Consider the following 55,089-nt stretch of genomic DNA (forward strand, 5'->3'; position numbering starts at 1 on the left):
ACGATGGAACATCCATGTTCCAGCGCCACCTTTCGCCCGCGTCCTGCGGGCTCTCCTGGCATACTCGCTCAGCTCAGCGCTGCGGAATGCCAGCCCCGGTACGGCCCCAGCCAGCTCATTAGCTTCAGTGCGGGTTGTCAAAAAGGGCACATTGCGTGAGGCCATGACGCCTCTGCTGACCCCTCAGGGCTATCCGCAGCGCTGAGACTTTTATGTTGGGCCAGGAGCCCCACGCGGGGAGGCGTGGGGCAGTTCGCGGCCGACCATGGATGGTCATCCGCGAACGGTCCGTCCGGCACGACGTGGAAGTCGAAGGTACCGCTTTAGCGGCGCGAGGACGGCCCAGAGGGGGCAGTAGTGGCGGCAGAGCCCGCACTGAAAAGACAGGCCACTTATCAATAAGCCGCCTGAGTTCTTAAATGAAATGTATTAGGCGATTGCTGTGATTTTTAATGTTCAAATTTATAGAATAACTTCAGCAAAATGATCATCTTTTACTCTGGCGCTCTCAGGTCTAATATTTCTCACATCGAGGCAGAACGCCTCACTAACTGAAAATTAAATCTGAGGAAATGACCATGAAATCTATCAAAACTTTCGTTGCAGTTGCCGCTCTTAGCGTAGTTTCTTTCGCCAGCTTCGCACAAAGCGTCTCTGTTGATGCTTCCACTCTGGACAGTGCAGAAGCGAAAATTGCTGCTGTTGCTCAACAACAAGGCGCACAGTACAAAATCACTGAAGCTAACACCAACAACCGCGTGCACATGACTGCTGAGTTGTACAAATAATTTCGCCGTTAACGATATTAAGGCCGCCCTCGGGCGGCTTTGTCATTTGTATCTCAACGCGCCACTAACGTCTCGATTTCGGCTTTAGCCTGCATTAAGGCCGCCACAAGCTGAGTAAACTGCTCATCGAAACGTAAGGCGGGCACCGCGATAGCGAGCGCATAGCGTTCTCCCGGCCCAGTTTGTAATGCCACACTGACACCACACACTCCGCGCGCATGTTCCTCCCGATCAACCGCATAGCCCTTCTGCCGAATCTGCTCAATCGCCTTCAACATCTGCTGAGGGGTTTTCAGTGTTTGCACCGTCCTCAGTTCGTTTAATTGCGGCAATAAAGTGGTAACAGCTTCTGGGCTTTGTTCCGCCAACAGCGCTTTACCATGCGCGGCACAGTGGGAGGGGAACGCAGTACTGATCGGGGAAACAACACGTAACTCCTGATCGGAAGCATATTGACTGACCAGCACCGTATGGCTGCCGCGCCAGACGCAGAGATCCACCGTTTCACGGGTACGACGTCCGAGGGTTTCCATCGCCGGTTGGGCAAGTGCGATAATATCGGTATGCGCGGAGGCGGCGAGGCGCGCCAATGCAGGACCCAGTTTTACCCCATCATTATCTTGCAGCAGCAGTTGCTGAGCGATCAGTGACGTGACCAGTCTATGCACGGTAGTACGAGGCAGAGCGGTCAGTTTTGCCAGTTCTGACATGGATACCCCAGAAGGGCGCGTTTCTAACGCCCGTAAAATGGTCGCTGCACGTGCAATAACTTGTGAACCGTTAGCCTCATTATCTGCAACCATTATTCATCCGTTTCATCAATTTACGAAACTCAGACTCTATCACAATGAGGGGTAGTGATTGACATCAAGCAGAATTACCTCAACACTGCTGTCCGTTATATGGATATAAATTCCATTATTCGGATAGGTGTAATGATGTCAATGATCAAGCCTGCAGCTGCAATAACGTTATTGTCGGTCAGTTGTCTGACCATCATGGTGGGGTGCGTGATTGTGCCGGGATTAAGCGAGATCGCCGCACAGCTTGAGGTGGCGCATCTGGCCAACTGGTTAGTGACGTTACCTGCATTGGGTGTGGTGCTGGCGGGACCGCTGGCAGGGCGCGCAATAGATCGCTGGGGAGCCTGGCCGCTGCTGCTTATTGGGCTTTTTTGCTACGGAGGCTTAGGTGTCGCTGGTGTGTGGTTGCCGGGCGCGGCACTGCAATTCGTTGATCGCCTGTTGTTGGGGGCAGCAACAGCCATCGTGATGTCAGCTGGCACCAGCTTGATAGCCAGCTTCTTCCAGGCAGAGGCGCGTCTTAAGATGATGGCGCGTCAGGGCATGGCGATTGAGCTAGGTGGCGTGGTGTTTCTGTTTATCGGAGGGATTCTGGCGGCGATCAACTGGCGCTTGCCCTACGGACTTTATCTGTTCTCGTGGTTGCTGTTGGCGCTGGTCGTGGTTTGTGTTCCGCGTCCTGCACGGCAAATCGTTGCAGAAGCGGGGGCGGAGAGCACAACAAACAGCGATCGCTTGTTACGTCCAGTATTGCTGGCGGCGCTCTGTTCGATGATCTGTTTCTTCACCGCCATCATCATGCTGCCACAACGCTTTGCGACTGAGGGGGTGGATGCCGCACACATTGGTTATTTCCTCTCATTTGTTTCGCTGGTGGCGGTTCTGGCCGCGGCGCTGATGCCGCACGTTGCACTGCAATTTGGCCCTTATCCCACATTGATTATGGCGTTCATCTGTTATGTGCTGGCGCATCTTGAGTTTGCCGCAGCCCCCAATATCTTGCTGTGCCTGCCTGGTGGTATTTTGCTGGGGATGGGATTTGGTCTGTCAGTACCCTTGGTGAATCATATGACCGTGGAAACCAGCCAACCGCAGGAGCGGGGTCGTCAACTGGCTCGATTGTCGATGGCGATCTTTTCCGGCCAGTTTCTGGCCGCGTTTATGACTTACATTCCGGGTAACATTTCGATGGTGTTTATCGCGGCAGCGCTGTTTGCCGCGGGAAGCATTGCGGCGGTACGCAAACTCGCGTTTAGAGAGTAGGGGCGTGTCAGTGCTTTGTCCGTAAAGGGTCGCGGCTTGTCCCAAAACGTATTTCACTTTTCTGTAGTCTGGGCACTCACTTCAGTTCTGCTCAGGCAACCTATGAAAACCATCATTAGCAAAAACTTCAGCCCCGCGCGGGCGTGGGATGCATTAGATATCGCCAACTTCGACGGCACCAGCGTGCGCTTGCACTGGACGGATAAACCTTACCGCTGGCACATCAATGACGGCGAGGAAGTGTTCGTGGTGCTGGATGGCGTCGTCGAGATGCAGTATCGCGAACGGGGTGACGTGCAAAAAGTGATGCTGAATGTCGGTGATATTTTCTTTGCCAGCATAGGAACCGAGCACGTAGCCCATCCACAAGGTGCCGCGCGTGTGCTGGTGATCGAAAAAGAAGATTCCGAATAGAGCCAACGGAGGACTAAAGCGAACAAAAAAACGCCACCGCTGCTCAACAGGCACTGCTGGCGGGAAATCCTGATTTATCCACAGGTTGGCGGGCACACTTTTCACCTGAATTGTGGATAACATAGAAGAATAGATGATCAGGTCGGTCATTGTTCCTTGATTAATTAATAGTGCGATCATCATGATCGCACTAATAGTTAATATGGTAATGGTAACGTAGGGTATTATTGTTTCCATCGAAGGCACACAGCCTTCATCAACAACCCTAAGGAATATGACCATGAAAACCATCAAAACACTGACTATCGCCGCTGCCGCTGCTCTTTCACTGATGTCTGCTGCCAGTTTTGCACAGAGCATCTCAGTTGAATCTTCAACGCTGGACGGTGCAGAAGCTAAAGTTGCTGCAGTCGCACAGCAGCAGGGCGCACAGTATAAAATCACTGAAGCTAACACCAATAACCGTGTGCACATGACTGCAGAACTGTACAAATAAGTTCGTTTCAAGCTTTAGCGTTAAGGCCGCCTCCGGGCGGCTTTGCTGTTTTTGACGTTAGCCTATCGCTTTTACAAATCGCTGCGTGATTTGCTGTGGCCGCGTAATGGCGCCACCCACTACCACGGCATGCGCACCCAGTTTTAAACACTGTGCCGCCATCTCCGGCGTCTCCACATTGCCCTCGGCGATCACGGGCACTTTGACGGCTGCCAGCACTTTACGCAGAAAGTCGAACGCTTCGGCTGCCAGATATGCGCCCTGTGTTTCACGGGTATAGCCGTGTAAGGTGGTGCCCACGCAGTCAAAACCCAGCTCTGCAGCCTGCTCAGCTTCCTCTAATGTGGCGATATCCGCCATCAACAATAACTGTGGATAGCGGTGACGAATGGCGGCCACCAGCCGCGGCAGTTGATGTTCCCCCGGCCGCGGATGCAGCGTGGCATCGAGTGCGATCATCGCCGGGTTAGCCTCCATAAGCTCATCCACTTCTTTCATCGTCGCGGTGATATACACCTCACTGCCGGGATAATCGCGTTTGATAATGGCGATGACCGGCAGATCAACGGTCTGCATGATCTGTTGCACATCCACCAGACTATTGGCGCGGATGCCTGCCGCACCGCCTTGCTTAGCGGCCAATGCCATACGCGACATGATAAATGGGCTGTGCAAGGGTTCATTTTCCAGTGCCTGACATGACACCACCAGCTTTCCCTTTATCTGCTCCAGCATGGTTGCTTTCATAGCGCGAGTAACTCCTCTACTTCATTTTTGATGATGGTGACGTGCGGACCATAAATCACCTGCACGCCCTTGCCTCGTTGGATCACCGCACGGGCGCCAGTGGCTTTCAGCGCGGCTTCATCCAGCTTAGAACTGTCAATCAGCGTGATGCGCAGGCGCGTGGCGCAACAATCAAGTTCTGCAATATTGGCTTTGCCACCGAGCGCTTCGATTACCTGTAAGGGACGCTCGCCCGCTGCCATGACACTGCTTTCCGTGCTGACATCTTCACGGCCCGGGGTCTTGAAATTGAAGCGAGTAATCAGGTAGCGAAAAGTGAAGTAATAGAGCAGGAACCAAGGTACGCCAACCAGTGGCACGTACATCCAATGCGTTTTGGCTTCACCTTGCAGCACGCCGAATAATATGAAATCGATGAAACCACCGGAGAAGGTTTGTCCGATGGTAATGTGCAGAATGTGGGCAATCATAAAGGCCAAACCATCAAACACGGCATGGATCACATACAACACTGGCGCGACAAACAGGAACGAGAACTCAATCGGCTCAGTGATGCCGGTCAGAAATGATGTCAGTGCTGCCGACAACAGCAAGCCAGCGACGCGTTTGCGGTTCTCGGGTTTGGCGGTGTGATACATCGCCAGACAGGCACCGATCAGTCCGAACATCATAGTGATGAAGCGGCCTGACATGAAACGTGCCGTGCCGATATAGAACTGTTGTGTATTGGGATCGGCCAACTGAGCAAAGAAGATGCGCTGCGTGCCTTCAATCAGTTGACCGTTCACCATCTCGCTGCCGCCTAACGCGGTGGTCCAGAACGGCAAATAGAAAATGTGATGCAGGCCAAATGGGCCCAGCATGCGCAGCACAAAGCCGTAAATGAAGGTGCCAAAGTAGCCCGTCGCCTCAACCAATCCTCCCATGCCGAAGATGATCTTCTGGAAATGAGGCCAGATAAGGGTCATCGCCGCGCCGACCACAATCGCTACAAAAGAACTGACGATCGGCACAAAGCGCGACCCGCCAAAGAAGCCGAGGAATTGCGGTAGGGCGATTTTGTTATAGCGGTTATGCAACAACGCCGTCACCAGCCCAATCACTACGCCGCCAAACACGCCGGTTTCCAGCGTTTGAATGCCCAGCGCCATACCTTGCCCGACAGCACTCAAATTGCTGCTGGCCAATACGCCAGTAAGCGTCAACAGCGCGTTGATGGTGGCGTTCATCACCAAATACGCCAACAGAGATGCCAGCCCGGCTGTACCTTTATCGCTTTTGGCCAAACCCACGGCGACGCCTACCGCAAACAACACCGCGAGGTTAGCAAACACCACCGAACCGGCACTCGCCATGATGGTGAACACACCTTGCAACCAGGCGACATCCAGAAACGGATAGGCCTTAACGGTATTGGGATTGGATAACGCGCCGCCGATGCCGAGCAGTAAGCCGGCAGCCGGTAAAACCGCGACCGGCAACATAAAGGATTTACCGAAACGTTGTGCTTTCTCAAACCATCCTCCGGAGGAGGAGTCGCTGAACATTGACATAAATTTTTATCCCCGACGTGTTGTTATGGTAAAAATTATTATCACAACTTACACCAAGAGATGAAAATTACTACCAGTTGTGTGATAGCTTTCACTTATTACCGAATCTGCTGGCGCACAGCAGGACCTTTGCGCACACTAAGCGCCATTGAACTTGTGCAACGGAGGATGCCATGACGGACAATGAAAATATTTTGCTGCATTTACGCCAGGGCTTGCCGGGCTACAGTCCGGCGTTGCAAAAGCTGGGCGATTACATCCTCACCGAACCGCATAAAGTGTTGTATTTCACCATCACAGAACTGGCGAAAGAGACGGACACCAGTGAGGCCAGCGTGACGCGCCTCTGTCGAAATCTGGGCTGCAAAGGCTATACCGAATTCAAAATGGCGTTGGCAATGGATGTGCAGCAGAATCAGCCAGCGGCCACCACCAGCGGTGACAGCATCGATGCGTTAGTTGAGGAGTCAGTGCAAGCGCTGCGTGATACCGGGAAGTTTATTGCTCGTGACGTATTAACCCAGGCGGCAACGGAGATACATCAGGCACGGTCTATCCAGATTTACGGCGTGGCTGCCAGCGCCATCACCGGTGAATATTTGCATTATCGTCTGCTGCGCCTGGGCAAGTCAGCACAGCTGTTTGGTGATATGCATCGTGCCGCGATGAACGCCTCGACATTAAGTGAAGGCGATTTGGTAATTGCGATCTCGGCCTCTGGCTCGACCAAAGATCTCATGCATGTGGTCAACGTGGCGAAGAAGCGCAAGGCGCGGGTGTTGATGCTGAGTAACACACTGCGCAGTCCAATGGGGAATCTGGCCGATATGCTACTGGTGGCTGCGCGTCCCGAAGGACCACTCAATGCTGGCACCCTCAGTGGCAAAGTGGGCGCGATGTTGCTGGTGGAGGTGCTGATGGGGGAGTTGATGAAGCACGATACGCATTACGTCACGGCCAGCCAGCAAACTGCCAGTGCCACCTTGCCGATGCTGATTTGAATATTGCGGTGTGCGTGACGGCACACCGCAATGATACTCAGATTACTCGCTCGCCAAGGCCGCCACAGGGTCCATACGTGCCGCTTTACGCGCGGGCAGATAGCCAAAAATCATACCGATGATGGTTGAGCAGGCAAACGCCGCTCCCGCCGATTCCCACGAGTAGATGGCCGTCAACACGCCTCCGGCCATCAGGCTAATCAACGGACCAATCACCAGAGAGAGCGCCACGCCCAGCGAACCGCCCACTAAACAAACCAGCACCGCTTCGATCATAAACTGCTGCATAATATCGCCTCGTCGCGCGCCCACCGCCATACGCACGCCTATCTCATGGGTACGCTCGGTGACAGACACCAGCATGATGTTCATCACGCCGATACTGCCAATCATCAAGGCAATAGAGGCCACCATTAGAATCAACAACGTTAACGTCGCTGCAGCTCCTTCAATCGCTTTGCGGTACTTGTCGCGGTTAAACATCAGGAAGTCTTTGGTGCCGTGACGTGCGGTCAACAACTGGGTCAGTGATTCCACGGCAGGACCACTCACCACGTCATCTTTCAGTTTGATACTGATGCTGGTGAGCGCCGTTTGCCCGCTGATGCGGTACATCATGGTGCTCCACGGCAACCACACACTCAGGCGATTGGGAGAGATCCCGTTGTCTTCATGCGCCACGCCAATCACGCGCACCGGCACGGAGCCTAGCACAATCATCTTGCCGATGGGGTTCTCATGCGCGGCGAACAGCTTATTGCGCGTATTGGTGTCAATAATGATCTCCTGGCGCGCGTGGCGTTCATCACTGAAGTTGTTGCCTTCGGTGAGTTTGATGCCCTGAATCTCGAAGTAGTCTTTGCCAACGCCGGAAACTGAAGCCTTGGAGGAGTTTGAGAGATAGCGAATGGGCTGCGTGGAGAGGAGTTCGGGGCTGACTTTATCGACAAACTGCTGGCGCGCAATCACATCGGCATCGGCCATCACCAGCGTTAATACCGGGTGCGCTTCATCTTCGGCAAAGTCACCGCCAGCATAGACGGAGACCACATTGGTGCCGAGACCTGAAATGCTTTCCAGCGTCTTTTCGCGTGCACCTTGCCCCAACGCCACAACAGTAACAACGGCGGCGATACCGAAGATGATGCCGGTCATGGTCAGGGCGGTGCGCAAACGGTGGCTGTTCATGGCATTCAGCGCCATGCGCATGGATTCACGCAGGCGATCAATGAATCCACGTAGTTTGCTCTGGCTTTTTCGCGCCACCGGCGCAAAGCGAGCACGTGTGGCATCCTGTTTGCGGCCGCTGTCGGCAACAATCTCGCCATCCTGAATTTCGATAATACGATCTGCGTGCTGCGCCACTTTCATATCGTGCGTGACGATAATGACGGTGTGTCCTTCACGATTCAGATCATGCAAGATGCGCAACACCTCCTCGCCGGAGTGAGAATCCAGTGCGCCGGTGGGCTCATCCGCAAGAATAATTTCTGCGCCGTTGATCAGCGCACGCGCGATACTGACACGCTGCTGTTGGCCACCGGAGAGTTCGCCGGGCTTATGGTGCTCTCGACCTTGCAAACCCAAACGTGCCAGCAGCTGTGCCGCGCGTTCGCGGCGCAGGTTACCCGGCAGGTTGGCATAGATGGCTGGGATTTCGACGTTACTCAAGGCCGTGAGGTCCGGCATCAAATGGTAGCGCTGGAAGATAAAGCCGATATGTTCGCGCCGCACTTTAGCCAGTGCATCCGGTGACAGCGTGGCGGTATTCTGCCCGTCGATAAAATAGTGCCCGCTGTCCGCAGCATCCAGACAGCCCAGAATATTCAGCAGGGTTGATTTACCCGAGCCAGAAGGGCCAATAATCGCCACTCTTTCGCCGCTGGCAATTTGCAGATTGATGTCTTTCAGCACATGCAAAGATTGTGAACCGTTAACATAGCTGCGCTGAATGTTTTTCAGTTCGATCAGGCTCACATCACCACCTTGTCGGCACCTGGTGCCTGAGTGGCGAGGATCACTTTCTCACCTGCTTGCAAACCGCTTAATACCTGAATATCGACGCTGTCGGAGATGCCGGTGGTAATGATGCGCTTCTCGGGCAAGCCTTGCTTATCAGCCACTTCAACAAAGGTTTTGCCATCGGCATCTTTTTTGGTGGCCTGAACCGGGATCAACAATGCCTCTTTCGCCGCGTCACGCAACAGATTCACTTGGGCGGTCATGGAGATGCGCAGCGCATTATCAGGATTCGGTACATCCAGCAGCGCATTGTAATAAATGGCAGCGTTAGTGCTGCTGCTGGGGGTGCTCTCGCTGTTGCCCATTAACGCATCATCTTTCATCACCGATTCCGGTGCCAGTTCAATGCTGCGCAGCGTGGCGTTATAGCGTTTATCGGGATTAGCAAAAGTGGTGAACCACGCCTGCTGACCCGGTTTCACGTTGTTGATATCCGCTTCGGAGATCTGCACTTTGATGGTCATGGTGCCGAGTTGTGCCAGTTTGGCGATAGTCGGTGCACTTTGCGCGGCATTGACGGTTTGGCCCTGCTTGGTGACGATGGCGATCACCGTGCCATCCATCGGCGCCATGATGCGGGTATAGCTCAGGTCGAGCTGCTTTTTATCCACTTCAATTTGTGCCTGAATCACCCGGGCTTTTTGCGCAGTCAGTTCTGCGCGTGCCGTGCTCCAGGCTTCGGCAGCTTCGTCATAATCCTGGCGGGAAACCGCATTGGTTTTCAGCATCTGTTGCAGACGTTTGAACTGCGCATCTTGTCGCACCAGCGTCGCTTGGCGCGTTTCCAAATCGGCCTGTGCCACGCTCAGGGCGGCTTCTGCGTTTCGGAGATCGCTGCGCTGCGGCTGATCGTCGATTTCCGCAATCAGTTCACCTTTGCTCACGGCATCACCGGCTTTGATATACAGCTTTTTAACCTGACCGGATACCTGCGCACCCACGTTGACGCGCTCGATGGCGTCCATCTTGCCGGTTGCGGCAATGACATTTTCAATGTTGCCTTGACGCACCGTCGCCGTGACCAGCGCATTCGATTTTGGCCGTGAGCTGCTGTAAACCCAAACCAGAATAATCACAAGTAACAGAACAATCGCGACCAAAAGCCGTTTTTTAGAAGTATTGAACATAAGCATCCCTTTCATGAAGCGAGAATAATAATCACTAAATGCAACAAACAGGAGAAAATTCGTCAGGGTTGTCTCACTAAATGGCGTGCATTGAGAAAAAAATGAAAATTTTCCGAATAGAAAACGTGGTTGAGATGTTTACCCCTTAAATCACTTACTTTTTGGGAAATGCTATGTCGCTTTCGCCTCACCCTCAACATCGTCAGCGTTATGACGCTTTCAGCATGGCGCTGCACTGGATCACGGCTTTTAGTGTGATTTTTCTGTTTGCTTCTGCACATATCTGGGAACAGTTAGAGAAGGGCACGCCGCTGCGTAAAGGGTTACAGGCGTGGCACATCTCTTTCGGCATTTTGCTGGCGGTGGTGATGATTGTGCGTCCGCTGTGGCGGATCTACAGTCAACGTCAGTCGCATCTGGCGGTCGCGCCAGCAGAGGGACGTGCGCTGCTGCGTATTGTGGCACATGCCGTGCATGGGCTGTTGTATCTGCTGTTGTTTACACAGGTCGTACTGGGATTCCTGTTCCGTTGGTCACAACAGGAGCCGTTTAGTTTCTTTGGCTTGTTCAATGTTCCTGCTTTTATCCAGGTTGATACCGCCTTGCGCCACACACTGGCGGGATTACACAACAACGTTGCCTGGGCGCTGATTAGCCTGGCGGGCGCGCATGCGCTGGCAGCGTTACTCCATCACTACGTTCTGCGCGACAACGTGCTGCGCCGTATGCTGCCGTTGCGCGATTCCATGCCACTCCGCGAGGAAAAATGATGAAGATGATGACTCAGGTTCGCTGGTTCGCCGTGCCTGTACTGCTGATGGTGTTACATGCACCAGCCGCACTGGCAATGGGGGATGACGACAGCGACAAGAAAACATCCGACTGTCCGAAAGGGCAAGTGTACGACAGCAAAACCAAGTCCTGCGTGCCGGAAAAAACCAGTATGCTGAGCGATGAAGATAAGACGAATTACGCTTATCATCTGGCGAAAAAAGGCGAGTATCAGGCGGCACTGACACTGCTGGATAGCTTGCACAATCAAAACACCAAGGAGGCTTGGAACTATCGCGGCTACGCGACGCGAAAACTGGGCCGCACTGATGAAGGCATGGCTTACTATCAAAAATCGATCGCGCTGGATCCTAAATACGCCAAAGTGCGTGAATACCTTGGGGAAGCCTGGATGATAAAAGGACGCCCTGATTTGGCAAAAGAGCAACTCACCATTATCAAATCGCTGTGCGGCGTGAATTGCGAAGAGTATCGCGATTTGCACGCGGCGATTAATGGCCATCCAGAATCATAATGTTGGTATTTGACGGAGGGCGAGCCCATCACCAGTACTGAAGTCCGCCAGCACCTGGCGGCGCATCTGGCGCGCATGTGGCGTTACGCAATGGTGTTGTCGCGTAACCGGGATGTGGCTGAAGAACTGGTGCAGTCCACCTGTGTGCGGGCGCTGGAACGCAGCGCCCAGTACACGCCGGGCACGCGCATCGATCGCTGGTTGTTCACGGTGCTGCATTCGGTGTGGATTAATGAGCTGCGCGCGCAGCGGGTGCGGATGGGGCAGGGATTTGTTGAGAGCGATGAATTACTGGCCCCCGATCATCAACTGCAAAATGAGCAGCGGATGCAGTACGCCAAAGTGATGCAGCGCGTAGGGCAGCTGCCAGAGGCGCAACGTAACGCGGTATTTTTAGTGTATGTCGAGGGCTTTACCTATCAGGAAGCTGCAGACACCCTGGCCGTGCCGATTGGAACCATAATGAGCCGCCTCGCTGCGGCCCGCACCACGCTCGCTAGCGCAGTCACAGCGCGGCCGGTACAGGAGAAACGCTTGTGAATGCACCTCGATTTACCTCGCCCTATGCGGATGAAGCCATCGTTGCCTGGTTGGATGATGAGATGTGCGTGGATGACGCACAGGCGTTTGAAACCGAACTGAAACGCAGTGAAACCCTTTCTGCGCGCACCGCAGAACTGATGAAAAGCAATCAACCCTTTGCCGATGCTTTTGCCCCAATGCTGGATGAAGCGCCGCTGGAACGAATGGAATCGCGGCTGGCGTATCTGCTGGCTAACACACCCTCTGTGCCGGCTAAAACACCCGTGCAGGTGAGCCGTCGCGCGTTGATCGCTGCGTCAGTCAGCTTTTTGCTGGTGGGCAGCGGCATAGGCTATTTGGCGCGTCCCGTCGCGAAAGCCGAGCAGGGGGAAAGCGAACGCATTCGCGAGCTGGAAGCGCAATATATGTCGCTGTACAGCCCTGAAACGCTGGCTGACGTCGACAGTTCACCACAAGTGTTGCTGCGATCCCTTCAGCGCACCGCGCGCGACCTGGATTTGCACCTCACGCCGGAACAGTTGGTGCTGCCGGAAGCGAGTTTAAAAAGTGTGCGTATGCTGCGTTATGATGACGCCCTGATTACGCAAATCGCATGGAATCACAGCAGCTATGGTCCGATGGCATTGTGCATTTCACGTGAAGACCAGGCGCTGCAAAGCGGACTGGCGCAGGAAAAGCGTCACGGTATGAACCTGGTGTGGTGGCATCGTGGCGGCTATCAGTATGTCTTGATTGGGCGTAATCCAGCGGATCAGTTGAAAAGGGCCGCGCAGTCATTGAACGCGGCGCTGATATAAATTCATACGTAATGGTATCGGCGCAATACATTGCGCCGATATTGTTTTACGAGATGCCCAACAACTGTTTCAACTGCACAATCTCTGCCTGCCACTGTGATTGCAGCGCAGGCTTTTGATGCCTGGGTTTACGGGCCAACTCTTCATCCAGTCTGCTCTCCAGCTCACAAAGCGCCAGCAGCATTGCATCCTCATCGTTGAGTGATTGAGTGGACAACGAGGCACCGGAAGCAGTGACGATCTCAATGGGTTGTTCACTGCGCATCTGCTCGGTGACCTGATCAAAATCGTGCCACTCCGTCAGTTGCCGATCCTGGATCAGCCAGAAACGGTTGCAACTGCTGCTGATTAAACTGCGGTCGTGCGACACCAGCAGCACGGCACCGGCAAACTGGTTGAGCGCCTCGGCAAGTTCCTCCTTTCCGACCATATCTAAATGATTGGTCGGTTCATCCAGCAACAACAACGAGTAGCGCGCTAACGTCAAACCCACGAACAGCAGACGTGAACGTTCGCCACCGCTTAATGAACCGATCAACTGCTGATGACGCAGGTAAGGAAATCCTGATCCTATCAACGCCATTTTTCGCTGATCCTCACTGAGTGGGGCAAATTTCGCCAGCGCCTCGCTGAGTGTCTCTTCATCTCGCAGCTGATTGAGGCTTTGATCGTAATAACCGAGTCGAGCGCGTGGATGGAACAGCGCGCCACTTTCAGTACGATAATCGAGCCATAATTGCCGCAGTAATGAAGACTTGCCACTGCCATTACGGCCGACAATCGCTACACGATCGCCGCTTTTTACCTGTAAGGCCGGTAATGAAAACAGCGCAGGGGCCTGCTCGGCTGGGTGAACGTTCATTTCAGGCAACGCCAGCACGCGATTGGCATCCAGCGCTTCGCCCTGCAATTGCAATCGCCACAGGCTGCCTTCACTGAGGGTGGTTTGCGCCTCCTTCAGCCAGTTAGCACGTTTCTCCATCTGCTGTGCTTTACGGGACAATCCTTCGTTGTCATAAGTGCGGCCCCAGACAGCCAGCCGTTTTGCACTTTTTTCAACGCGATCAATCTCGTTCTGCTCTGCCTGAAAGCGCTGCAGATCGGTTTCGTCCTGTTGAGCCAGTGCCTGTCGCGCTGCCGAGCAGGGCAAACGGAAAGCGTGCAGGCTTTGGTCGCGCAGAATCCAGCTGCTGTTCGTGACCTTATCCAGCAGCGTGCTGTCATGCGATACCAGCACAAAACTGCCGTTCCAGCCATTGAGAAACTGTTCAAGCCACAGCAGGGTGGATAAATCGAGATGGTTACTGGGCTCATCCAGCAACAGCAGGTCAGGCTGTTGAATCAGTGCGCGTGCCAGCAGCAGACGCATGTGCTGTCCACCGCTCAACGTAGCGGCGTGTTGAGCCTGCTGTTCTGCGCTGAACCCGAGTGAGGACAGCAGTGCTTCTACGCGCCAGGCCTCACTGAGTTGCTGTTGCTCTGGCAGACGGGCAACAACGCTGGCATAGAGTGAAGCCTGATGTAACTGCGCAGGCAGATGCTGCTCAATGCGGGCCATTAAACAGTGGTTTGCCAGTGTGACGCGGCCTTGGCTGCTTTCAAGATCACCGCTCAGGATCTTCAGCAAGGTACTTTTACCCGTGCCGTTATCACCCAGCAAGCCGATGCGATCGCCTTTTTTCAGGCTGAAATTAAGGTTGTGAAAAAGTGTACCGAAGGCGTTATCAAAGCCGACAGCGTGTGCGGAAAGAAGTGTGCTCATGTGCTTACTCATAAGTTGCAGGCGTAGAAAGCCCGACGTCATAAATCGCTGACGACAACCCGGTAAGCCGGAGGAAGGGATGACAGTATTAGTGAACTTCGCTCAGGCGGATTATCGCAGCACGAATGCAGAGATAGCTGAGCGCGGCCAATTACTATAAAAGTGTGCGTAAACAAACAACTCACACGATGACATAGTAATCCTCCTTAATTATCAGTGGGTGGAAAGGTGAGTTGATGATAGCCAGAGGAGCGGGCATTATCCAGACCAGCGTGGCAACATTGTGAACTTAAAGCGCTTCGATTGTCGGGATTTCACCGGCCATGATTTAAAACGAATTGAAGGATTAACTGATGAATGAACAGCCATTACCGTTAGTGCTTATTCCCGGATTTATGCTGGATGAAACCCTTTGGGATGATTTTGTTGAAGCCTGTCCAAGTGACAGGGTGTATATCCGTGCCAGCCTGAGTCAGGGACAAAGCATCGCAGATTATGCCCGTCTCATTGTTGATACCCTGCCAGCGCGTTTTATTTTGGTGGGATTTTCATTAGGGGGCTATGTCGCTCGCGCGATTGCAGAAGCCTTTCCCGAACGCACGGCGGGTATGATCCTGATTGCCACCTCATTACGTGAAGATCCGCCAGAACAACGGGCCTTACTGGATTCGGCCTCAAAAACCGCGTTAATGGGAGCGTTTAGTGGCTTCAGTGATGCGGTATTAAAACCCTCTGTGCATCCTTCCCGACAAAATGACCCACACCTGATGGATAAAATTCGTGCCATGGGAAAACAGCTTGGTGCGCAGGTGTTCAGAACGCAGGCGCTTCTTGAGCGGAAAAATATTACCCATCAACCTCCGGCCTGTCCGGTATTGGTGATTGCCTCGGAAGGCGATGGGATGCGCGGTCTGGAAGAGTCCCGAGAAATCAATGCGCTATTAGGGGGGGATATGCACATTATCCGTGAAAGTGGTCATATGGTCCCCCTTGAGCAACCTCGATTGCTGGCATTGACGATTTCAGACTGGTTAAAACAAAACGTGCTATAGGCACGCGAAAGTTGCCTTAATGTCAGCAGTGCATCTGACGGGAATACACCGTATAGTGTTCGCATATGTGAACATGTGTACCTATATGGAATTACTATGAGTGAAGTGGTCCGTTCTGCAGCCCGCGTTTTAGATTTACTGGAGTTCTTCAGTGAAAGTGACAAAGAGGCAAATCTGGCTACGATCGCTCACGCTTTTCAGCTGCCTAAAAGTAGTGCGCTCGGTTTACTTCGGACACTTTGCTCACGCGGTTATCTGGATAAAAATGAGCAGGGAATTTATCGTCTCAATGAGGCATTCCGCAGCCATGGTTTTAACTGGGGCGGGGCGAGACTCACCAAACTATTAACCTTGGCCCGACCTATTATGGCCAGTATGGCGAATGAACTCGAAGAGACGGTCACGCTTGGCGTCTTATCCGCTGAAGGTAAAATACGTTTGGTTCATCAAGCATTAACCTCGCAAACCATCCGCTATGAAATGGCAATGTCGACCCTGTTACCGGTGCATTGTACGGCCATGGGTAGAATGTATCTTGCCCTGAAAAATCCGCAAGAGCGCCAGACTTTGTTGGCCCGCTACCCCGTTGCCCCCTGGACCAAATACACCGTTACCGATGCTCAACAGTTGGAGGCCTTGCTCACTGAAGCCGCGGTAAGAAATTATTCAATCTCAGCTGATGAAGTCGATATTGGGGGGACAGGGGTCTGTACCCCTATTTTAGATCCTCAGGGTGAACCTGTTGCCATGCTGAATGTATCCTGCGTCTCAGCCCGCTTCAGTGACAAAAAAAGTCGTATTATCAAAGCCGTGCTAGAGGAAGGGAAAAAACTCACCGACCTTTTAGCCTGATAGTGTGCTCATTGGGAAATTTGTCACTTATGATACGAACTTCTTATTTTGACGTTAAATTTCCCAATCTTCTTGCTGCATAATTAGCCATTCCCACCTTTTTTTTCAGTCGAAAAAACCACACTCTTCCAATCATTTCTCGTTTAACGCCAGAAAAGCACATCAATTTAGTCAAAGAGACTTAAATTGTTCGTTTCGGTTTGCGCTCTTCACCCTCTTTATCTCAGCAAAATTATATGTCAGCGTAGGTCGTATATAAGAACAGTTGTTCATATATGTGAACTTTAATTTCCTGTCGTCCTGACTGAGAGCCTTACTATGAGCCAAGACCCGATCACCCAGGTGTTTAATCATTACCCTCAGGAACGTACCGAAGCCCCAAAGCGACGGCAGTTGTTTGCCGCGATGATCGGCAATGTGCTGGAATATTATGATTTCATTATTTTCGCCTACATGGCCTCTTTGATTGCACATAACTTTTACCAGGGAGATGGCGCGACCGGGCTCTTGGCGAGTTTTGCCACTTTCGGTGTCGGATTTTTGGCGCGCCCGTTAGGCGGTGCGGTGATTGGGAGGATAGCGGACAAATATGGCCGCAGCCTGGCATTGAAAATCACCATTTATGGCATGGCATTGGGTACTGTGGGTATTGGTCTACTGCCAACCTATGAAACCGCAGGGATCCTCGCACCTGTTTTACTGGTGATTATTCGGCTGATCCAGGGGCTGGCAGCCGGTGGCGAGTGGGGTACTGCCACCACTTTTGTCGTGGAATCAGCCCCCTCCGGCAAACGCGGATTCTATGGCGCCTTAGGCCAGGCTGCCATTGCCTCCGCTCAGCTAGTAACGAGCCTGGTGGTCGCCGTCGTTACGCTGATCTTCAGTGAACAGCAAATGGTTGACTGGGCATGGCGCATCCCTTTCTTACTTGGGGCCGTATTGCTCCCGGTCGGAGCCTATATGCGGCGCAACCTTGAGGAGACGCCCGCCTTCGTTGCCGCACAGAACAGCCCCGCACCTGCGGTAAAAATGCCTACGAGCACCGCCATCCTTTTGATGGGGCAGACGTTCGGGTTTGCCATTATCTGGACAGTATCGTATTACGTGATGTTGTCCTGGATGCCCACCTTCCTGAATAAACAAGTCGGTTTCACACCCACTCAGGCGCTGTTTTGTAATGCCATCGCTCTGACCATCATGGTCGCGACCATTCCGTTTTTGGTGCACTGTCTGATCGTATCGGTCGTAAGCCGTTGCTGTTGGCCTGTTGTCTGGCATTTGTGGTGCTTTCCTATCCCCTGTTTCTCTGGATATTGACCAGTAAAACAGTGGCGGTCGTATTGACGGTGCAGATTGTTTTCAATTTATTCATTGCCGCGTTTTCAGGGGCTGCACCTGCTGCGCTCTGCGAAATTTTCCCCACCGCTTCGAGAACCATGCTGCTCTCCATTGGCTACAGCCTTTCAACGGCGATTTTCGGTGGCTTCGCGCCGTTCATTTCAACCGGTTTAATTGACCTGACCGGTATGGCGATATCACCCACCTTTTATCTGATGCTGGCGGGCATTGCTTCTGGTTTGGTGATCATGCGCTTGCGTGAAACCGCCAAAGATTCACTGCATTAATCGACGGGAGAGCAGAGTGAATAATAACGTTTTGATTTGGGGAGCCGGTGCCATCGGCGGTACTGTCGGCGCTTATCTGGCACGTGCTGGTTTATCAGTCACCTTTGTCGATATTGATGCTGAGCATATCCGTCGCATTCGCGATCCTGAGCATGGGTTGCGCATCACGGGGGTCGATGATTTTACAGTGGTGGCGCCAGCGTTCTTACCAGAAGAATTAAAGGGTCAGTGGGCGCAGATCTTTCTCGCGGTTAAATCACATCACACGGAGCAGGCCGCTAATCAGCTCAAGCCTTTTCTGGCAGACGACGGTTACGTCCTCTCGCTGCAGAATGGTTTGTGTGAAGCCGCCATTGCGGAGATTGTGGGCTCGTCGCGCACCGTTGGGGCATTTGTTAATTTCTACGCCGATTGGCTCTCACCCGGTGAAATCCACTTCTCCAACCGAGGCGCAGCCGTGATTGGTGAACCAGATGGCACCATGACAACGCGACTTGCCTCGCTTCAGGCGGATTTACGCCACTTTGAACCTGAGGTGCTTCAGGTTGACGACCTTAACAGTTGGTTATGGGGCAAGTTAGCTTATGGCGCTCTTCTTTTTGCGCAGGCGACCGGGCAAATGGGCATTGCTGATTGTCTGGCAAGGCAAGATATACGTCCGGTATTAATTCAACTCGCCACAGAAGTGGTGCAATTAGCACAAGCGATAGGAATTCCACTCAAAGGCTTTAACGGTTTTACACCCACAGCCTTCCTGCAGGGAGCCAGCCATGCTGAACAAGCGAGCACCTTTGATGCCATGGTGGCCTTTAATCGACCAAACAGCAAAACACATTCAGGCATCTGGCGTGACTTAGCAGTGCGTAAGCGTGCGACAGAAGTGGCTGGCCAGTTGGGGATTGTCGCTAAGCTCGCGGCGAAACAAAAAATACCCTGTCCCGCTGTGATCGCCCTCATTTGTATGATCAATGAAATTGAAGCAGGGAAACGCCTGCAAGACGACCACAACCTGAATGAGTTATTACCATGAAGCTTTCCTTTGCAGGTAAACGTGTCGTCATCAGCGGTGGCGCCATCGGTTTTGGGCGTGAAATGGCGCAACAATTTTATGCGTTGGGTGCAGATGTTTATGTCTGCGATATCCAGGCAGCTGCAATGGCTGATTTAGCGGAGTCTGGCATCAAAACTGCGGTGGTCGATCTCCTGGATCGTCAAGCTGCAACCGCGTGGATTGGCGATATCACCGCCTCGGCTGCCATTGATGTCCTCATCAACAACGCGGGTGGGGTGGCGGGCCAGCAGGGTAAAGCGCTGGAAGAGGTCAGTGATGTCGAGTGGGACAACGTGGTCGAGATCAATCTGGGTGCGGCGTTCGCGCTCAGTCGGGCTGTTGCACCCTCCATGAAACGCCACCAGCAGGGGCGCATCATTAATATCTGCTCTGGGGCCGCCCTCAAAGCCTCACTCACCGGCGTGCAAGCCTATTGCGCCGCCAAACATGCTGTGTTGGGTCTGACGCGACAGCTGGCTCATGAATTGGGGCCGCATTGCATTCAGGTCAACGCCATTGCTCCGGGCTTTGTATTTACTAACGAAGCGACACAGCAGCAATGGAATAACTTCGGACCTGAGCGCCAGCAGCAGGTGCTGAATAATATTGCGTTACGTCGTCTTGGCACAGTGCAGGACATCGCCCATGCGGCGCTTTTTTGGCGTCAGATTTGGCGTCATTCATAAACGGACAAATCATCTCAGTTGATGGCGGGAGTTAAAAATGCAGGAACAGCAGCCCTGGCAGTGGCCAAATCACATCTGGCAAGAGAAGGTGAATCATGTACGAGCGGGGAGAACGCTTAAGCCCACCCATTGGCCTGACGGTGCCGATTTCGCCGTTGCACTCTCTTTTGACAGTGACCATGAATCTAATGAATTGCGCGATGGTGGCAACTCTTTCGGTCGCATGAGTTGGGGGCAATTTGGTACGCGCGTGGGTATTCCTCGAATCGAGGCTTTGCTCAGTAGGTATCAGGTGCCTGCCAGTTTTTACGTGCCCGCCGTCTGCGCGTTACTCTATCCTGAGGAACAGATTCGACTGAGTGCGCAAGGCCATGAAATAGGCCTGCATGGTTGGATTCATGAGCTTAACTCCGTACTTTCCTATGAAGATGAACGCATGCTGATGTTGAAGTCGGCCGATACGTTGGAGAAGGTGTTGGGCCATCGACCTGTAGGGATGCGTACACCATCATGGGACTTTAGCCCGCATACGTTACGCATCGCTCGAGAGATGGGCTTGTTGTATGACTCCTCACTGATGGCTGATGAGCATTGCTATGAGCTGCTCTTGGACGGCGAACCGACGAACGTCGTTGAATTGCCAGTGGAATGGATAAGGGATGATGCGGTGTACTTCATGATGAACCGTTTTCAGGCTCATCGGCCTTACACCCCACCTGAGTCGGTATTTGATATCTTCCGGCGTGAACTTGAATATGCTCATCAGGACGGTGGTTTATTCCAACTCACCATGCATCCGCATATTATCTCTCCACGTTCTCGCGTGTGGATACTTGAAGAAATTATTCGCTTAGGGAAATCGCACAATGCATGGTTTGCGACACATGCTGACATTGTGCGTTGGGTAAAAGAACACAGCTGATTGTCCCACCTCAGGTCCGCAAAAAAAAATAAACCGAAAAGCTATCAGTTTCGGTTTATTTTTATGCCGGTACCCTTCACCGAAAACTCCACTGCACGGTAATCACAAACACCGAAGGGATGATAATCCCTGACTCAATGCCAAAGTAGGGTGTGAAGTTATATTGAAATCCATGGTAAATATAGGGTGAGAAGCCGATCCCGGTCGCTTTCTTAAAGTCGTGATAGGAGCCGTGATCGCCGCAATCCTTAAAGGCATCAAAGAAAAACTCACCGGTGTAACCGTAAATGCCTTTAAACGTCCAGCCATTGTCCCAGACTTTCCAGTCTCGTCTTACCCCCATGGCCAGACAGCGATCGTCAAAGCTGTTTTTCATCGTACCGAGCAGCACGCTGTACGGTGAGTCTTCAGACAACTTACGCTCTACCGAGAAAAAATTATTCTCAAAATTTTCAGTGTATTGCCCATGGTTGTCCGTCAAGTGATAGACAAACGAACCGGTATTGATTGAATAAAGATTAATCTCACTGGCTTGACAGTAGAGTGAAAGTAAAACAATGCCGCTGAGTAAACCCCATAATAAAACAGCATTTTTTCTGCTATGTTCTTCTGTTATGCCATTCATATTTCCCTCACCATTAAAATGAGTTAATGAATCGATTGATAAAAAGATGGTGTTCCACGGATTTAACTGATTGATGCTTAGGAGGAAATTGTTAATGTTTCTTAATTAATTAATGTCTGAGGTAGGCTTATTCTCAGGCAGAGTGCAGGACATGATTGATAAGGTATTTTAGCAGATTTTAAGAAGAGTCAAGAAGTGGGTGTTTTTCTTATAATTGATGGTGATACCCTAAAACATTGTAAAGTATACCTTTAATCTTCTTTTGTCTTAAGGTTGATTGACACAGTATTTAAACCACAGAGAGCATCTCGAACTTATCATTCCAGCCGGTGACGTAATTCGATTTGTGGTTAATAAAGATGCTCAGCCTGTGAACTGCTTGGTATAAATTAATTAAGGAAGAATTGAGAGTTTAAAGATTGGTATTGTTAAATCTGATATTACGTTTCGCTATTTTAAACTATTACTATGGATAACGTAATGCGTAAAGAAATTGTCAGGATAAATCAACATGACAAATCCCTGCGTCACGCATAGTATGTCGATGAGGTTCAACAATAATGAACAAAATAAGCGCAGCGATGAAGCGGGTTTCTGTTGTTATCAACAACGTTGTTGTTTTACATTTCCGTTTGCAGTGACTGCAAACTAAAAGGATGAGTGTGCATGAGCGTAACGAATGAATTCGTTCATGGCGGGGTTACGCTTCAGGCTCTCCGTGCTCCTGATCTCTGCCGTGATGATGTACTGAGTAAATTCACCCATCTGGTGAGTAAAACACTGGATGTGCCGAGTAGTTTCATTTCAGTGATTGACGATAATTATCAGTACATAAAAGCCGCACATGATTTTGCCGTCGGCGAAACTGTGAGAGCCGATTCACTTTGTCAATTTGTTGTTGAAGACGCGGCTCCTTTAATCGTTCCGGATACGCTAGAAAATCATTGCTTTGCAACCAATCCCTTTGTCATCGGGGCACCGTTTGTTCGTTTTTATGCCGGTGTACCACTGATAACCCAAGAGGGGCATGTTTTAGGGACGCTGTGTGTGGTTGACACCCAACCGCGCGAATTTAGCGCGGAAAAACTGGCTACCCTGACGCTGTTATCCCAACTGGTGATCTCTTTTCTGGAAGCCTGGCATTCGGTTGGCTTTACCGATCTCATCACCGGCTTACCTAATCGCCAGCAATTGATCCGTGATCTGCAAACTCTGCGGGTGGCGGGGAGCCAGGCATCCCATCGACTGGTGTTGATTGACTGCATTGATATGCCTCGTGCATATGAATTAGCAAGATCGTTGGGGATGGGGCCGGTCGAAGGGCTTCTCAAAGATATGGCAACCTTACTGCCCTTGCGATTACGCCCAGGCTCTAAAGAGTTGCTCTACACGGTTGCAACCGGACGGTTTGCTTTGTTAACGCTGAGCAGCAGCCACTTTGATGCCGAGTGGGTGGCAGGTAGGATGGAAGGCGTGCATGCCGATATGGGGGAAGGGTTATCCGTCGACCTCACCACCCATACCGGTGAAGCTGTTTTTCTCCCTGCCGAGGTATCCGCGCAGGAAGTGTTGCGCCGTGCAGTCAGCGCCTTACACGAAGCCATCTGTCGTGCGGTGCCCTTTATGAGTTTCAGTGAGCGTAACGATGAACGCCGCACCGATGACTTCACCTTAGTGAATGATCTGGCGACTGCGGTACGCCATAACCACGGTCTCTATCTGGTTTATCAACCCAAAATTTGCCTGAAAACGGGGTTACCGATCGGGCTTGAGGCATTGATCCGCTGGCGTCATCCAAACCGAGGTGAATTGTCTCCTGCTTACTTTATCCCGCTTGCCGAACAAACCTCACTGTTGCAGGAAATTACCGAGTGGGTAATTGAAAAAACCATCGGACGTTTAAGGCGATTACAGGGGCAAGGCATCCAGTTACCCATTACCGTTAACGTCAGCGTGCGGGATTTTAGCCACGGGGATTTTGCCGAGAGACTGGAGAGCAAAATGAACAAGGCTCGTCTCCCGACGAACCTGCTGGGTATTGAGTGTCTGGAAACCGAACGTATCCTCGAAAGTCCTGCGGCGATTAAAGGGCTGGAAATGCTGAAGCTGCGCGGCTTTGATATTTCGCTGGATGACTTCGGCACCGGTTATAGCAATATCAGTTATCTGCGGCGCATGCCGTTGGATGTCATTAAGCTTGATCGCTCCATTATTAGCGGCCTGGCAACGGATACCGCCTCACGCATTATCACCCGGAGTATTATCTCCATGCTGAAGGAGCTGGATTATGTGGTGCTGGCCGAAGGCGTGGAAAACAGTGAGACGCTGGAGGCGTTAAAAGAGTTTGGCTGCGATCAGGCTCAGGGGTTCTTTCACTCCCGCCCGTTGCCCGAACAGGAGCTTGATAGTTGGCTGCGCTGGAAGATGCAGAGTTAACGCTGATCAACCCAAATCAATTGATCAACGGCAAAACCGAGGTGCCTGGCGATGGCCAGGTATTGCTGTTTAATGGCATCAGGCAACGTGGGCTGGCGCGATAAAATCCACAGATAATCACGGTTAGGCCCGCTCACCAGCGCGTACTGATAGTCGTCATCCAGGGCGATAACATTGTAGCCGCCGTAGAAGGGACCGAAGAAGGAGACCTTAAGCGCTGCAGTATCTGATTTACCGGTGAAATACGCTTTGCCATCGCTCTCACTCCACTGTTTTTTCTCTGGATCGTAACCACGATTTACAACGCTGATACCGCCATCACTGCGTTGTGCATAAGTGGCGGTCACATGATCTTTACCGCGTTCAAAGCGGTGATCGAGGCGGGCTATCTCATACCATTTCCCCAGATAGCGACTGGCATCGAAAGGCCTGATCGGCGTTACCCCTTTTGGCGGCGTGGGTGATTTACAGGCAACCAATGTGAGAGATAACGCGGCGAGGGCGGCTAAAGGCCATAACTTCATGACTGCTCCTTAATCAAACTGCATCCGTGATCGTGACGAATGTCTGTTTGATTATAGGCAACATTATTCAAGGCGGCCTGGAGACCGCCTGAGATGTGACGTTATTTCTTATCTTTATCTTCGTCGGCAGGAATCAATGGTTCATCGATGGCGATTGATGTCCCTGATTTCAATAACTGAATATCCAGAATGACGTAGGTCATGGTGGTGATAAACAGTGAGATCACGCTTCCAATGACGCCGCTGGTGGTAAAGGTGAAGTAGTTGTACATCACCACCCAGGTCACACAAATGAACAGCGCCAGGGCGATATTGATGGCCGATTGCGAATAATTCGTGGTGCGCGCGCCCATCTCATTGACCTGCATAAAGAGGTTGGAGCCGGTGTATTTTTCCAGAACAAAAATTGTGTGATCCCAACTGCGCATGCGGCGTGCGCTGCTGCGCGTGAAAAACAAGAATAGCAGTGACACGACCAAGCCCGAAAATGCGATCAGTACGGGGACAGCCTCCAGCGCGTAGATCAAGCTCTTATGGCTGGGGGCCTGTGCGGTGAGATCCAAGGTTAAAGAGGCGCCCAGTACGACGTAGAGAAATACAAACAAGAATAAAAAGAGGGCGTTGCGTTTCCAGTCGAGATCCGCCTCATGGTTTTTCTGCTGGCGAGCAACCTGCAGCGCCAGTGATAAGCGTGGGTCAACGGAGGGGATATCAATCTGTTCGATCTCTTCGCCCAGCAGGCGGTGAATAAACGGTTGATCGGCCGAATCAATGGTAATGCGCATAACAATCCTGATGACGTAACTATCGTGCCCACATTGTAACGTAAATTTCATCGGATACTGGAATCTGCGAGTCAGTCCGCATTTATCCTCTCAGGTTGCTCGTGAGTTGTTTGTTATTTGTACACTTTACGGTGCGGTCAGTTTCGGCCGCAGTAATCACGACGGAGGAATAGCCTATGTCGTACGTTGACGGTTTTGTGGTGGCGGTCCCGGAGATCAATAAGGAGGAGTACCGTGCCATGGCAGCGAAAGCCGCACCGCTATTTAAAGAGTTTGGTGCCACGCGTGTGGTGGAGTGTTGGGCAGATGATGTGCCGGAAGGAAAACTCACCGATTTCTACAGGGCGGTGCAAGCGGAGGAGGGCGAAACGGTGGTATTCAGTTGGATTGAATATCCTTCAAGGGAGATTCGTGATGCGGCGAATCAAAAAATGATGTCCGATCCGCGAATGAAAGAGATGGGTGAGAATATGCCCTTCGATGGCAAGCGGATGATATACGGTGGATTCGCCATTTTACTGGAAGAGTGATCATTGCCTCTGTAGCGGCGCATTTTTTTGCGCGATAAATCGCGCCGTTACAGTGAGTCTTTTTTTTTCCATATCAGCCAAAAAATAGTCCATCAGGCTTAAATTAAAAAATGGATCTTTAAAGTCTAAAGGATAAAATCGATTTCTCATCAACAAGGAGATTTCTATGCTGGATATCATTCAGTTTCCCCTTTTCATCGTTTCAGTTCTGTTATTGTGCATTACGCCCGGTCCTGATCTGGCCTATGTTGTTGGGCAAAGCGTGGCGAATGGACGAAAAAAGTGGTGTGATATCGGCAAGTGGGGTGGCTTTAGGCAGTTGCACCCATGCACTGGCCAGTGCAGTCGGCCTCACGGCATTAATCACGGCCTCCCCCCTGTTATTTACCGTGATTAAATATATCGGTGCCGCCTATCTCATTTATTTAGGCAGTAAAATGCTGTGGGAAACCTTTATTTCCCGCCCACAAAATAGCAATGATAAGATTGAGGTTCCTCGCACCAATACGCGCAGTTTGTTATTGCGCGGCTTTATAACCTCCATCACGAATCCAAAAGTATTGCTGTTTTTCATTTCGTTCTTCCCGCAATTTGTGGTGGTCGATGGTGCACACCATGCCAGTTCGTTTCTCGTGTTGGGTTTGACATACGCCGTGATTGGTTTGTTGACTGACGTCTGTTTCGCTCTGCTGGCGGGGGGCGCGGCCAGTGCGGTATCACGCAACATCACATTGCAAAGAGTGCTCGACCGCATCGTGGGAATGACTTTTATTGGCCTGGGGGTTCGCCTTGCCATGACACGGCGTTAAAAATCATAACGGACAACAAGTCTGATGATTGGCGATAACGGATTATTCGGGTAACGTGGAATCACTTTCGTCACCTACATAATCATAACCGCACGCTAGTTGCAGGAGAGTTCGGCCATGGCAGTTAATCCCAACATCATCGGTATTGTCAGCGATGAATTCACCAATCCCAATACCGTAAGAATGTTGAATGAAGTCACTCGTCAAATAAATGCTCGCGGATACCTTACGCTACTGCTGAATGTGGATTCCCGTGAAAGTTATCAAAGCACGCTGCGCAATGCTGCTGCTTTGCCATTGGCGGGGCTGGTGTTTCTGACATCACTGTTTGACGATGAACTGAGTGCCGTGGCGGATGCACTGCCAGAGGTTCCAACGGTGCATTTAAGCCAAAGCCGTGATAGTCGTGCGAACACGGTGATCGCCGAGGGATTTGATGCCGGTGCCGAGATGGGATTATTGCTGCTATCGCAGGGGCATCAGCGTTTTGGCTTTATGCATAGCCAGGAAAATGATGTCCCGGTGCAACAAATGGCTGGATTCGTCTCAAGTTTAGAGGCAGAGCAGAAAGCGCTGACCGTAGAGCTGTCCGCCGGTGCGAACGACCGCGAACAGGCATATCAGGCGATGATGGCCTATCTGAAGAAAACCCGCGCAGCAGAGCGTATCAACGCGTTGTTCTGTGAGAGCGATGTGTTGGCCTTTGGTGCACTTCAAGCCGTGCGTGATTTTGGCCAAGGCTCGCATGTGGCGGTGGTGGGGTTTGATGATGTGGATGAAGCGCGCGCATCAACCTGGCACCTTACCAGCTGGGCGCAACGACGTGATTTGTTGGTCACCGAGGCGCTGAATCGCCTGTTGGAAAACAAAACTGACGAAACTGATGCCTGGCAACAGGGTGAACTGCAGGTGCGTCATTCCCATCACGGAAAATATGTACCAGGCGAGATGTCGCAGTGTGGCTGCGCAATTCGCCATTAATTCGCTGAAGATAATGGGGTGCTAAAAATTCAGCACCCCGATCACCTAATCTATTTGATTTCTAATGCTGCCACGCGGTCTTTTAGCGCCCGTTCAATCGCCTTGCGATGATAGGGTGACATTTTGCGCCACTCTTGCGCCTCTTTGCGGGTGCGGCCACAGGCACGGCACCAACCACTTTTACCCTCAAAAATACAGATATCAATGCAGGGCGATTTTACCGACATAGTGACTTTTTCCTTAACGGGTGAGGCCGCTTAAGCCGTGTAGCATCATATAGATGCCCACAACGGCGATCAGGGCGCTGGAGAAGTAAGGCGCACGGCGCGCAATATCGGCAAACCCTTTCCAGCGACGGGTCGCATGGCGAACACTGAGCGCAGCACCGGCACCCACTGTCACCAGCGTTAATGCCAGACCAATGCTGAAACACACCACCAGCGCTGCCCCGAGGCTGAATTGTTTGACCTGCAGACACAGGAGCAGCACGGTGATCGCCGCAGGACAGGGGATTAACCCGCCAGTCAGGCCAAACAGCAAAATTTGCAGGTTACTGACTTCACGGCCATTGAAGCGGCGGCGAATATCTTCTGCATGAGCGCGTTCATGTGCATCCTGGAAAACCTGACTTTCAGCCCCAAAATGGGGAAGAGAGACGCGAGGAAGGTCATCCGCGTGCTCGTGATGATGATGGTGGTGGTGATGTGGCGAGTCGTGATGGTGATGGTGCTCATGGTGATGGCCGTGATGGTGATCGTGATGCCACGCATGCGCCTCTGACCATGTACGCCAGCCCATCCAGGCCGCCGTGATCAAAATAATGATGCCCGACACCAACTGTAGCCAGGGTTCGGCCGCTTCAGCGGTAAACTGACGACTGAGATACATCCCGCCCATCGCAATCAACCACACCACGGCAGTATGGGATAGCGTTGCCGCCAACCCGAGCATCACCGCCTGGCGCACGCTGCCGCGAATCGCCACGATAAAAGCCGCCATCATGGTCTTCGAGTGGCCCGGTTCCAGGCCGTGCAAGGCACCCAGCAGGATGGCGCTGGGGATAAACAGGAGCGCACTGGACGTGCCCTGATTCAACAGTGCCGCGAAATCATTCATAGTCATCATCTCGTGTCGTGATAAGTTGAAAGCGGCATTGGCGTGCCGTAAAATCAAAAAAGCAAAGAAAATATACTATACCCCAGTATACATTCAGATCAACAGGAGCTGACAATGGGCCATACACTGAAGCATCAGAAAAGCCTGCTTACGCGCGTGCGTCGCATTAAAGGGCAGGCGGCTTCGCTAGAGACGGCACTGGAGTCCGGTGAGGAGTGCCTGAAGGTATTGCAGCAGGTTGCTGCGGTGCGAGGTGCGGTGAACGGGCTGATGGCCGAACTGCTGGAAGGGCACATTAAAGAGCATTTGATGAATGAATCGGCGACGGAAGCTGAGCGCAGTCAGGACCTGGAAGAGATCGTCAGCGTCATTCGCTCGTACTTAAAATAGGGGCGCGTTGCATGCTGTGGTTGATCGCAAAGTACGCTATAACGGCGGGGATGGTTGTGCTGATTTCGGAAGTGGCTAAACGCAGTGACCGCTTGGGCGGATTGATTGCGGCACTGCCTTTAGTCACGGTCTTAGTGCTGATCTGGATGAAGCTGGAGGGGCAGAGCCAGGCCAAAATTGCCAGCCACGCGTGGTACACCTTCTGGTATGTGGTGCCTACCTTGCCGATGTTTGTGGCATTTCCTTTTCTCTATCAACGTTGGGGATTTTGGCCAACGCTGGTGGCGAGTTGCTTACTGACCATTCTGTTATTTTTACTTTGGGCCACGTTGCTGAAACGCTTTGGTATTGCGCTGATGTGACCAGAGTAGCGCGCGGCAGTCGCCGCGCATCCGTCAAAACTGATATTCAGCAGCCGTCACCAGTTGCACAAAGGGACCTGACAACGTTTGGTTATGATGGGCAATAATCTGTTGCGCACTGAACTGCCCGTTATCCGTAGTGGTATGCGCATCACCGATAAAAACCACCCGAAACCCCAAGTCTGTTGCTGCGCGGCAAGTGGTATCCACGCAATATTCGGTTTTCATCCCGCAAATCACCAACTCTTCGATTCCCGCTAATTGCAATGATGCTAACAGCGTGGTGCCACGAAAACAGTTGGGATAGCGCTTCATAAACACGCCATCCTGCGCTGGGTCGATTGCCAGCTGCGGGATGAGTTGCGTCAACGGGCTGCTTTCCGCAAGAGGTGAACCCTCAGGTCCTGTATGGCGTGCAGCAAAGATTCCGGCGTCCATTTCCCGGGCGTGAGTAATCAATAAATTGATGTTATCCAGCGTTGCCTCTGCGGCATACGGCTGCTCTGACGCAAAAAACAGACCGTGCTGCATATCAATGATCAATAGCGCTTTTTTACTTGGGGATGTCATGGTGTGTCTCCTTTCACTGGGTGATGAACGGAGACGATCCCCGTCCATTGTCTGACAGGGCGAGGGAACCTGTAAGCTTACGTTTTCGTTACAGATACACACGCACCGCCGCCAAATGCGGTGGTGATGGTCACTGTGGTCAACGTAATAAACTGAGACATTTCAGGCTCGCTTAAAATAACAGATGAAGTTCGACGTTATCACAGTCCGGTACAAAATCCATCTGTGTTTTGCCCATCGGGATAAAAAGCCGCTAGAGTGGAAGCCATCACTTATCTGCGGGATGACGGATTTGGTAAAGCCCATTCATTTAACCCATCTTTTGCGCAGTCCAATGGCGGGTACAGAAGCTATGGCAATTCATAGCGGACATGCTTTCCCGCGTCATTCTCACGATCATTATAGCATTGGTGTCATTTCACAAGGTGCGCAACGTTCCTGGAGCTTACTGGGGCAGATTGAGGCAGGTCCAGGTGACGTGATCGTTGTTAATCCCGGAGAGATCCACGATGGAATGCCACTTGATGGCCCACGCAGCTGGCAGATGATCTATCTGGAACCTGAAGTTTTATGGCAGGAATTGAGGATGGAAAAGCAGAGGGGAGACGCGGTGTTGCGCCCCTGTGTGCAAGATAAACAGTTGAGCGCTATGTTGCTAAAGCTCTTCTCCTCAATGACTGAGCCGGGAATTGAGCAAGGTTTAATGGAAGAGGCGTTGTTGCAGTGCATGATGCATCTCAGCGGTAACCATTCACTTACCCCGCCTTACCGACCTGATATCACTCCCTCAATCCAGCGCGTAAAACAGTATCTGGATGACTCACCCACGCTGCAAACCAGTCTGACAGAATTGGCAGCATTGGGTGATCTCAGCCGTTTCCAGTTATTGCGCAGCTTTGCCCGAGAAGTGGGGACCACGCCACACGCTTATTTACTGCAACTGCGGGTACGCCACGCGAGACGATGGCTGGCGAAAGGCAATAGCCTTGCTGATACGGCCATACTTAGCGGATTCTCCGATCAAAGCCATCTGACGCGCGCATTTGTACGTCAAATGGGCGTGACGCCAGCGCGCTACCAAAAAGCGATTCTGGCGTGAACACTCCTGCAATTTTGTTCAAGACGCGTTAAATCCTGGCAATGATACTCAGCTGACACTTTCGACTGAGGTAAGTCAGATGCAACTGAGTTTTGACTTCATGGCCACATCGCTGATCGTGGTGGTGTCGCCAGGCCCCGGCGCCCTGTTAACTATCGCCAGTGGACTCACGCAAGGGGCGCGCACGAGTATGATAACGGCGCTCGGCTGTACGCTCGGTATCGTGCCGCATCTTTTAGCCGCGTTACTGGGGTTGGCTGTGGTTTTTCATACCAGCGTCTACGCCTTCAACTTGTTGAAATGGCTTGAAGTTATTTACTTGCTTTACATGGCCTGGGTGACTTGGCGTGATCGGGGCACTTTGCGTACCGACGATGAACCCGTCTCGCGACCCCCGCTGCGCATTATCCAACATGCGGTGTTTATCAACTTGTTTAACCCTAAACTGCCGCTGTTCTTTCTGGCATTTTTACCGCAATTTATCGCGACAGACAGTGTCACGCCTGCAAGGGATATGCTGCTGTTGAGCACGATTTTCATGGTGCTGACACTACTTACCTTCATGTTTTACGGTGCATTTGCGGCAATGATGCGAAGAAAGGTGCTCGAACAACCGCAAGTCATGCACTGGATAAGACGGTTGTTTGCCCTGAGTTTTGTTGGCCTGAGTTTTGTTGGCCTGAGCATCAAGTTGTTAGTCACTTCGCGATAATGAACATTTAAGGAGTATTTTTCATGGAATTTGATTCAATCGAAGCAGTTCGTCACGAAATCGACCGGCTTGATTCACAGCTGGTGGCGTTGATAGCTCGCCGCGGATCTTGCGTCAAAGCCGCTGCGGCATTTAAGAAAGACAGCGATGCAGTCAGAGCGCCAGATCGGGTTCAGCAAGTTGTCGATAAAGTCAGAAAGCAAGCCGTAGAGCAGGGACTTCCAGGGGATATTATTGAGCAGGTATACCGCGCCATGATTGCGGCGTTTATTGAGTATGAACTGCAGCAGCACCGCGATTTGCAAGCATAAGAAAATGGGGCCAACTGGCCCCATCATTAATGCTGTGTGTCTTTGCCCGTGTGACTACGATTACGGAAAATATGCGTGACGTTATCCGCGTCCTTTAGCGCTACGCTATTTCTAGAGGTTATCTGCTGATTATTCATGACTTCTGCCATAGCGAGACGCAACGCTTTCAGCCTCGCGGGGTCAGACTCCTGCGCGGCCATGATTCTTAGTTTCTCGAGCAGAGTATCATTGGACACTGGCACTACATTCCTCAATAGCTGTAGAACTGCATCGCCCATCAGGATATCGGCCAGTCGTTCCTCATCACTTCTATGCATAAATGTTCTCTGGTTATGGTTATCGCAACAAATCCGCGACAGATAACAAAGTGGGTTCAGTCTAAAGCGAAAGATCTGATGAGGCGGAAGCCACTTTGTCCGTTAGCAGAGTCGTGCGCCTGTTCTCAGGATTCCCGGTTAGCAATAAACATCAACCCGATGAGTTGTTGATAGTGCAACGCTTCTTCAGTGTCATTGGCCTGTTCCAGACGGCAAATCAGTTTGGTACAGAGCGTTTTGCGGCTGAGCGTGCGGCCGGAACGTAATATTTCCACCACAATGTGTCCGAGGGTTTCTTGCTGAGAGGGAAAGGTTGCTTCATTAAAATAACGCGCGATGGCATCTGAGGTGGATAAAAGGTTTTTGTCCTGACGCATGGTTCCTTCCTCCAGGCTAACTAGTGAGCAAAATGCTCGCGAAAATTATACAAGCTTAATCAGTTTGTACAAGAATATGAAGGAACATCAGCGAGGCTGTTTTTGCAAAAAGTGCTAATTGATTAATTACGGATGCTTAAGTAATAGGCGAGGCGTTAATTACGGCAGCGAAGTTTCAAAATCATTATGCCCCTCAATAAGAGGGGCTATCGTTTAATAGCCATCCGTAGAACGTGTCAGTGATTCCCACGCATCAATCTCCGTGCTAAACGCCGTCAGTTTTTCTCTTACCAGTTTCAGTGCATCACTGCCCAGCAGCAGGTGAGCGGGTGGGTTGTCGCTCTCGATCACCGCCAGCATCGCGCGTGCGGCCTTCTGCGGATCGCCAAGTTGCTTGCCGCTCTTCTCTTCACGCGCCTGGCGAATGGGGTCAAACAGCGCATCATAATCGGTGATACTGCGCGCACTTCGCACCATCGAGCGTCCCGCCCAATCGGTGCGGAATGAGCCGGGTGCCACAGCGGTCACATGAATATTAAATGCAGCCAGTTCCTTGCTCAGCGTTTCTGAAATACCTTCCAGCGCAAACTTACTGCCGCAGTAGTAACTGATACCCGGCATGGTAATAAATCCGCCCATCGAGGTGATGTTGAGAATATGTCCGCGGCGACGTTGCCGCATATAAGGCAGTACGGCTTTGATTATGGCCACGGCGCCAAAGACGTTAACATCAAACTGACGACGCATTTCCGCCAGAGAAGACTCCTCCATTACCCCTTCATGACCGTATCCGGCGTTGTTCACCAGCACATCAATCGGCCCATGGTGCCCTTCAATATCCGCTACAAGATCATCAATGGCGCTGAAATGGGTGACATCCAGTTCAAATGCCACAGCATGTTGAGGATGTAACTGTTCAAATGCCGTTTTCGCCTGGGCATTTCGCACCGTTCCTATCACACGATAGCCTTTTGCTAACGCTTCTTGCGCCAGGGCGCGGCCAAATCCGCTACTGACGCCAGTAATCAAAAGTGTTTTAGAGGTTGACATTACGATTCTCACTATGTGAATGAAGAATGCATATTATTCTCTGGAAGAGTGCGTTATAAGGCCGTATCTTCTGCTTTTATTGCCTATTCTTATGATTGCGAGAATGTGATGTTTCATTCAGATATGCAGCTACGCACGGTTCAACTACTGAAAACGTTAGCCCCGCAAGAGGGATACAATTTGACGGCGTTGCCGGATGTGCGCATTTTACGCTCAGATCGTCCGCTGGCGCGTACTCCGGTACTCTACGATCCCGGCATCGTGATTGTTTGCCAGGGCAGTAAGCGCGGTTATTTTGGCGATCAAGTGTATGTCTATGATGAGCAGCACTACCTGGCGGTTTCTGTGCCGGTGCCTTTCACCATGGAGACCGCTGCTACAGCGGAACATCCGTTGCTGGCGATTTACATGCATTTGGATTTTAGTTTGGCGACGGCATTGTTACTGGAACTGGAGCAGCAACACCTTCCGCTTGCGGTGAAGGCGGCACAGAGCATGGTGTCCAGTCCGATGGATGAAACGCTACGTGATGCTGTTTTACGATTTTTAACCGTACTCAACCATCCGCTGGATGCCGCAATACTTGGCCCATCACTGGTGCGTGAACTCTATTATCGTGTGTTGACAGGGGCGCAGGGACAAACATTGCGCGCTGCGCTGACCCTGCAAGGACAATTCGGCAAAGTGGGCAAGGCGCTCCGCCATATTCACGCCTGTTATGCGCAGACGCTGAATTTGACACAGTTAGCGGATGAGGCAGGCATGAGCGTGCCGACGTTCAGTGCGCATTTCAAAATCATCACCCAGCAATCGCCGATGCAGTATGTGAAATCGGTGCGACTGCATCAGGCGCGCATGTTGATGGTGCGTCAGGAGATGACGGCAGCCGCCGCGAGTCATGCCGTGGGCTACGAGAGCGCCTCGCAATTCAACCGTGAATTTAAACGCCTGTTTGGATTGCCGCCAGCAGAGGAGATCAAACGCATGCAGCGCAATTTCGCGGTGCCACCTGCGCAGCAGGCTTCCGCGTTTGTTTCCTCGCATTGAAATTCACGCGGCTGTCTTCAACACCATCACCGCATAGCGGCACATGATATCGGTGGCATTGCTAAACACACAATCCGCCGGATCACCTAACTCAAGGCAATCTCCTGGCTGCATTTCAAACAGGTTATCGCCCTCCTGAAAGCGTAACGTACCCTCCAGCACCCAGATTAACTGGCGACGAGACAGGTAGGAGATGGCAGGCATTGGCACGTCAGTATGCGGCGGGAGTTCAACGCTAACCACATCCAGCGGAATGTCACCCGGCGAAACATGGCGGCGAATGTAACCGGTTTCCGGGTCCTGCCAGACAGGCTGTTGTGCATGGCGCAGCAAAGTGCCGGGTTGAACTTCAGTGAGAGCGATAAGCTGCGACATACTCATAGTGAACGAACCCGCCAAACGCGCCAATGAGGTGGCGGTGGGACTGCTTTCGCCACGTTCAATTTTGTGGATCATGGCGCGCGAGACACCAGATTGCTCGGCCAAGTCGGTTAATGACCAGCCACGTTTCTCACGTTCAATTTTTATGTTCTGACCAATGCGTGCATTGATGTCATCTTCTTTGATGGGCAATTCATCTAACATAATGGATAACTACGATAGTAAACGAAACATCCACTATAGTGACGGGGAGGGCATCATGCAAATACGTGAAGCACAAGAGAGTGATGCAGCAATCATTGCTGAGATCTACAACGACGCGGTGCTCCACACCACTGCGATCTGGAATGATAATACGGTGGATACGGCTAATCGTATCCAGTGGTTAGTGTCCCGGCAGAGGGCAGGATTTCCGGTGCTGGTTGCCCTCGAGGAGCAGCAGGTGATCGGCTACGCCTCCTACGGTGATTGGCGACCTTGGGATGGCTATCGTCATACCGTCGAACATTCGCTGTATGTGCATAAAGAGGGGCGTGGCAAAGGAATCGGGTGCCAACTGATGCTCGCTTTAATCGAACGGGCGCGCGAACAGGATAAACATATGATGATTGCCGGCATCGAGTCAGAGAATCACGCCTCAATCGCACTGCATAAGAAGTTAGGGTTCAGCGATGGCGGCAGGTTAAACCAGGTGGGGTGCAAGTTTGGACGCTGGCTCGACCTGACGTTTTTGCAGCTCCAGTTGGATAAGCGTCATCAGCCTTGATGCGCTTAAGGTAGACGTTAACAGTTAACGCACTTTTAGCGGGGCATTTATCTCCTCATTTTCTGCGCCACAATGCTATATAAATGATAACAATTATCATCAATTGCCTTGTGCTGAGGTCAGGATGCCATCAACAAAACTCACCGCTGACTGCTGTATCGTTGGCGGTGGTCCCGCAGGATTAATGCTGGGATATCTCCTGGCGCGAGCTGGTCTACAAGTTGTCGTGATTGAAAAACATCCCGACTTCCTGCGCGATTTTCGCGGCGATACTATCCATCCTTCAACGCTTGAAATTATGCGCCAACTCGGCTTGCTTGATGAATTACTGGCGTTGCCTCATCAGCGGGCTGAAAAGTTGCAGGCTGAAGTGGCGGGGCAAGAAATCACCATGGCTGATTTCTCTCGTTTGCCGGTAGAGAGCCGTTTTATCGCTTTTATGCCGCAGTGGGATTTCCTGAATTTCCTCGCCCGCAAAGCGGCTGCTTTTCCTGGCTTTACTCTGCTGCAATCCACCGCATTTGCTGACCTGGTCTATGAGAATGGTGCGCTGGTGGGCGTTAAAACGTTACAGGGTAACGAACAGCTAGTCATTCAAACTCCGCTGGTGATTGGTGCAGATGGCCGTAATTCCCAGGTGCGTGCTAAAGCGGGGCTACAAAGCAAAAGCTTTGGCTCGTCACGGGATGTGTTGTGGTTCCGCCTGGATAAACAAACTGGAGATCCTCAATGGGGCATGGGCCATAAAGGCCCCAAGCAAAATTTCATCGTCATCGATCGTGGTGATTACTGGCAGTGCGGTTTTACCATTCAAAAAGGACAGTTTGATGAGTTGAAACACGCTGACCTGGACGTGCTGAAGCACACCATGGCTGAGGTTGCACCTTTCAGTGAGGAGCGAATGGCACAACTGGATAGCTGGGATAAACTCAAGCTGCTTTCGATTCGTATAGATCGGCTTGAGCAATGGTCGAAGCCCGGTGTGTTGTGTATTGGAGATGCCGCCCATGCGATGTCACCAATCGGTGGCGTGGGGGTGAATCTGGCGATTCAGGACGCGGTGGCGGCTGCCAACGTCCTCACCCAACCATTGAAAGACAACAGACTTACTTTACGTGATCTACAGAAGGTCCAGCGGCGGCGACAGTTTCCCACGGTGGCGACCCAGTTTCTGCAAATCAAAATGAGCAGTAATAAACGAAAGCGCAGCACACCCAGCAAAGTGCCGCAGCTCATCAGTCGCTTCCCTTTCTTACGCCACTTGTTTGGCCGTTTAATTGGCTTAGGGTTTCGTACAGAGCGGCCGAAGCATCTTAATTAGAAAATTTTACTTTCTAATCCAGTAAATCCCTTTCCATTTATTGGTAAGCCCTGAATAGCAACAATGCATTCACTGCAGCAGACAGCATCGGGTTGTCTGCGAGTCCGATAAATAGGATGTGATTATGCCTGTTGCCTTACTCGCCCTTGCGGTTGGCGCCTTTGCCATTTGTACCTCAGAGTTTGTCATTGTTGGCATGCTGCTTAACATCAGTCATGACATGTCGATTAGCGTGGCATCGGCGGGCATGCTGGTCACAGCATACGCATTAGGGGTGGTGATTGGCGCCCCGTTGCTGACGCCTTTTATGGTGCGTTTTAAGCGTAAAAATGCGCTGGTCATGTTGATGTTGCTCTACGTCGCAGGAAATTTTGCTTGTGCGGTCGCGACCAGCTATCAATACCTGCTGCTGGCCCGCGTGATTGCGGCGTTGGCGCACGCCTCCTTCTTTGGTTTAGGAGCCGTCGTCGCCACACAATTAGTGCCTAAAGATAAGCAAGCCAGTGCCATCGCTGCCATGTTTCTCGGGGCGACGTTAGCGAATGTATTTGGTACACCGCTTGGTACTTTGATCGGCGACCATTTTGGCTGGCGCAGTACTTTCATGGCCTGTTCAGCCATCGGTGTGTTTGGCGCGCTGGCGATTGTTGTGTTAGTCCCGGATATCAAAAGCGAGAAGCCACAACATTTAAGTACTGAATTTAAAGTATTGCTGCAACCGCAGGCACTGAAGGCATTGCTGATCACCATTCTGGGATTTGGCGGTATTTTCACTGCGCTGACATACATTGGCCCACTGCTGACTCAGGTGACGGGCTTCCCGGAGAGTGCGGTTTCCTGGCTGCTGCTGGTATTCGGTATCGGGATGGTGTTGGGTAATCCTTTAGGTGGCCGTCTTACCGACTTCAGCCTGCGGCTGGGCATTCTGGTGACATCAGTGATTTTGTTGGCCGTGCTGGTTGCGTTGGGTCTGTTTGCGGGTTTCAAAGTGGTCACGGCGATGTTGGTGTTCCTTTTTGGTGCGGCGATGTTCTCTGCGATTACACCGCTGCAGGTTCAGGCAATGCATGCCACCCTGGCTGCCCCAGTATTAGGTTCTTCATTTAATATCGCGGCATTTAATCTTGGCAACGCGGGAGGTGCATGGTTAGGCGGGTACGTGCTGGAGCAAGGGGTTCAGGTCGCTCAACTTCCGCTGGTGGCGGCCGCAGTAACTACCGTGGGGCTGTTGTTTGCCTATTTTGCGCGTGCCGGAGTGGTGGCAAAAAGCGCGCATAATGCACATTGACTTAACGAGGCATTGATCCAAAGATCAATGCCTTATTACAGGGAAGGAAAGCACAGATGGACTTACTGAAAAGTATGGCCGTTTTCATTGAGGTGGTGGATCAGGGCAGTATGACGGCGGCATCCGTGAAATCTGATGTGACGCCGCAAATGGTGGGTATGCATATCAAAGCGCTGGAGCAGCAGTTTGGGGCTAAATTTTTGCATCGCACCACGCGCCATATTGGCCTGACCGAGGCCGGCAAACTGTTCTATCAGCACTGTCAGCAGGTTTTAGGCTTAATCGGCGAAACCCGACAGGTGATCAATCAATTGCATGTGGAGGCGAAGGGATTATTACGCCTCTCTGCACCGGCCACTTTTGGCGCACGGGTGATCGCGCCGACGCTGGGCATGTTCCGCCAACAGCATCCTGGCGTTGAAGTGGATCTTTTTCTCACCGATTCGGTGATGGATTTGCAAGCCGATGAAGTCGAGGTTGCGATACGCATCGGAACCCTACAAGATTTGTCTCTGGTCGCCCGTCCCTTAGGCCGCTACCGGATGGTAATTGCGGCTGCGCCTGCTTATCTGGCCAGGAAGGGAGTACCGTCGCGGCCGGAAGCGTTGGCCGAGCATCACTGTCTGGGCTTCAGATTAAAACAGTCGCAGCGCCATTGGCATTTTCAGCGCGGGGATGAAAAGGTCAGTGTGCGGGTTGATGATTGCATCAGTATCAATCAGGGCGAAGCGCTGCGGCAAGCGGCGTTAGCCGGTGCGGGCGTGATAATGCAGCCGGAAGTGCTGCTGCAGCAAGACTTCGCCAGCGGTGCTTTAGTGCCCTTGCTTACGGAATTCACCATCCCAAATCGTGCCGTGAACATGATTTACCGCCAGGATCGTTTTGCCAGTGCGAAATTAAAGGCGATCATTGATTTTGGTCTGGAACGCTGGCGGATTTAACGCGTTGCGATGACTTAATGCCGCAGACGATAAATATCGGCGAAGTACAGGTAGCCTTTTTTGATCCGCATCTCTTGGAGTCGCTTCTTCTCACTCTCTGTCAGCACATTACTGGCCATCAGCGTATCGATAAACGCCTCGCGCACGTGCACTTCCATGTACCAGTCACCGGTGTAGCAGTTTTTCCACGCACCTTTATCGATGTCTCGGGCTTTGTAGGACGGATTAACGTGAAAGAAAAAGAAGAAATTACACACGGCAAAAATCAGGATGCAGACAACATACTCAATAGTGCCGAAAGAGTCGGAATACATCAGCAGGGCCATGGTCAGGATAAACAGAATCCACATCAGACCGAACAAACCAGGATAATTTTTGATAAACGAGATATCAAAGTAGGGGCGGTCATTACGCTGCTCTTCTACGTTGATTCTGTCCAGCTCAGTTTGTAAAACATCATCCAGTTGATTACGCATTTATTCACCTCAGTGGTTTCCTTATCGGCACAGCTCGCGAGAGTTTACCAGATAACCAGGGTGATGTTGGGCAGGGAGAAGGCGATCGGTTTGACATTGACCTGTCTGCCAGGCAAAAAGAAGCCCGCTAAGCGGGCGGGGTAATTAAACCAAGGAAAAAATTCTCGTAGGCAACGCAGTGCTGTGTGTTGCGTCACTATATTAGCAACGTAGCGCCGTCCGTACAGAAAATGATCGATGATTTAATTTTGCTGATTTGATAAACGTTATATTTGTGACGGGAATGTTATTCCACTGTTTACAAATGCACAGCGAAGCGGCTGGAAAGGGCGATTTTCCCTGCGGGCGTGCCATTGATGTCATGGTAGCACTCAGTGCGACTAAGCGAGTGCTTATCAATTAGCCTGCTAAGAAGCATATCGCCCCGTCACATCAGCCCACCCAACGCGACTGACGAATCACGCTACAAAAATTAAGCGGTGTGAATTGCGGCTGTTTATCCGCGATGACGTCGGCTTTCACGTTACCAAAAGTGGTATCGGGTTTGTGTTTGATCCCCTCGTAAAACGCCTGAATGATCTCTTCTTTAAATTGTGGCGGACGCGGATGCTGCTGAACCACGGCCTCTCGCTCCGCATCACTGAATTGCTGGTAGTTGATGCCCAACACATCCATTTCTACCCCTGCGGTGACCAGTGCAATTTCCGGTGCCATAAATTGTGGGATGCCCGGTGTGGTGTGCAACGCAATGGCGGTCCAGACTTTGTCGATATCCGCCTGTTCCACGCCGTATTGCTGCAGGAAATCGCGTGCGGCGTTCGCCCCGTCCACCTCAAAACGCTTGTCACAACTGCAGTGCTCATGTGTCAGCCCGATATCGTGGAACATGCAGCCGACATATAGCAACTCAGCATCCACCTTCAGATCTAACCGACGGCCCGCCAGCGCGCCCCAGTAGTAAACCCGGCTGGAGTGATGAAACAGCAGATCGGATTCGGTATCGCGAACGAACGTGGTTGCGTCACGGGTCATTGGACTATCTGGGATGGTGATGCCGTTAATGGAAAATTGCATGGTGTGCTCTCCGCTCAGTGAAGTTGCAGCCAGCATAAACCTTGCGCATAATGTCGTTAATCGACTTAATACGACCATACAGGACATTGCGACCTAATCAGACGGGATAACGCATGAATCATCATCTCACCATACTGGCAGTACCGGGCGCACAGCTTCTCGACGTTTCTGGGCCGTTAGATGTGTTTGCTGAAGCCAATCGATTGCTGAATCGCCCTGTTTATACCTTGCGCGTGATGTCTCTGGAGCATACGCACGTTCAGTGTTCATCAGGGGTGCGCTTAATGGCCGACGTGATGCTGACTGACGTCCATCAACCGCATACCTTTCTTATTGCCGGTGCGCCAACTGCCAGTGACATGTTGCTAAGCGCATCACAGGTTGAACGCATCTACCAGCTTTGCAACGGGAGCCAGCGTTATGGCTCGGTCTGTACCGGTGCGTTGTTGCTGGCCCAGACAGGGTTATTACAGGGCAAAAAAGTCACCACGCATTGGGCATGCGCTGAGCGCTTAGCCGCTCAAATTCCCGATGCGCAAGTGGAGGGTGATGCACTTTATGTTGCAGATGGCCCCCTGCGCACGGCGGCTGGTGTGACGGCAGGGCTGGATATGGCACTGCGTCTGGTGGAAGAGGACCTGGGGCGCGAAGTGGCACAGGATATCGCTGCCAACCTGGTGATGTTCTTCCAGCGTCCTGTCACGCAGGCCCATTTTGTCCGCAAGCCGCAGGTGGCCCTGACAGGACGCAGTGCTTTTCAGGAGATGCAACGCTGGGCGCTGGCGAATTTGCCCAGCATTAGCGGGTTAGAGGATCTTGCCGATCATATGCGAATCAGCACGCGCCACCTCGCTCGCTTATTTCGACAGCAGATGGATGTGCAAGCAGGAAACTGGCTGGAGAATGCGCGCATTGAGCAGGCGCGCGCATTGCTGGAAGGGGGGACAATGCCCCTGAAGGCCATTCCAGCCGCTTGTGGTTATCACAGCGCTGATGTGCTGCGCCGTGCGTTTGTGAAAGTCACGGGAATGACACCGTCGGTGTACCGTAAGATGTTCTCTGACAGGCAAAGAACACCCTAGATAGCAGGCTATTCTGGCCAGTTATCCAATACACGTTGACGCACCGCTTCGGGATAACCCTGCGGAAAGGATGCATGCAAATGACGTTGAGCCTGTAAAGTATCAAACACCACTTTAGCGCCCGTGCCTGCGACATATTCTGCTTCGTCATAACACTGGGGCAAGCGAATCACGCGCTGATCGTTAAACACGGCACGGCGGCCAACGGGATGCACTCTCGTCGATAATGCCCATACCACTTCACGCAAATTGGTCGGATCAAAATCATCATCCACAACGTACACTTTCGGGATAAATACCATCGCATCGGTTTTGAACAACACATCGCCAATACGTTGGGCTAATGCCTGACTGCCCATGCCCGGCAAGCGTTCGCGCCAGTCTTCAGGCATCACCACCAGCAACCAGTGGACGGTAGAGTCCTCTGGAATCCAGGCCGTAGTCACTGGCAGTCCGGCTTCGCGCAGGTGAGTGAGTGCATCGGCGGCCAGACCCATGGCCCACAGCGTATGTGATTCATCGCTCGGACGTCCGGTGATCGACATTGGCCAGATGGGATCGTCGCGATGTGTAATGGTTTCAACATGGAAGGTAGGTTGCGCTGACGAGCCTTCTCCGAGATAGCCGCCATATTCTCCGTAAGGGCCTTCCTGACAGTCTCGTTCAATCGATACGTGACCCTCAATGATGATTTCAGCGCTGGCTGGCACATCAAGATCGAGACTGATGGCTTTTACCACCGGGATCGGTTCGCCTGCCAGTGTGCCAATGTAGTCCGCTTCATCGGCATGAGCGGGAATAGGGATGCCAGAAACACAGGAAATGGCGGGTGCCGGGCCTTGTACTAACGCATAAGGCATCGGCTCGCCACGCGCCACCCATTGTGTCCAGATTTGACCAATATGCTGGCTGGGTACGATTAACCCCACCATGCGTTTACCGTCGACTTTCATTACTCGTGCAATCGACCAGTTGACCCACTTGCCATCTGGCGTTTTGACAATCAGCGTACCCCAGGTATTGGCATAGCGGCCGCCATCTTTGTCATGCGCAAAGGGAATAGGGAAGCGGTCAAGATTCGCGGCTTCACCACGCAAAATATTTTGCTGACACTCTGCCTGAGCGGATGCTACGCGCACCGGAGGAATACCCGGTTTACAGCGAGCGGCTGACAGGGCTTCGATAATGTCAGGACCGCTGGATTCAGGCGCTAAACCCAACGACATGGCGACGCGTGCATAAGGCATCTCACGACGAGAGGATAATGCGGCTGGTGCGCCAAACAGGCGAAAACCGGCTGCCACGCCCGTTACGCGATGGAACAACGGGGCAGGAGACTGGATTTCATAGCTTCGGCGGGTGATGGCACTGGGTTCGAAATCACCATCCACTTCACGGTGAACGTGCATAATGTCGCCCATCTCATCAAGCGCCGCGATAAAACCACGCAAATCTTTATACCAGGCCATCCCTCTCTCCCTGTTTCAATACTAATATGATCACGCGATATGGGTTAACGCCCAACACCATCAGTGATATAGTTCGTTGTCGAACTGTTTGTGCTCGAACTATATATTTGGCATTTTAAGGAGTCAAGCGTACCCATGTCACAAAATCCCGACTTAATTATTGCTGCCCCCTTGTGGCCTCAAGGTGATTGTTCGTTAATGCACTTGGTACGACGTGCAGGGCAGTACTCAACATTTTGTTGGTCACAATGCGTGGATACTGGGCTCTCAGCCGTGCAATACGCGATTTTGGTGGTGCTGGCAGAAGACCATGTCTGCGATCAGCAAACGCTGGGTAACCGTGCGGGTTTTGATAAAGCGACGGGGACTTACCTCATCGATCGTATGACCAAAAGTGGGTTGCTTCAGGTGGAAACTGACGCCGGTAATCGCCGGCGTAAGCTGGTGTCGATGACCACGCAAGGGGAAGCCATGCTCAAGCAGATGATCGAGCAAGCAAAAGCCGCCGAACAAATGATTATCGCCAATCTGAATAGCCAGGATATTACGGATTTAAAACGCTTACTGAGCAAACTGGGTGGATTGCAGGAACCCTAAAATGATGCCGCAAACAAAAGATGCTGACCGCACCAGCGATCCGCAACCAGATCTCACCATCGGCTTCTTGCTGATGAAAAGCTTCACATTGGCCTCGGTAGCCGGGCTGGTGGAATCACTGCGCTTTGCGGCGGATGAATCTTTCAGCAGTCGCCAGATCTTCTGCCGCTGGGAGTGGATGACCTGCGATAACCAACCGGTAACGGCCAGCTGTGGCTTGCCGGTTTCACCCACTGCCGATCTCGATTTCGCTAAACAATGGGATTATTTCGTGGTAGCAGGCGGCTTGCTGGAGGAGACGCGTCAGTCACCACAGTGGCTTCTGGAAGCGCTGCGGGCTTTGCACGCACGCAATATCCCGATCATCACACTATGCAGTGGCGCGTTTGTTGCGGGTAACGCGGGATTGTTGGATGGGCGTCATTGTGCGATTCATTTCACTACCCGTAATGAATTCCGTCTGCGTTTCCCGCAGGCGATTCCGGTCATCGATAAAACCTATATCAAAGACGGCGGCATTATCTCTTGTCCCGGCGGGACGGCAATTGATCTGGCCGCCGACCTCATTCGCCAGCATTGTGGCGTGGTGCGCTCGCAAAAAGTGCTCAAGTACTTACTGGTCGAGGAGCCCGCAGCGCCGGTTAAAAAAACGCAGCAGAAGCGATCTCTGCACGAGCCGGACGTATACGAAAATGATCAGGTGAATAAGGTAATTGAATTTATGAAGCACCACCTTGATTCACCGATCCCGCTGGCAGACGTGGCGGAGTTCGCTGGCGTCACTTTCCGCCAGCTCAATTTGATTTTTACTCAATGTACTGGCTATTCAGCAGCGGTGTACTGGCGAAGAATGCGGCTTGAGCGGGCGCGTAAACTGATGGCAGACTCCAGTAACAGCATTAATGCGATTGCCGCCGCAACCGGTTTTGCCGATGCCTCGCATCTTATCGCCTGGTTCCGCAAGAATTATGGCGAAACGCCGAGTTCATTTCGCAAACGTCGGCGTGAGGTTGAACGATTGGTTAAAGAGTAGGGGGCTCTGGCCCCCTCTCGCTTAGCGGGCGTGTTTCGACAAGGTGCGTGCAGCGGGTTGGTGTCCGGTGTTTTCATCCAGCGACGCCGCATCGTTGAGGTTCTGCGCCGCTGTTTCAGGGGCAAGGAACCAGGAGACGAGTAAGCCAAAGAACGTGATACCTGCGGCGATATACATGGTGTGGCCGATACCAATCGTCTGCAGTGATACCGGAACCAGATACGTCCCCACAGCGGCACCAATGCGCGACATCGACGTGCCAACCCCCACCGCTCCCGCACGTATCTCGGTGGGGAAAATCTCGTTGGGATAGACCAACTGCAATACCTGAGCACCGCCAATAAACAGCGCGTATGCGCCAAACATCAGCAGAATGATCATCGATGGCCCATCGCGTAGAGCACCTAACAGCAGCAGTGCGAGCCCTGACCACAGGAAGCTGTGTAGCAACAATTTACGTCGTCCCAGCGTATTCACCAGACGGGTGGCAATGATACAGCCAACCACAAACAGCAGCGTAATCGCGATGGAGCCATAAGATGCCCAGTCACCGCTGAGATGGAGGGCTTCCAGCACCTTCGGGGCAAAGGCATACACCGCAAACACCGGAATCACTGAACAGGTCCAGAAGATGGTCACAAAAGCCATACGTTTGCCATAGCCTGAGTGCAGTAAATGCCCAAATGACAGCTGGTTATTTTCCGCCTGCTCGGGCAAATTCTTCAGACTAAAGTCGGCACCGTAAACGCGGCGGATAATCGCTTCCGCTTCCTGGTCGCGCCCTTTACTGATCAACCAGCGTGGGGATTCGGGCGTACCCAGGCGCACCAAAAACAGCAGTGTGCCAATCACCGCGGTGCTCGCCAACGTATAGCGCCAGGCGTCTGCACCGCCGAAATTGAGGATGGCTTCACCCACCAGGTATGCAGTTGCTGCACCGGCAAACCACAGAATCGTCAGTGTGGCGAGACAAGGTCCACGTGATTTCCTTGGCATAAACTCAACCAAAAAGGCAGTCGCCACCGGATACTCAATCCCGACAGCCACGCCATTCAGGAAACGCAGTGCAAACAACACTTCTCCGCTTTCCACCCACAGTTGCGCCAGCGAACAAACAATAAACAGCGTAGGGCCCACGAAGTAGAGCATTTTGCGGCCCAGACGATCGGTCAGTGCACCGCCAATAAAACCGCCAAAGAAAATACCAATCAAAGCGGATGCGGCAATTAAACCTTCCCAAAAAGAGTTAAGACCCAAAGCCGGAGAAACTTTTGTCATGGCAATGCCAATGATGCTCAGCACATAACCATCCACAAAAGAGCCGCCGCCAGAACGCACCGTTAATAAACGATGGAAACGGCTCAGGGGAACATCTTCAACAGAAATGTTATTGGACATTTATTACTCCTGTCTTTTATGGCGCTGACAAGTCAATTTGCCGTGCACCTGAATCAGGCACGAAGGCAACGCGAGCCTGGTTTCATCAGCGCGCTAAAATGAATATAAACCTGTGGCGATCGTTAAAACGTTATCCAGAACAGATAATAAGATCGTGATGTATTACGCTTTAAGGCGCTAAGTGAAATGCGTCATAAGCAGTTTCCTCCGGTGTAGGGTAGTCGGATAGATAAATTGGCTGCTATTCGTTGTTTTTATTATGGGAGGTGATGTTCCTCCCTTTTATTTATTCGGAAACGTTACGGCTTAAATGTTTGCTCTCAACCAGGCGGGTGGACCACCAGCATACCAGCGAGCCGAGGCTCACCATCGCGGTACCTTGCCAAAACGACATCGTCAGGTGTGAACTCAGGATAAAAGCCGCTAAAACGGAGGAAATAATCGGGATAAAGTAAGACGCTGCCGCCAGCAGAGTCACGTTACCGTGCAGTATGCCCACGTTCCATGCGGCATAGCCAAATCCCATTGCCATGGCGGCCAGTGCCAGGCAGACCCAAACCTGTAGTGATAAAACCAACGGCGGTTGCGGTGACATCAGGAATTTAATCCACAGCGTTAATGCCGTTAAAATAAAGAACAGCGTGATGCCATTACTTCCGTTGGCAATTTTTTTTGTCACCACACAATAAATTGCCCAAATTATCGCACCACTGAACGCCAGTCCGTAGCTTAAAGGATTATCCATCACGTTACGGGTGATTTCAGCGAATGAGAACCCCTGGTCGCCGCCCAAAACACGACAGATACCCGCTACGGCCAAAATAACGCCGGGGATAATTAAAGGGCTGACTTTTTGCCTGTTAACGATCACCGCCAGCACAATCGTCATACTTGGCCATAAATAATTTACCATCCCGACTTCAATCGCCTGACGACCGTTATGGGTAAAACCCAGTGACAGCGAGAGGCACAGTTCATAACAGACAAATAACGCGCTACCGATGTACAAATAGCTGCGTGGAAACTTACGAAGATCCGGGAAGCCCACGGTAAATAACAGCAACAGCGCACTGCAACTGTAAATCAATGCTGCGCCTGCAACCGGGCCAAAACCTTCACTGACACTTTTAATCAGGCCAACAATTGCACTCCATAACAGGATGGCAATCAAACCAATGAGCGTCGCTTTTTTCTGGGGCATAACCCACTACCTCGTTTGGATTTACTGTCCACCCTCAGGGGGGGAACACAGACCTGTTAAATTCAGGTTAAAACCAGCATCAAACTATGCCGCCTGATGCACAGTGTAAAGACGTTAAAAAGGGCAATAGTCAGGGAATGTGATCGCTCTCTTAAATCGTTTAGAAAATTATTACGTCAATAAAAAATACATAAGCATATGAAAGTAATGATGTAAATAATCCGATCCTGTAGGAATCTCCCATCAAATCGTATTTCCTTTGTATTTTTTAAGTATACAAAAAAGTCTCACCAATTGACCTCACTGCGCGCCTTGTGCAAATTTTTAACAAACGCAACCTCACGGCGTTGCACATGGTCCTGATTTCACCCTGGAGAGTCTGATGATGACATTTGAAGGTATCTACACCCCCGCGATTACCCCTTACGCTGCAGATGGCAGCATTGATTTCGCTGCGTTTGCCAACGTACTGGAGTCACTGATTGAAGCGCGGGTGCACGGCATTATCATTGGTGGTTCTACCGGTGAGTATTATGCACAAAGCGCAGAAGAGCGTCTTTCACTGGTTGAGCACGCACGCAAAGTGATCGGCAACCGCCTGCCACTGATTGTGGGCACCGGTGCTATACGAACAGAAGACGCCATCGTGTTTGCCACTCATGCCCGTGACCATCAGGCCGATGCCATTCTGGTGACCTCTCCTCCTTATGCCTTGCCAACCGAAATGGAAAATGCGCACCATGCGCTGAGCGTGGATAAGGCCGCGCAGTTGCCGATCATGCTCTACAACTATCCGGGGCGTATGGGTATTACCATGGGTGAAACCTACTTCCGCGAAGTCAGCCGCTCGAAAAACGTCGTGGCGATTAAAGAGAGCTCCGGTGATTTCAATAATCTGCACCTGCTGGCCTGTCAGTTCCCTAACATTGCGCTGTCGTGTGGCTGGGATGACCAGGCGCTGGAGTTCTTTGCCTGGGGCGCACGCAGCTGGGTATGCGCCGGTTCTAACTTCATCCCGCGTGAACATGTTGCGCTCTATAACGCCTGCGTGGTGGAGAAGGATTTCGATAAAGGTCGCAAGATCATGGCCGCCATGATGCCGCTGATGAACTTCCTGGACGGGGGCAAATTTGTGCAGTCTATCAAGCACGGTGTTGAGTTGTCGGGGCTGAAAGCGGGTCCAGTGCGTGCTCCTCTGCAGGCATTGAGTGAGGAAGAGCAAGCGCAGTTGCAGGCGGTGATCGCCGATGTGAAACGTAATGTCGCCGCGTTTGCCGTGCTGTAAGGAGTGCGCATGAAACAGGTCCAAACGCTTAGCGATGTTGTCAACATCGCGCGCGAGTTGCGCTTTCCCCATCAGGCCTTCATTGACGGGCGTTTCACCGCGTCTCAATCCGGCCACACGCTGGAAACCACTAACCCAGCAACCGGTGAGGTGCTGGCAGACATTGCCGCCTGTAACCGTGATGACGTCAATGTGGCGGTGCAGGGCGCGCGGCGCGCATTTGAAGCAGGAAGCTGGAGCCAACTGCACCCTGGCGAGCGAAAAGCGGTCTTGCTGAAGTTAGCGGATTTACTGGAAAAGGAAGTCACGCAGCTGGCGGTAATGGAGAGTCTTGATAGCGGTAAACCGGTCAGCGAATGCCTGGCCGTAGATGTGCCGGAGACTATCCATGTTATCCGCTGGCATGCGGAAGCTATCGACAAACTTTACGACCAAACGGCCCCGGTGGGTAGCGCGGCAATGGCGATGATTGTGCGTGAACCTATTGGTGTGGTCGGATGCGTGTTGCCGTGGAACTTCCCGCTGTTGATGCTGGCATGGAAAATCGGTCCGGCCCTGGCCGCAGGGTGTTCCGTGGTGGTGAAGCCAGCAGAACAGACCTCACTGACGGCGCTGCGCGTGGCCGAGTTGGCGTACGAAGCGGGCATTCCTGCCGGCGTGCTGAATATCGTTACCGGCACGGGCAAAGACGTGGGTGAGCCGATGGGCTTACATCCTGATATTGATATGGTGAGTTTCACCGGTTCGACTGCCACCGGACGCCGGTTCCTGCGCTATTCGGCGGAGTCCAATCTGAAAAAGATTGTGCTGGAGTGTGGGGGTAAAAACCCGGCGCTGGTGTTTGAAGATGCTGAGGAGCTGGCGAGTGTAGCGGCCAATGTGTTAAGCGGCGCATTCTGGAATATGGGTGAGAACTGTTCTGCGACATCGCGTCTGCTGGTGCATGAAAATGTCAAAGACAAGCTGTTGGCATTGATGGCCGAGCAGTTGGTTGCATGGCGTATGGGCAATCCACTCGACCCTGAAAATCGCCTTGGCACGATGATCACCACCGAGCATTTCTGCAAGGTTAGTGATTACCTGAAAACCGCACGTAAAGAAGGATTACGCGTTATTCAGGGCGGATTTACCGATCGCGGTATTTACGTGCAGCCGACCATTGTTGATGGTGTTACGCCGAAAAGCGCACTTTTCCGCGAAGAGATTTTTGGTCCCCTGCTGTGTGTCACCACCTTCAAAACGGAAGCGGAAGCTATCGCATTAGCCAACGATACAGATTACGGCCTCGCTGCCTCGGTCTATACCGGTAAGTTAAGTCGCGCGATTCGCGTGTCTCGTGCTGTGCGCGCGGGTACGATAACGGTTAACTGCTTTGGTGAAGGGGATGCCACCACGCCGTTCGGCGGGTATAAGCAGTCTGGTTTTGGCGGGCGTGATAAATCCGTATTTGCGCTTGACCAGTACACCGAGTTAAAAACCATCTGGATCGATGTTCCTGCCGAATAATTTCTTATCCGCCTGCCAGAGATGGCAGGCATTCTGCCTGGTAACGCATTGTTATCCTTCATGACCTGGATGTGTGATGCGCGTAAGAATGCGATCAATATGCTGTGATTATTTTTGCTGTATACACACTTTTTTCTGTAGGTTAAGCAGGAGTTGAGTGTGTTTATTCATCACAGGAGGTCACATTGAGATCGGGAAAAGCCGCGTTATATGAAGATTTAAAACGCCTTATTTTGACCATGGAACTGGACCCTGACGAACTGTTAGATGAAGCCAGCCTGACCGGGCAGTACGGTTTGTCCCGCACGCCCGTGCGTGAAGTGTTCCAGCGTTTAGCCGGTGAAGGCTATCTGGAGATTGTTGAGAAACGTGGTGTCCGCGTCATCCCAATGAGCCACTCCACACTGCGCAATTTTTTCCTGGTCGCGCCGATGATTTATGCCGCAACCGGCCGCCTGGCGGTGCAGAACGTGAAACCTTCCCAGTTAAAGTCTCTTAAGGAAACGCAAAAACGCTTCCGTAAAGCCGTGCAAAGTCGCGACGCAGAAGCGTTGGCACTGGAGAACAACCGATTCCACGAAATTATGGGCGAAATGGCGGGCAATCCTTATTTGCAGCCCAGCCTGGGTCGCTTACTGATTGACCATTGCCGTATTGGCCACACGTTCTTCCGCCCGCAGAATGAAGATATGGAACGCCGTTTGCTGCTGGCAGCAGAACATCACGATGCATTTATTCAGGCCATAGAAGCGCGCGACGAACAGAAGGTGGTCGATTTAGTGTTCGAGCATTGGGAGTTGTCACGCGAGAACATGGAAATCTTTATCGCGCCGCAGGGGCTAACGGCGGATGATTTGGTGCAGTCTTCGGAAGGGAATAAGCGCTAAGCGTTGACATGTTTTAAACAGGTGCGCGTTGATGCGCACCGCTACACGAATCCAGTAACGCTTATTCGTTGCCCCACTGGTTTAAAAAGTTAGCAATCTCATCGATTCGCCGCGCTTCAATACCCGCTTCAACGGCCATCTCCTGCTGTGACTCTTCGCTGATCTCTTCGTTATTCGACAGACGCGTGAGTAACAGCTGGAAATAGTGCGCCAGTGCTTCAAATTCTGCTTCACTGACATCATATTCTGATTCCGATGCGTACTCTTCGGCGATGTCATAATATTTCAGTGCTATTTGAGGTCTCATTCTTCGCTTCCCAATTTAGACTTTAAGCATCTTAACGGCGGCATCGATGTCGATCTCATCTTCCGTAAAGATTAAGGTTGTGCCCTGGAAGGTGGTCACCGCCAGTTTTTTCACGGAGCGCATCTCATCAGGTTTCACATCCGATTTTGGCTTGATATTGTTCATCAGGATGCCTACAGACAGCACGGTGTTTTCTTTATCAATACGAGTATCAACCGGCTCTTCTTCGCTGTATACCACGAAGGATTTGATCGACGTGAGCTTGAGGCGTTCGCCAGCAATAAAGATGTATTTGCTGTCCGGGATGACTTTCACCGCAAAGGCGGATAGGCCTTTGTTGTTGGTGGTGGGTTCGAATGTCACCGCCGCATCTTTCTTGATCAGATCAGGGTTGGCGACCTTAATCACATGAAAATAACGGTTATCACCGTTTTCATCTTTGATAAATCCAAAACCCTTTTCTTGAAACCAGGTTGTGATTGTTCCGTTCATCGCCATTACCGCCTACTTAATCGTTTATTTGCTCAATTTTTTGCAGCGCGCAGTGTAATGCACAATGCGCGCGCAGACTATGCCTTTGCGCTAAGTCTGGACGAGAATTTTGTGGAGTGCGAGTGAAGGGGTAAATTCGTGGTTCGGCGCAAAATGGGGTATCATCCGCAGCCACTTTCCAGCCGGGCAGCCAAATGTCACCCATCCTCGATACTTTCATTGCCCCGCCTTGTGATGAGCAGATTGAAACGCTTTATCAGGATGAGCATCTGTTGCTCATCAATAAACCCAGCGGACTGCTGAGTCTGTCAGGGAAAAATCCGCAGAATCTCGATTCGGTGCATTATCGGTTAGTGAAGAGCTTCCCTGGTTGTACGCTGGTTCATCGGCTTGATTTTGGTACGTCAGGTTTAATGGTGATTGCGCTCAACAAGGCCATCAATGCTGCGCTTTGCCAGCAGTTTAGCGCGCGAACCGTGACCAAAATCTACAGTGCCTTACTTTACGGACATCTTGATGAAAACGAAGGGGTGATAGACGCACCAATCGCCAAAGATCCCGCACTGTTTCCCTTGATGTCGATTTGCCCGATTAACGGCAAGCCAGCACGCTCACGCTATCAGGTGGTGGAACGCTTCACGCATAAGGCAGAGGACGGGGCGTTAATACCCTTGACGCGGGTGCAACTCTTTCCGGAAACCGGACGCACCCACCAGTTGCGTATTCACTGCCAACAATTGGGGCACCCGATTTTAGGTTGTGACCTGTATGGCGGCCTTCAGTTTCCGGGAACGGAACGGACACCGCGTCTGATGCTGCACGCCAGTGAGCTGCATTTTGTGCATCCCATCAGCGGTGAGTCGATCAACGCACGACATGGCAGCCCGTTCTGACCCTGGCAACTTGATTACCACATTAAATCATCAGGCACTTTGAAATCGGCGTACGGGTCATCTTCATCCTGCACGTCCTGACTTACGACACTGTTCAAGACAATACTTTCGGCATCGCGTTGGGCAATTTTATCGGCAACGACCGCTGGAATAATCGCGTACTCGCTTTTACCGCTGCTATCCGTGACCAGGCGCGCAATGGCCAGACGACCATTAATCAGCTGGGTTTGTGTCAGCTTATCGACCGCGATTTTTTTGATGAGATTATTGTCGGTGAAGTTGAAATCAATGCTGCCTTTGGCGACGGTGATGCGGTTCATCTCAATCAGTTGCTTCACCTGAGCTTTATACTCTTTGGTTAACACTGCCTGCTTTTGCTGTTCGCTTAACTGCTTATCACGCTCAACTTGCGCTTTTTTGTTCTCTTCTACCGCCGCTCTGGCTTCGCGCGCCTGCACGCGTGATTTCTTCGCCGTTCTCTGGACCTTTTCCATTTTTTTGCTGGAGACCAGTCCTGCTTTAAGCATCTGTTCTTGCAAGGTGAGTTTTGTCATCTTCGTCTCTAAACCCGTGAAAACCATCGCCGGATTATACCCGTAATGCGGGGCGCGATCACTTCAAGCAGGGGATTAACGCATCAATAACGCCACTAACGCCAGCAAAGCCGGGAGCGCCTGCACAAAGAGGATTTTGCGGCTGGCGGTGGCAGCACCAAAAATTCCGGCGATCACTATGCAAATGAGGAAGAAGTAACTGACAGGCAAACCGCTTTCGCCCAGCCATAACCCCCAAAGTAAACCTGCTGCCAGGAAGCCGTTATACAACCCTTGGTTAGCGGCGAGAACGCGTGTTGAGCGGGCAAAATCTGTGCTGAGTTTAAACGCTTTACGACCTGTATTGGTTTCCCATAAAAACATTTCCAGCACCAAAATGTAGATATGTATTGCGGCAACGATAAAGATAAGGATGTTTGCTAACACGGGAAGTCCTTTTATCAGAATTCATGATGCTGGATTATAGATGATGTCATCAGTTTACTGTTTTTCCGCCGATCATTTCTCTCCTGGGGCGCACATGGGATATATTTGAACCGTTATCCTAAAAATTTCTTTGTAACAGGTACTCTCAGCAATGGCTTTGATCCCCAAAAACTACGCGCGGCTGGAAAGCGGCTACCGCGAGAAAGCACTGAAAATCTATCCGTGGGTATGTGGACGCTGTGCGCGCGAATTTGTCTATTCCAACTTGCGCGAACTAACCGTTCACCATATCGATCACGATCACACCAATAATCCCGAAGATGGCAGCAACTGGGAGTTGTTGTGCCTGTATTGCCATGACCATGAACATTCGAAATACACCGAAGCAGACCAGTACGGCACCACTGTGGTGGCGGGAGAGGACGCGCAGAAAGATGTTGGGGCGGCGACTTACAATCCTTTTGCTGATTTGCAGTCAATGCTGAACAAGAAGAAGAAATAACGCCAGTAAGGCTTACGCCAGAACCTTTCCTGCCTGACAGGATAAAGGGTGGTGATGGGCCTTGATGCACCATTAAGCACTCCTCCCGGTCCCGCCTGCACGCCATCACCTGCGATAACACCGTATCCTGCCATCACTCTCATTCATTTTTGAGATCAACTACGCATCCTTGCACGGATCGCGTTGACAACATTTCATCAACTTCATTAAATTTCGATACATCATGTATATATGAAATATACATTAAAAATGCATCTCAGCTTTACGCTTTACAAACCCTACAGGGTGTCTGCTTTTAAGCAGCCACCGATTCAAAAAAGTGTATTGGAGTAACGGAATTGCAAAAGATCACCTCACTA

At 51.8% G+C, this 55,089-nt stretch carries 63 protein-coding genes (1 of these 63 only partly in view); 39 read left to right on the forward strand and 24 right to left on the reverse strand.

Annotated elements, in window-relative coordinates:
* Positions 1–578: 578 nt before the first annotated feature.
* Positions 579–788: a YdgH/BhsA/McbA-like domain containing protein gene (locus PSSD_RS07145; RefSeq protein ID WP_039334245.1), complete on the forward strand. Its 210-nt coding sequence runs from the start codon at positions 579–581 to the stop codon at positions 786–788.
* Between the two features lie 53 nt (positions 789–841).
* Here PSSD_RS07145 and PSSD_RS07150 read toward each other — a convergent pair whose 3' ends face one another.
* Positions 842–1,591 (reverse strand): IclR family transcriptional regulator, encoded by a 750-nt coding sequence (locus PSSD_RS07150; RefSeq protein ID WP_058970204.1) that lies wholly within the window; start codon positions 1,589–1,591, stop codon positions 842–844.
* 132 nt (positions 1,592–1,723) lie between these two features.
* On the opposite strand from PSSD_RS07150, the gene PSSD_RS07155 reads away from it, so the two are divergent.
* From PSSD_RS07155 to PSSD_RS07165, 3 genes are all read left to right on the forward strand, one after another.
* Positions 1,724–2,854, forward strand: coding sequence for an MFS transporter (locus PSSD_RS07155; RefSeq protein ID WP_235589195.1), 1,131 nt, complete (start codon positions 1,724–1,726; stop codon positions 2,852–2,854).
* A 102-nt stretch (positions 2,855–2,956) separates the two neighbouring features.
* Positions 2,957–3,268 carry a cupin domain-containing protein gene (locus PSSD_RS07160; RefSeq protein ID WP_058970206.1) on the forward strand — a complete coding sequence of 104 codons (312 nt, stop codon included), beginning with the start codon at positions 2,957–2,959 and terminating at the stop codon, positions 3,266–3,268.
* Between the two features lie 280 nt (positions 3,269–3,548).
* Positions 3,549–3,764 carry a YdgH/BhsA/McbA-like domain containing protein gene (locus tag PSSD_RS07165; RefSeq protein WP_034829885.1) on the forward strand — a complete coding sequence of 72 codons (216 nt, stop codon included), beginning with the start codon at positions 3,549–3,551 and terminating at the stop codon, positions 3,762–3,764.
* 57 nt (positions 3,765–3,821) lie between these two features.
* On the opposite strand, the gene PSSD_RS07170 is transcribed toward PSSD_RS07165, so the two are convergent.
* Together PSSD_RS07170 and PSSD_RS07175 are read right to left on the reverse strand one after the other, a co-directional pair.
* On the reverse strand, positions 3,822–4,511 hold the full coding sequence (locus PSSD_RS07170) for an N-acetylmannosamine-6-phosphate 2-epimerase (protein WP_058970208.1): 690 nt from the start codon (positions 4,509–4,511) through the stop codon (positions 3,822–3,824).
* Complete coding sequence (locus tag PSSD_RS07175) at positions 4,508–6,064, reverse strand: maltose/glucose-specific PTS transporter subunit IIC (RefSeq protein ID WP_058970210.1); 1,557 nt, start codon at positions 6,062–6,064, stop codon at positions 4,508–4,510. The genes PSSD_RS07170 and PSSD_RS07175 overlap by 4 nt, the downstream gene beginning before the upstream one ends.
* Positions 6,065–6,237: 173 nt before the next feature.
* On the opposite strand from PSSD_RS07175, the gene PSSD_RS07180 reads away from it, so the two are divergent.
* Entirely contained in the window at positions 6,238–7,065 is an 828-nt protein-coding gene (locus PSSD_RS07180) for a MurR/RpiR family transcriptional regulator (RefSeq protein WP_058970212.1), read from the forward strand.
* Between the two features lie 42 nt (positions 7,066–7,107).
* Here PSSD_RS07180 and PSSD_RS07185 read toward each other — a convergent pair whose 3' ends face one another.
* Together PSSD_RS07185 and PSSD_RS07190 are read right to left on the reverse strand one after the other, a co-directional pair.
* On the reverse strand, positions 7,108–9,042 hold the full coding sequence (locus tag PSSD_RS07185; RefSeq protein WP_058970214.1) for a MacB family efflux pump subunit: 1,935 nt from the start codon (positions 9,040–9,042) through the stop codon (positions 7,108–7,110).
* Positions 9,039–10,214, reverse strand: coding sequence for an efflux RND transporter periplasmic adaptor subunit (locus PSSD_RS07190; RefSeq protein ID WP_058970215.1), 1,176 nt, complete (start codon positions 10,212–10,214; stop codon positions 9,039–9,041). The genes PSSD_RS07185 and PSSD_RS07190 overlap by 4 nt, the downstream gene beginning before the upstream one ends.
* 173 nt (positions 10,215–10,387) lie before the next feature.
* Here PSSD_RS07190 and PSSD_RS07195 point away from each other — a divergent pair, with 173 nt between their 5' ends.
* From PSSD_RS07195 to PSSD_RS07210, 4 genes are all read left to right on the forward strand, one after another.
* A complete protein-coding gene (locus PSSD_RS07195) occupies positions 10,388–10,984 on the forward strand; it encodes a cytochrome b (RefSeq protein WP_058970217.1) in 597 nt (198 codons plus the stop codon).
* The gene (locus tag PSSD_RS07200) at positions 10,984–11,520 is read left to right on the forward strand and encodes a tetratricopeptide repeat protein (protein ID WP_082672291.1); all 537 of its coding nucleotides are present in this window, start codon (positions 10,984–10,986) and stop codon (positions 11,518–11,520) included. Before PSSD_RS07195 ends, PSSD_RS07200 begins: the two co-directional genes overlap by 1 nt.
* A 75-nt stretch (positions 11,521–11,595) precedes the next feature.
* Positions 11,596–12,060 carry a sigma-70 family RNA polymerase sigma factor gene (locus PSSD_RS07205; protein WP_235589200.1) on the forward strand — a complete coding sequence of 155 codons (465 nt, stop codon included), beginning with the start codon at positions 11,596–11,598 and terminating at the stop codon, positions 12,058–12,060.
* Entirely contained in the window at positions 12,057–12,860 is an 804-nt protein-coding gene (locus tag PSSD_RS07210) for an anti-sigma factor (protein WP_058970224.1), read from the forward strand. The genes PSSD_RS07205 and PSSD_RS07210 overlap by 4 nt, the downstream gene beginning before the upstream one ends.
* A gap of 46 nt (positions 12,861–12,906) precedes the next feature.
* Here the strand turns inward: PSSD_RS07210 and PSSD_RS07215 are convergent, their stop codons facing one another.
* Complete coding sequence (locus PSSD_RS07215) at positions 12,907–14,622, reverse strand: ABC-F family ATP-binding cassette domain-containing protein (protein ID WP_058970226.1); 1,716 nt, start codon at positions 14,620–14,622, stop codon at positions 12,907–12,909.
* A gap of 353 nt (positions 14,623–14,975) precedes the next feature.
* On the opposite strand from PSSD_RS07215, the gene PSSD_RS07220 reads away from it, so the two are divergent.
* The 7 genes from PSSD_RS07220 to PSSD_RS07245 all read left to right on the forward strand — a co-directional run bounded on the left by PSSD_RS07220 (position 14,976) and on the right by PSSD_RS07245 (position 20,810).
* Positions 14,976–15,674: an alpha/beta fold hydrolase gene (locus PSSD_RS07220; RefSeq protein WP_058970227.1), complete on the forward strand. Its 699-nt coding sequence runs from the start codon at positions 14,976–14,978 to the stop codon at positions 15,672–15,674.
* 96 nt (positions 15,675–15,770) lie between these two features.
* Complete coding sequence (locus PSSD_RS07225; protein ID WP_058970229.1) at positions 15,771–16,526, forward strand: IclR family transcriptional regulator; 756 nt, start codon at positions 15,771–15,773, stop codon at positions 16,524–16,526.
* Between the two features lie 318 nt (positions 16,527–16,844).
* Entirely contained in the window at positions 16,845–17,843 is a 999-nt protein-coding gene (locus tag PSSD_RS07230; protein WP_201023803.1) for an MFS transporter, read from the forward strand.
* Positions 17,786–18,151 (forward strand): MFS transporter, encoded by a 366-nt coding sequence (locus PSSD_RS27960; protein WP_201023804.1) that lies wholly within the window; start codon positions 17,786–17,788, stop codon positions 18,149–18,151. Before PSSD_RS07230 ends, PSSD_RS27960 begins: the two co-directional genes overlap by 58 nt.
* A 16-nt stretch (positions 18,152–18,167) precedes the next feature.
* The gene (locus tag PSSD_RS07235; protein ID WP_058970231.1) at positions 18,168–19,181 is read left to right on the forward strand and encodes a ketopantoate reductase family protein; all 1,014 of its coding nucleotides are present in this window, start codon (positions 18,168–18,170) and stop codon (positions 19,179–19,181) included.
* Complete coding sequence (locus PSSD_RS07240) at positions 19,178–19,888, forward strand: SDR family NAD(P)-dependent oxidoreductase (protein ID WP_201023805.1); 711 nt, start codon at positions 19,178–19,180, stop codon at positions 19,886–19,888. Before PSSD_RS07235 ends, PSSD_RS07240 begins: the two co-directional genes overlap by 4 nt.
* A gap of 37 nt (positions 19,889–19,925) precedes the next feature.
* The gene (locus PSSD_RS07245; RefSeq protein ID WP_058970233.1) at positions 19,926–20,810 is read left to right on the forward strand and encodes a polysaccharide deacetylase family protein; all 885 of its coding nucleotides are present in this window, start codon (positions 19,926–19,928) and stop codon (positions 20,808–20,810) included.
* 76 nt (positions 20,811–20,886) lie between these two features.
* Here PSSD_RS07245 and PSSD_RS07250 read toward each other — a convergent pair whose 3' ends face one another.
* A complete protein-coding gene (locus PSSD_RS07250; protein WP_052206075.1) occupies positions 20,887–21,435 on the reverse strand; it encodes a hypothetical protein in 549 nt (182 codons plus the stop codon).
* 666 nt (positions 21,436–22,101) lie between these two features.
* Here PSSD_RS07250 and PSSD_RS07255 point away from each other — a divergent pair.
* On the forward strand, positions 22,102–23,871 hold the full coding sequence (locus PSSD_RS07255; protein WP_058970234.1) for a sensor domain-containing phosphodiesterase: 1,770 nt from the start codon (positions 22,102–22,104) through the stop codon (positions 23,869–23,871).
* On the opposite strand, the gene blc is transcribed toward PSSD_RS07255, so the two are convergent.
* Both blc and PSSD_RS07265 read right to left on the reverse strand, forming a co-directional pair.
* Positions 23,868–24,395, reverse strand: a complete 528-nt coding sequence (gene blc / locus PSSD_RS07260; RefSeq protein WP_058970236.1) for an outer membrane lipoprotein Blc — start codon at positions 24,393–24,395, stop codon at positions 23,868–23,870. The genes PSSD_RS07255 and blc overlap by 4 nt on opposite strands.
* 101 nt (positions 24,396–24,496) lie before the next feature.
* On the reverse strand, positions 24,497–25,180 hold the full coding sequence (locus tag PSSD_RS07265) for a RipA family octameric membrane protein (RefSeq protein ID WP_058970238.1): 684 nt from the start codon (positions 25,178–25,180) through the stop codon (positions 24,497–24,499).
* Positions 25,181–25,356: 176 nt separating this feature from the next.
* On the opposite strand from PSSD_RS07265, the gene PSSD_RS07270 reads away from it, so the two are divergent.
* The 3 genes from PSSD_RS07270 to PSSD_RS07285 all read left to right on the forward strand — a co-directional run bounded on the left by PSSD_RS07270 (position 25,357) and on the right by PSSD_RS07285 (position 27,500).
* Complete coding sequence (locus PSSD_RS07270; protein ID WP_039332346.1) at positions 25,357–25,710, forward strand: DUF1428 domain-containing protein; 354 nt, start codon at positions 25,357–25,359, stop codon at positions 25,708–25,710.
* A gap of 269 nt (positions 25,711–25,979) precedes the next feature.
* Entirely contained in the window at positions 25,980–26,519 is a 540-nt protein-coding gene (locus tag PSSD_RS07280; RefSeq protein ID WP_235589196.1) for a LysE family translocator, read from the forward strand.
* Positions 26,520–26,636: 117 nt separating this feature from the next.
* Positions 26,637–27,500 (forward strand): substrate-binding domain-containing protein, encoded by an 864-nt coding sequence (locus tag PSSD_RS07285; protein ID WP_058970242.1) that lies wholly within the window; start codon positions 26,637–26,639, stop codon positions 27,498–27,500.
* A gap of 50 nt (positions 27,501–27,550) precedes the next feature.
* Here PSSD_RS07285 and PSSD_RS07290 read toward each other — a convergent pair whose 3' ends face one another.
* Positions 27,551–27,727, reverse strand: a complete 177-nt coding sequence (locus tag PSSD_RS07290; protein ID WP_039332337.1) for a DUF1289 domain-containing protein — start codon at positions 27,725–27,727, stop codon at positions 27,551–27,553.
* Between the two features lie 13 nt (positions 27,728–27,740).
* Complete coding sequence (locus PSSD_RS07295) at positions 27,741–28,616, reverse strand: nickel/cobalt efflux protein RcnA (RefSeq protein WP_058970244.1); 876 nt, start codon at positions 28,614–28,616, stop codon at positions 27,741–27,743.
* 114 nt (positions 28,617–28,730) lie between these two features.
* Here PSSD_RS07295 and PSSD_RS07300 point away from each other — a divergent pair, with 114 nt between their 5' ends.
* Both PSSD_RS07300 and PSSD_RS07305 read left to right on the forward strand, forming a co-directional pair.
* Positions 28,731–29,006 (forward strand): metal/formaldehyde-sensitive transcriptional repressor, encoded by a 276-nt coding sequence (locus PSSD_RS07300; RefSeq protein ID WP_039332333.1) that lies wholly within the window; start codon positions 28,731–28,733, stop codon positions 29,004–29,006.
* Between the two features lie 11 nt (positions 29,007–29,017).
* Positions 29,018–29,368 carry a DUF3147 family protein gene (locus tag PSSD_RS07305; protein WP_039332331.1) on the forward strand — a complete coding sequence of 117 codons (351 nt, stop codon included), beginning with the start codon at positions 29,018–29,020 and terminating at the stop codon, positions 29,366–29,368.
* A 33-nt stretch (positions 29,369–29,401) separates the two neighbouring features.
* On the opposite strand, the gene PSSD_RS07310 is transcribed toward PSSD_RS07305, so the two are convergent.
* Positions 29,402–29,938: a cysteine hydrolase family protein gene (locus tag PSSD_RS07310; RefSeq protein ID WP_058970246.1), complete on the reverse strand. Its 537-nt coding sequence runs from the start codon at positions 29,936–29,938 to the stop codon at positions 29,402–29,404.
* A gap of 352 nt (positions 29,939–30,290) precedes the next feature.
* On the opposite strand from PSSD_RS07310, the gene PSSD_RS07315 reads away from it, so the two are divergent.
* From PSSD_RS07315 to PSSD_RS07325, 3 genes are all read left to right on the forward strand, one after another.
* Complete coding sequence (locus PSSD_RS07315) at positions 30,291–31,037, forward strand: AraC family transcriptional regulator (RefSeq protein ID WP_235589197.1); 747 nt, start codon at positions 30,291–30,293, stop codon at positions 31,035–31,037.
* Between the two features lie 79 nt (positions 31,038–31,116).
* Positions 31,117–31,749 (forward strand): LysE family translocator, encoded by a 633-nt coding sequence (locus tag PSSD_RS07320; RefSeq protein ID WP_058970250.1) that lies wholly within the window; start codon positions 31,117–31,119, stop codon positions 31,747–31,749.
* A 23-nt stretch (positions 31,750–31,772) separates the two neighbouring features.
* A complete protein-coding gene (locus tag PSSD_RS07325) occupies positions 31,773–32,060 on the forward strand; it encodes a chorismate mutase (protein ID WP_058970253.1) in 288 nt (95 codons plus the stop codon).
* Positions 32,061–32,502: 442 nt separating this feature from the next.
* Here the strand turns inward: PSSD_RS07325 and ycgZ are convergent, their stop codons facing one another.
* Positions 32,503–32,754 (reverse strand): regulatory protein YcgZ, encoded by a 252-nt coding sequence (ycgZ, locus tag PSSD_RS07335; protein WP_058970256.1) that lies wholly within the window; start codon positions 32,752–32,754, stop codon positions 32,503–32,505.
* Between the two features lie 213 nt (positions 32,755–32,967).
* Entirely contained in the window at positions 32,968–33,804 is an 837-nt protein-coding gene (locus PSSD_RS07340) for an oxidoreductase (protein WP_058970258.1), read from the reverse strand.
* Positions 33,805–33,912: 108 nt separating this feature from the next.
* Here PSSD_RS07340 and PSSD_RS07345 point away from each other — a divergent pair, with 108 nt between their 5' ends.
* Positions 33,913–34,851: an AraC family transcriptional regulator gene (locus tag PSSD_RS07345; RefSeq protein ID WP_058970326.1), complete on the forward strand. Its 939-nt coding sequence runs from the start codon at positions 33,913–33,915 to the stop codon at positions 34,849–34,851.
* A gap of 3 nt (positions 34,852–34,854) precedes the next feature.
* Here the strand turns inward: PSSD_RS07345 and PSSD_RS07350 are convergent, their stop codons facing one another.
* Positions 34,855–35,436 carry a helix-turn-helix domain-containing protein gene (locus PSSD_RS07350; RefSeq protein ID WP_058970259.1) on the reverse strand — a complete coding sequence of 194 codons (582 nt, stop codon included), beginning with the start codon at positions 35,434–35,436 and terminating at the stop codon, positions 34,855–34,857.
* A gap of 55 nt (positions 35,437–35,491) precedes the next feature.
* On the opposite strand from PSSD_RS07350, the gene PSSD_RS07355 reads away from it, so the two are divergent.
* From PSSD_RS07355 to PSSD_RS07370, 4 genes are all read left to right on the forward strand, one after another.
* Positions 35,492–35,998, forward strand: a complete 507-nt coding sequence (locus PSSD_RS07355; RefSeq protein WP_058970261.1) for a GNAT family N-acetyltransferase — start codon at positions 35,492–35,494, stop codon at positions 35,996–35,998.
* Between the two features lie 124 nt (positions 35,999–36,122).
* On the forward strand, positions 36,123–37,319 hold the full coding sequence (locus PSSD_RS07360; RefSeq protein WP_058970264.1) for an FAD-dependent oxidoreductase: 1,197 nt from the start codon (positions 36,123–36,125) through the stop codon (positions 37,317–37,319).
* 124 nt (positions 37,320–37,443) lie between these two features.
* Positions 37,444–38,607: an MFS transporter gene (locus PSSD_RS07365; RefSeq protein WP_058970266.1), complete on the forward strand. Its 1,164-nt coding sequence runs from the start codon at positions 37,444–37,446 to the stop codon at positions 38,605–38,607.
* A gap of 56 nt (positions 38,608–38,663) precedes the next feature.
* The gene (locus PSSD_RS07370; RefSeq protein WP_058970267.1) at positions 38,664–39,548 is read left to right on the forward strand and encodes a LysR substrate-binding domain-containing protein; all 885 of its coding nucleotides are present in this window, start codon (positions 38,664–38,666) and stop codon (positions 39,546–39,548) included.
* A gap of 14 nt (positions 39,549–39,562) precedes the next feature.
* On the opposite strand, the gene PSSD_RS07375 is transcribed toward PSSD_RS07370, so the two are convergent.
* Positions 39,563–40,024, reverse strand: coding sequence for a YlaC family protein (locus PSSD_RS07375; RefSeq protein WP_058970269.1), 462 nt, complete (start codon positions 40,022–40,024; stop codon positions 39,563–39,565).
* 432 nt (positions 40,025–40,456) lie between these two features.
* Complete coding sequence (locus PSSD_RS07380; protein WP_058970271.1) at positions 40,457–41,098, reverse strand: HD domain-containing protein; 642 nt, start codon at positions 41,096–41,098, stop codon at positions 40,457–40,459.
* A gap of 113 nt (positions 41,099–41,211) precedes the next feature.
* On the opposite strand from PSSD_RS07380, the gene PSSD_RS07385 reads away from it, so the two are divergent.
* On the forward strand, positions 41,212–42,180 hold the full coding sequence (locus PSSD_RS07385) for a GlxA family transcriptional regulator (protein WP_058970273.1): 969 nt from the start codon (positions 41,212–41,214) through the stop codon (positions 42,178–42,180).
* A gap of 8 nt (positions 42,181–42,188) precedes the next feature.
* On the opposite strand, the gene PSSD_RS07390 is transcribed toward PSSD_RS07385, so the two are convergent.
* Complete coding sequence (locus PSSD_RS07390; RefSeq protein WP_058970275.1) at positions 42,189–43,649, reverse strand: UbiD family decarboxylase; 1,461 nt, start codon at positions 43,647–43,649, stop codon at positions 42,189–42,191.
* 252 nt (positions 43,650–43,901) lie between these two features.
* Here PSSD_RS07390 and PSSD_RS07395 point away from each other — a divergent pair, with 252 nt between their 5' ends.
* Together PSSD_RS07395 and PSSD_RS07400 are read left to right on the forward strand one after the other, a co-directional pair.
* Complete coding sequence (locus tag PSSD_RS07395; protein WP_235589198.1) at positions 43,902–44,246, forward strand: MarR family winged helix-turn-helix transcriptional regulator; 345 nt, start codon at positions 43,902–43,904, stop codon at positions 44,244–44,246.
* A 1-nt stretch (position 44,247) separates the two neighbouring features.
* Positions 44,248–45,279 (forward strand): GlxA family transcriptional regulator, encoded by a 1,032-nt coding sequence (locus PSSD_RS07400; RefSeq protein ID WP_235589199.1) that lies wholly within the window; start codon positions 44,248–44,250, stop codon positions 45,277–45,279.
* A 21-nt stretch (positions 45,280–45,300) separates the two neighbouring features.
* Here PSSD_RS07400 and PSSD_RS07405 read toward each other — a convergent pair whose 3' ends face one another.
* Complete coding sequence (locus tag PSSD_RS07405) at positions 45,301–46,677, reverse strand: MFS transporter (RefSeq protein ID WP_058970278.1); 1,377 nt, start codon at positions 46,675–46,677, stop codon at positions 45,301–45,303.
* Positions 46,678–46,963: 286 nt separating this feature from the next.
* On the reverse strand, positions 46,964–47,878 hold the full coding sequence (gene yddG / locus PSSD_RS07410; protein WP_058970280.1) for an aromatic amino acid DMT transporter YddG: 915 nt from the start codon (positions 47,876–47,878) through the stop codon (positions 46,964–46,966).
* A gap of 382 nt (positions 47,879–48,260) precedes the next feature.
* Between yddG and PSSD_RS07415 the strand changes: the two genes are divergently transcribed.
* From PSSD_RS07415 to PSSD_RS07425, 3 genes are all read left to right on the forward strand, one after another.
* Positions 48,261–49,163 carry a dihydrodipicolinate synthase family protein gene (locus tag PSSD_RS07415; RefSeq protein WP_201023806.1) on the forward strand — a complete coding sequence of 301 codons (903 nt, stop codon included), beginning with the start codon at positions 48,261–48,263 and terminating at the stop codon, positions 49,161–49,163.
* Between the two features lie 9 nt (positions 49,164–49,172).
* Positions 49,173–50,669, forward strand: a complete 1,497-nt coding sequence (locus tag PSSD_RS07420) for an aldehyde dehydrogenase (RefSeq protein ID WP_058970282.1) — start codon at positions 49,173–49,175, stop codon at positions 50,667–50,669.
* Positions 50,670–50,854: 185 nt separating this feature from the next.
* Complete coding sequence (locus tag PSSD_RS07425) at positions 50,855–51,556, forward strand: GntR family transcriptional regulator (RefSeq protein WP_058970284.1); 702 nt, start codon at positions 50,855–50,857, stop codon at positions 51,554–51,556.
* Between the two features lie 61 nt (positions 51,557–51,617).
* Here PSSD_RS07425 and PSSD_RS07430 read toward each other — a convergent pair whose 3' ends face one another.
* Together PSSD_RS07430 and PSSD_RS07435 are read right to left on the reverse strand one after the other, a co-directional pair.
* Positions 51,618–51,863, reverse strand: a complete 246-nt coding sequence (locus tag PSSD_RS07430) for a DUF2543 family protein (RefSeq protein WP_058970286.1) — start codon at positions 51,861–51,863, stop codon at positions 51,618–51,620.
* A gap of 15 nt (positions 51,864–51,878) precedes the next feature.
* On the reverse strand, positions 51,879–52,361 hold the full coding sequence (locus PSSD_RS07435; RefSeq protein WP_058970288.1) for a cold-shock protein: 483 nt from the start codon (positions 52,359–52,361) through the stop codon (positions 51,879–51,881).
* Positions 52,362–52,549: 188 nt separating this feature from the next.
* Here PSSD_RS07435 and PSSD_RS07440 point away from each other — a divergent pair, with 188 nt between their 5' ends.
* A complete protein-coding gene (locus tag PSSD_RS07440) occupies positions 52,550–53,248 on the forward strand; it encodes an RluA family pseudouridine synthase (protein ID WP_058970290.1) in 699 nt (232 codons plus the stop codon).
* A gap of 14 nt (positions 53,249–53,262) precedes the next feature.
* Here PSSD_RS07440 and PSSD_RS07445 read toward each other — a convergent pair whose 3' ends face one another.
* Both PSSD_RS07445 and PSSD_RS07450 read right to left on the reverse strand, forming a co-directional pair.
* Entirely contained in the window at positions 53,263–53,802 is a 540-nt protein-coding gene (locus tag PSSD_RS07445) for a DUF2058 domain-containing protein (RefSeq protein ID WP_039332356.1), read from the reverse strand.
* A 75-nt stretch (positions 53,803–53,877) separates the two neighbouring features.
* A complete protein-coding gene (locus tag PSSD_RS07450) occupies positions 53,878–54,228 on the reverse strand; it encodes a DUF1304 domain-containing protein (protein ID WP_058970292.1) in 351 nt (116 codons plus the stop codon).
* 151 nt (positions 54,229–54,379) lie between these two features.
* Here PSSD_RS07450 and yajD point away from each other — a divergent pair, with 151 nt between their 5' ends.
* Together yajD and PSSD_RS07460 are read left to right on the forward strand one after the other, a co-directional pair.
* Positions 54,380–54,730: an HNH nuclease YajD gene (yajD, locus tag PSSD_RS07455; RefSeq protein ID WP_039332287.1), complete on the forward strand. Its 351-nt coding sequence runs from the start codon at positions 54,380–54,382 to the stop codon at positions 54,728–54,730.
* Positions 54,731–55,068: 338 nt separating this feature from the next.
* A protein-coding gene (locus PSSD_RS07460) for an NAD(P)/FAD-dependent oxidoreductase (protein ID WP_058970294.1) crosses the window boundary here: on the forward strand, positions 55,069–55,089 show its 5' portion. It continues 1,299 nt past the right edge of the window; the window shows 21 of its 1,320 coding nt (coding positions 1–21); the start codon lies at positions 55,069–55,071; the stop codon falls past the right edge of the window.

The organism is Type-D symbiont of Plautia stali, assembly GCF_001485335.1.
GTDB lineage: Bacteria > Pseudomonadota > Gammaproteobacteria > Enterobacterales > Enterobacteriaceae > Pantoea > Pantoea vagans_C.

Bases quoted from the DNA above. Each gene is read 5' to 3' on its own strand.
- PSSD_RS07295 (WP_058970244.1), bottom strand. From the start codon at position 28,616: ATGAATGATTTCGCGGCACTGTTGAATCAGGGCACGTCCAGTGCGCTC.
- PSSD_RS07220 (WP_058970227.1), top strand. From the start codon at position 14,976: ATGAATGAACAGCCATTACCGTTAGTGCTTATTCCCGGATTTATGCTG.
- PSSD_RS07255 (WP_058970234.1), top strand. From the start codon at position 22,102: ATGAGCGTAACGAATGAATTCGTTCATGGCGGGGTTACGCTTCAGGCT.
- PSSD_RS07400 (WP_235589199.1), top strand. From the start codon at position 44,248: ATGATGCCGCAAACAAAAGATGCTGACCGCACCAGCGATCCGCAACCA.
- PSSD_RS07155 (WP_235589195.1), top strand. From the start codon at position 1,724: ATGATGTCAATGATCAAGCCTGCAGCTGCAATAACGTTATTGTCGGTC.
- PSSD_RS07375 (WP_058970269.1), bottom strand. From the start codon at position 40,024: ATGCGTAATCAACTGGATGATGTTTTACAAACTGAGCTGGACAGAATC.
- PSSD_RS07170 (WP_058970208.1), bottom strand. From the start codon at position 4,511: ATGAAAGCAACCATGCTGGAGCAGATAAAGGGAAAGCTGGTGGTGTCA.
- PSSD_RS07160 (WP_058970206.1), top strand. From the start codon at position 2,957: ATGAAAACCATCATTAGCAAAAACTTCAGCCCCGCGCGGGCGTGGGAT.
- PSSD_RS07370 (WP_058970267.1), top strand. From the start codon at position 38,664: ATGGACTTACTGAAAAGTATGGCCGTTTTCATTGAGGTGGTGGATCAG.
- PSSD_RS07205 (WP_235589200.1), top strand. From the start codon at position 11,596: ATGTGGCGTTACGCAATGGTGTTGTCGCGTAACCGGGATGTGGCTGAA.
- PSSD_RS07435 (WP_058970288.1), bottom strand. From the start codon at position 52,361: ATGGCGATGAACGGAACAATCACAACCTGGTTTCAAGAAAAGGGTTTT.
- PSSD_RS07380 (WP_058970271.1), bottom strand. From the start codon at position 41,098: ATGCAATTTTCCATTAACGGCATCACCATCCCAGATAGTCCAATGACC.
- PSSD_RS07415 (WP_201023806.1), top strand. From the start codon at position 48,261: ATGATGACATTTGAAGGTATCTACACCCCCGCGATTACCCCTTACGCT.
- PSSD_RS07325 (WP_058970253.1), top strand. From the start codon at position 31,773: ATGGAATTTGATTCAATCGAAGCAGTTCGTCACGAAATCGACCGGCTT.
- PSSD_RS07195 (WP_058970217.1), top strand. From the start codon at position 10,388: ATGTCGCTTTCGCCTCACCCTCAACATCGTCAGCGTTATGACGCTTTC.
- blc (WP_058970236.1), bottom strand. From the start codon at position 24,395: ATGAAGTTATGGCCTTTAGCCGCCCTCGCCGCGTTATCTCTCACATTG.
- PSSD_RS07420 (WP_058970282.1), top strand. From the start codon at position 49,173: ATGAAACAGGTCCAAACGCTTAGCGATGTTGTCAACATCGCGCGCGAG.
- yajD (WP_039332287.1), top strand. From the start codon at position 54,380: ATGGCTTTGATCCCCAAAAACTACGCGCGGCTGGAAAGCGGCTACCGC.
- PSSD_RS07240 (WP_201023805.1), top strand. From the start codon at position 19,178: ATGAAGCTTTCCTTTGCAGGTAAACGTGTCGTCATCAGCGGTGGCGCC.
- PSSD_RS07430 (WP_058970286.1), bottom strand. From the start codon at position 51,863: ATGAGACCTCAAATAGCACTGAAATATTATGACATCGCCGAAGAGTAC.
- PSSD_RS07305 (WP_039332331.1), top strand. From the start codon at position 29,018: ATGCTGTGGTTGATCGCAAAGTACGCTATAACGGCGGGGATGGTTGTG.
- PSSD_RS07355 (WP_058970261.1), top strand. From the start codon at position 35,492: ATGCAAATACGTGAAGCACAAGAGAGTGATGCAGCAATCATTGCTGAG.
- PSSD_RS07440 (WP_058970290.1), top strand. From the start codon at position 52,550: ATGTCACCCATCCTCGATACTTTCATTGCCCCGCCTTGTGATGAGCAG.
- PSSD_RS07200 (WP_082672291.1), top strand. From the start codon at position 10,984: ATGAAGATGATGACTCAGGTTCGCTGGTTCGCCGTGCCTGTACTGCTG.
- yddG (WP_058970280.1), bottom strand. From the start codon at position 47,878: ATGCCCCAGAAAAAAGCGACGCTCATTGGTTTGATTGCCATCCTGTTA.
- PSSD_RS07345 (WP_058970326.1), top strand. From the start codon at position 33,913: ATGTTTCATTCAGATATGCAGCTACGCACGGTTCAACTACTGAAAACG.
- PSSD_RS07390 (WP_058970275.1), bottom strand. From the start codon at position 43,649: ATGGCCTGGTATAAAGATTTGCGTGGTTTTATCGCGGCGCTTGATGAG.
- PSSD_RS07150 (WP_058970204.1), bottom strand. From the start codon at position 1,591: ATGGTTGCAGATAATGAGGCTAACGGTTCACAAGTTATTGCACGTGCA.
- PSSD_RS07385 (WP_058970273.1), top strand. From the start codon at position 41,212: ATGAATCATCATCTCACCATACTGGCAGTACCGGGCGCACAGCTTCTC.
- PSSD_RS07405 (WP_058970278.1), bottom strand. From the start codon at position 46,677: ATGTCCAATAACATTTCTGTTGAAGATGTTCCCCTGAGCCGTTTCCAT.
- PSSD_RS07180 (WP_058970212.1), top strand. From the start codon at position 6,238: ATGACGGACAATGAAAATATTTTGCTGCATTTACGCCAGGGCTTGCCG.
- PSSD_RS07360 (WP_058970264.1), top strand. From the start codon at position 36,123: ATGCCATCAACAAAACTCACCGCTGACTGCTGTATCGTTGGCGGTGGT.
- PSSD_RS07300 (WP_039332333.1), top strand. From the start codon at position 28,731: ATGGGCCATACACTGAAGCATCAGAAAAGCCTGCTTACGCGCGTGCGT.
- PSSD_RS07245 (WP_058970233.1), top strand. From the start codon at position 19,926: ATGCAGGAACAGCAGCCCTGGCAGTGGCCAAATCACATCTGGCAAGAG.
- PSSD_RS07340 (WP_058970258.1), bottom strand. From the start codon at position 33,804: ATGTCAACCTCTAAAACACTTTTGATTACTGGCGTCAGTAGCGGATTT.
- PSSD_RS07175 (WP_058970210.1), bottom strand. From the start codon at position 6,064: ATGTCAATGTTCAGCGACTCCTCCTCCGGAGGATGGTTTGAGAAAGCA.
- PSSD_RS07230 (WP_201023803.1), top strand. From the start codon at position 16,845: ATGAGCCAAGACCCGATCACCCAGGTGTTTAATCATTACCCTCAGGAA.
- PSSD_RS07285 (WP_058970242.1), top strand. From the start codon at position 26,637: ATGGCAGTTAATCCCAACATCATCGGTATTGTCAGCGATGAATTCACC.
- PSSD_RS07280 (WP_235589196.1), top strand. From the start codon at position 25,980: ATGGACGAAAAAAGTGGTGTGATATCGGCAAGTGGGGTGGCTTTAGGC.
- PSSD_RS07250 (WP_052206075.1), bottom strand. From the start codon at position 21,435: ATGAATGGCATAACAGAAGAACATAGCAGAAAAAATGCTGTTTTATTA.
- PSSD_RS07190 (WP_058970215.1), bottom strand. From the start codon at position 10,214: ATGTTCAATACTTCTAAAAAACGGCTTTTGGTCGCGATTGTTCTGTTA.
- PSSD_RS07320 (WP_058970250.1), top strand. From the start codon at position 31,117: ATGCAACTGAGTTTTGACTTCATGGCCACATCGCTGATCGTGGTGGTG.
- ycgZ (WP_058970256.1), bottom strand. From the start codon at position 32,754: ATGCGTCAGGACAAAAACCTTTTATCCACCTCAGATGCCATCGCGCGT.
- PSSD_RS07315 (WP_235589197.1), top strand. From the start codon at position 30,291: ATGGCAATTCATAGCGGACATGCTTTCCCGCGTCATTCTCACGATCAT.
- PSSD_RS07145 (WP_039334245.1), top strand. From the start codon at position 579: ATGAAATCTATCAAAACTTTCGTTGCAGTTGCCGCTCTTAGCGTAGTT.
- PSSD_RS07265 (WP_058970238.1), bottom strand. From the start codon at position 25,180: ATGCGCATTACCATTGATTCGGCCGATCAACCGTTTATTCACCGCCTG.
- PSSD_RS07445 (WP_039332356.1), bottom strand. From the start codon at position 53,802: ATGACAAAACTCACCTTGCAAGAACAGATGCTTAAAGCAGGACTGGTC.
- PSSD_RS07165 (WP_034829885.1), top strand. From the start codon at position 3,549: ATGAAAACCATCAAAACACTGACTATCGCCGCTGCCGCTGCTCTTTCA.
- PSSD_RS07225 (WP_058970229.1), top strand. From the start codon at position 15,771: ATGAGTGAAGTGGTCCGTTCTGCAGCCCGCGTTTTAGATTTACTGGAG.
- PSSD_RS07215 (WP_058970226.1), bottom strand. From the start codon at position 14,622: ATGAGCACACTTCTTTCCGCACACGCTGTCGGCTTTGATAACGCCTTC.
- PSSD_RS07365 (WP_058970266.1), top strand. From the start codon at position 37,444: ATGCCTGTTGCCTTACTCGCCCTTGCGGTTGGCGCCTTTGCCATTTGT.
- PSSD_RS07310 (WP_058970246.1), bottom strand. From the start codon at position 29,938: ATGACATCCCCAAGTAAAAAAGCGCTATTGATCATTGATATGCAGCAC.
- PSSD_RS07270 (WP_039332346.1), top strand. From the start codon at position 25,357: ATGTCGTACGTTGACGGTTTTGTGGTGGCGGTCCCGGAGATCAATAAG.
- PSSD_RS07350 (WP_058970259.1), bottom strand. From the start codon at position 35,436: ATGTTAGATGAATTGCCCATCAAAGAAGATGACATCAATGCACGCATT.
- PSSD_RS07290 (WP_039332337.1), bottom strand. From the start codon at position 27,727: ATGTCGGTAAAATCGCCCTGCATTGATATCTGTATTTTTGAGGGTAAA.